The sequence below is a fragment of the Lentzea waywayandensis genome (assembly GCF_900115955.1).
Classification (GTDB): Bacteria; Actinomycetota; Actinomycetes; order Mycobacteriales; family Pseudonocardiaceae; genus Lentzea; species Lentzea waywayandensis.
The window spans coordinates 55,628-110,584 of record NZ_FOYL01000019.1; the positions used below are offsets into that span (position 1 = coordinate 55,628).

Annotated in this window: 65 protein-coding genes (2 of these 65 only partly in view); 50 read left to right on the forward strand and 15 right to left on the reverse strand. The window is 69.4% G+C overall.

All coding sequences use genetic code 11. The annotated features are described in order from the left end of the window. Positions 1–179: the 5' end (the start) of an LOG family protein gene (locus BM417_RS42700; protein ID WP_093605821.1), read on the reverse strand. The gene continues 889 nt to the left of window position 1, outside the view; only the first 179 of its 1,068 coding nucleotides appear in the window; it begins with the start codon at positions 177–179; the stop codon falls past the left edge of the window. A gap of 126 nt (positions 180–305) precedes the next feature. On the opposite strand from BM417_RS42700, the gene BM417_RS42705 reads away from it, so the two are divergent. Together BM417_RS42705 and BM417_RS42710 are read left to right on the forward strand one after the other, a co-directional pair. Next, on the forward strand, positions 306–1,280 hold the full coding sequence (locus BM417_RS42705) for an aminotransferase class III-fold pyridoxal phosphate-dependent enzyme (protein WP_177320931.1): 975 nt from the start codon (positions 306–308) through the stop codon (positions 1,278–1,280). Between the two features lie 55 nt (positions 1,281–1,335). Further along, on the forward strand, positions 1,336–1,746 hold the full coding sequence (locus BM417_RS42710; RefSeq protein ID WP_143139065.1) for a hypothetical protein: 411 nt from the start codon (positions 1,336–1,338) through the stop codon (positions 1,744–1,746). Here the strand turns inward: BM417_RS42710 and purU are convergent. Genes purU through BM417_RS42730 form a run of 4 tightly spaced genes read right to left on the reverse strand, consistent with a single transcriptional unit; the run spans position 1,743 to position 4,640 of the window. Next, the gene (gene purU, locus BM417_RS42715; protein WP_322789059.1) at positions 1,743–2,594 is read right to left on the reverse strand and encodes a formyltetrahydrofolate deformylase; all 852 of its coding nucleotides are present in this window, start codon (positions 2,592–2,594) and stop codon (positions 1,743–1,745) included. The genes BM417_RS42710 and purU overlap by 4 nt on opposite strands. A gap of 37 nt (positions 2,595–2,631) precedes the next feature. After that, positions 2,632–3,357 carry a maleylpyruvate isomerase family mycothiol-dependent enzyme gene (locus tag BM417_RS42720; RefSeq protein ID WP_245822740.1) on the reverse strand — a complete coding sequence of 242 codons (726 nt, stop codon included), beginning with the start codon at positions 3,355–3,357 and terminating at the stop codon, positions 2,632–2,634. A 9-nt stretch (positions 3,358–3,366) separates the two neighbouring features. Continuing rightward, positions 3,367–4,173, reverse strand: a complete 807-nt coding sequence (locus tag BM417_RS42725; RefSeq protein WP_093605825.1) for an SAM-dependent methyltransferase — start codon at positions 4,171–4,173, stop codon at positions 3,367–3,369. Next, on the reverse strand, positions 4,152–4,640 hold the full coding sequence (locus BM417_RS42730) for a DUF2505 domain-containing protein (RefSeq protein ID WP_177320932.1): 489 nt from the start codon (positions 4,638–4,640) through the stop codon (positions 4,152–4,154). The genes BM417_RS42725 and BM417_RS42730 overlap by 22 nt, the downstream gene beginning before the upstream one ends. On the opposite strand from BM417_RS42730, the gene BM417_RS42735 reads away from it, so the two are divergent. Both BM417_RS42735 and BM417_RS42740 read left to right on the forward strand, forming a co-directional pair. Continuing rightward, entirely contained in the window at positions 4,639–5,739 is a 1,101-nt protein-coding gene (locus tag BM417_RS42735; protein ID WP_245822742.1) for a UDP-N-acetylmuramate dehydrogenase, read from the forward strand. The genes BM417_RS42730 and BM417_RS42735 overlap by 2 nt on opposite strands. A 79-nt stretch (positions 5,740–5,818) precedes the next feature. After that, entirely contained in the window at positions 5,819–6,832 is a 1,014-nt protein-coding gene (locus BM417_RS42740; RefSeq protein ID WP_093605827.1) for a chymotrypsin family serine protease, read from the forward strand. On the opposite strand, the gene BM417_RS42745 is transcribed toward BM417_RS42740, so the two are convergent. Continuing rightward, positions 6,786–7,517 (reverse strand): SDR family oxidoreductase, encoded by a 732-nt coding sequence (locus BM417_RS42745; protein ID WP_093605828.1) that lies wholly within the window; start codon positions 7,515–7,517, stop codon positions 6,786–6,788. The two genes, BM417_RS42740 and BM417_RS42745, sit on opposite strands and share 47 nt — an antisense overlap. A 92-nt stretch (positions 7,518–7,609) precedes the next feature. Here BM417_RS42745 and BM417_RS42750 point away from each other — a divergent pair, with 92 nt between their 5' ends. The 7 genes from BM417_RS42750 (at position 7,610) to BM417_RS42780 (ending at position 14,497) form a co-directional block, all read left to right on the forward strand. Further along, entirely contained in the window at positions 7,610–8,749 is a 1,140-nt protein-coding gene (locus tag BM417_RS42750) for a L,D-transpeptidase (protein ID WP_093605829.1), read from the forward strand. Between the two features lie 43 nt (positions 8,750–8,792). After that, on the forward strand, positions 8,793–9,557 hold the full coding sequence (locus tag BM417_RS42755; protein ID WP_245822744.1) for an alpha/beta fold hydrolase: 765 nt from the start codon (positions 8,793–8,795) through the stop codon (positions 9,555–9,557). Next, positions 9,554–10,801 carry a D-inositol-3-phosphate glycosyltransferase gene (gene mshA, locus BM417_RS42760; RefSeq protein WP_093605830.1) on the forward strand — a complete coding sequence of 416 codons (1,248 nt, stop codon included), beginning with the start codon at positions 9,554–9,556 and terminating at the stop codon, positions 10,799–10,801. The genes BM417_RS42755 and mshA overlap by 4 nt, the downstream gene beginning before the upstream one ends. Then, entirely contained in the window at positions 10,798–11,277 is a 480-nt protein-coding gene (locus BM417_RS42765) for a type III secretion system chaperone family protein (protein ID WP_093605831.1), read from the forward strand. Before mshA ends, BM417_RS42765 begins: the two co-directional genes overlap by 4 nt. 132 nt (positions 11,278–11,409) lie before the next feature. Then, positions 11,410–12,189 (forward strand): DUF4349 domain-containing protein, encoded by a 780-nt coding sequence (locus BM417_RS42770; protein ID WP_177320934.1) that lies wholly within the window; start codon positions 11,410–11,412, stop codon positions 12,187–12,189. A gap of 410 nt (positions 12,190–12,599) precedes the next feature. Beyond that, a complete protein-coding gene (locus BM417_RS42775; protein ID WP_093605833.1) occupies positions 12,600–14,165 on the forward strand; it encodes a 4-coumarate--CoA ligase family protein in 1,566 nt (521 codons plus the stop codon). A 71-nt stretch (positions 14,166–14,236) separates the two neighbouring features. Continuing rightward, complete coding sequence (locus BM417_RS42780; protein ID WP_093605834.1) at positions 14,237–14,497, forward strand: hypothetical protein; 261 nt, start codon at positions 14,237–14,239, stop codon at positions 14,495–14,497. Between the two features lies 1 nt (position 14,498). Here the strand turns inward: BM417_RS42780 and BM417_RS42785 are convergent, their stop codons facing one another. After that, on the reverse strand, positions 14,499–15,131 hold the full coding sequence (locus BM417_RS42785; RefSeq protein ID WP_093605835.1) for a TetR/AcrR family transcriptional regulator: 633 nt from the start codon (positions 15,129–15,131) through the stop codon (positions 14,499–14,501). 59 nt (positions 15,132–15,190) lie between these two features. Here BM417_RS42785 and BM417_RS42790 point away from each other — a divergent pair, with 59 nt between their 5' ends. The 14 genes from BM417_RS42790 (at position 15,191) to BM417_RS42850 (ending at position 27,643) form a co-directional block, all read left to right on the forward strand. Then, positions 15,191–15,634: a VOC family protein gene (locus tag BM417_RS42790; RefSeq protein WP_093605836.1), complete on the forward strand. Its 444-nt coding sequence runs from the start codon at positions 15,191–15,193 to the stop codon at positions 15,632–15,634. 5 nt (positions 15,635–15,639) lie between these two features. After that, on the forward strand, positions 15,640–16,386 hold the full coding sequence (locus BM417_RS42795) for a phosphoglyceromutase (protein ID WP_093605837.1): 747 nt from the start codon (positions 15,640–15,642) through the stop codon (positions 16,384–16,386). Between the two features lie 350 nt (positions 16,387–16,736). Further along, positions 16,737–17,909: a sensor histidine kinase gene (locus BM417_RS42800; RefSeq protein WP_093605838.1), complete on the forward strand. Its 1,173-nt coding sequence runs from the start codon at positions 16,737–16,739 to the stop codon at positions 17,907–17,909. Beyond that, positions 17,906–18,586 carry a response regulator transcription factor gene (locus BM417_RS42805; RefSeq protein ID WP_030477953.1) on the forward strand — a complete coding sequence of 227 codons (681 nt, stop codon included), beginning with the start codon at positions 17,906–17,908 and terminating at the stop codon, positions 18,584–18,586. Before BM417_RS42800 ends, BM417_RS42805 begins: the two co-directional genes overlap by 4 nt. Positions 18,587–18,613: 27 nt before the next feature. Beyond that, positions 18,614–19,594 (forward strand): Ppx/GppA phosphatase family protein, encoded by a 981-nt coding sequence (locus BM417_RS42810; protein WP_093605839.1) that lies wholly within the window; start codon positions 18,614–18,616, stop codon positions 19,592–19,594. Beyond that, a complete protein-coding gene (locus BM417_RS49655) occupies positions 19,594–20,865 on the forward strand; it encodes a hypothetical protein (protein ID WP_245822746.1) in 1,272 nt (423 codons plus the stop codon). Before BM417_RS42810 ends, BM417_RS49655 begins: the two co-directional genes overlap by 1 nt. Then, positions 20,862–21,707 (forward strand): sugar phosphate isomerase/epimerase family protein, encoded by an 846-nt coding sequence (locus BM417_RS42815; RefSeq protein WP_245822748.1) that lies wholly within the window; start codon positions 20,862–20,864, stop codon positions 21,705–21,707. The genes BM417_RS49655 and BM417_RS42815 overlap by 4 nt, the downstream gene beginning before the upstream one ends. Positions 21,708–22,284: 577 nt before the next feature. Beyond that, positions 22,285–23,181: a proline dehydrogenase family protein gene (locus tag BM417_RS42820; RefSeq protein WP_093605841.1), complete on the forward strand. Its 897-nt coding sequence runs from the start codon at positions 22,285–22,287 to the stop codon at positions 23,179–23,181. Then, complete coding sequence (locus BM417_RS42825; protein ID WP_093605842.1) at positions 23,178–23,960, forward strand: thioesterase family protein; 783 nt, start codon at positions 23,178–23,180, stop codon at positions 23,958–23,960. Before BM417_RS42820 ends, BM417_RS42825 begins: the two co-directional genes overlap by 4 nt. Before the next feature lie 10 nt (positions 23,961–23,970). Then, positions 23,971–24,780 carry a pyrroline-5-carboxylate reductase gene (proC, locus tag BM417_RS42830; RefSeq protein ID WP_093605843.1) on the forward strand — a complete coding sequence of 270 codons (810 nt, stop codon included), beginning with the start codon at positions 23,971–23,973 and terminating at the stop codon, positions 24,778–24,780. Between the two features lie 138 nt (positions 24,781–24,918). Then, entirely contained in the window at positions 24,919–25,131 is a 213-nt protein-coding gene (locus BM417_RS42835; protein WP_030477960.1) for a helix-turn-helix domain-containing protein, read from the forward strand. 120 nt (positions 25,132–25,251) lie between these two features. Then, positions 25,252–25,353 (forward strand): 30S ribosomal protein bS22, encoded by a 102-nt coding sequence (locus BM417_RS42840; protein ID WP_015105422.1) that lies wholly within the window; start codon positions 25,252–25,254, stop codon positions 25,351–25,353. 276 nt (positions 25,354–25,629) lie between these two features. Further along, on the forward strand, positions 25,630–26,667 hold the full coding sequence (locus BM417_RS42845) for an NAD-dependent epimerase/dehydratase family protein (protein ID WP_093605844.1): 1,038 nt from the start codon (positions 25,630–25,632) through the stop codon (positions 26,665–26,667). Between the two features lie 16 nt (positions 26,668–26,683). After that, positions 26,684–27,643, forward strand: coding sequence for a lysophospholipid acyltransferase family protein (locus tag BM417_RS42850; protein WP_093605845.1), 960 nt, complete (start codon positions 26,684–26,686; stop codon positions 27,641–27,643). On the opposite strand, the gene BM417_RS42855 is transcribed toward BM417_RS42850, so the two are convergent. Beyond that, a complete protein-coding gene (locus BM417_RS42855) occupies positions 27,612–28,889 on the reverse strand; it encodes an isocitrate lyase/PEP mutase family protein (RefSeq protein ID WP_093605846.1) in 1,278 nt (425 codons plus the stop codon). The two genes, BM417_RS42850 and BM417_RS42855, sit on opposite strands and share 32 nt — an antisense overlap. 57 nt (positions 28,890–28,946) lie before the next feature. Here BM417_RS42855 and BM417_RS42860 point away from each other — a divergent pair, with 57 nt between their 5' ends. Next, the gene (locus BM417_RS42860) at positions 28,947–29,606 is read left to right on the forward strand and encodes an ArsR/SmtB family transcription factor (protein ID WP_218164744.1); all 660 of its coding nucleotides are present in this window, start codon (positions 28,947–28,949) and stop codon (positions 29,604–29,606) included. A 4-nt stretch (positions 29,607–29,610) separates the two neighbouring features. On the opposite strand, the gene BM417_RS42865 is transcribed toward BM417_RS42860, so the two are convergent. From BM417_RS42865 to BM417_RS42875, 3 genes are all read right to left on the reverse strand, one after another. Beyond that, a complete protein-coding gene (locus BM417_RS42865) occupies positions 29,611–30,507 on the reverse strand; it encodes an HAD family hydrolase (RefSeq protein WP_093605847.1) in 897 nt (298 codons plus the stop codon). A 41-nt stretch (positions 30,508–30,548) separates the two neighbouring features. Continuing rightward, positions 30,549–31,316 carry a DUF5667 domain-containing protein gene (locus tag BM417_RS42870; RefSeq protein ID WP_143139066.1) on the reverse strand — a complete coding sequence of 256 codons (768 nt, stop codon included), beginning with the start codon at positions 31,314–31,316 and terminating at the stop codon, positions 30,549–30,551. Between the two features lie 363 nt (positions 31,317–31,679). Further along, positions 31,680–32,255 carry a sigma-70 family RNA polymerase sigma factor gene (locus BM417_RS42875; protein WP_245822751.1) on the reverse strand — a complete coding sequence of 192 codons (576 nt, stop codon included), beginning with the start codon at positions 32,253–32,255 and terminating at the stop codon, positions 31,680–31,682. Positions 32,256–32,466: 211 nt separating this feature from the next. On the opposite strand from BM417_RS42875, the gene BM417_RS42880 reads away from it, so the two are divergent. Together BM417_RS42880 and BM417_RS42885 are read left to right on the forward strand one after the other, a co-directional pair. Continuing rightward, positions 32,467–33,942, forward strand: coding sequence for an AMP-binding protein (locus BM417_RS42880; protein ID WP_093605850.1), 1,476 nt, complete (start codon positions 32,467–32,469; stop codon positions 33,940–33,942). A gap of 5 nt (positions 33,943–33,947) precedes the next feature. Further along, positions 33,948–34,187, forward strand: coding sequence for a glutaredoxin family protein (locus BM417_RS42885; protein WP_093605851.1), 240 nt, complete (start codon positions 33,948–33,950; stop codon positions 34,185–34,187). A 151-nt stretch (positions 34,188–34,338) separates the two neighbouring features. Here the strand turns inward: BM417_RS42885 and BM417_RS42890 are convergent, their stop codons facing one another. Beyond that, positions 34,339–34,689, reverse strand: coding sequence for a hypothetical protein (locus BM417_RS42890; RefSeq protein WP_093605852.1), 351 nt, complete (start codon positions 34,687–34,689; stop codon positions 34,339–34,341). A gap of 77 nt (positions 34,690–34,766) precedes the next feature. On the opposite strand from BM417_RS42890, the gene BM417_RS42895 reads away from it, so the two are divergent. From BM417_RS42895 to BM417_RS42965, 15 genes are all read left to right on the forward strand, one after another. Next, positions 34,767–36,236: a molybdopterin-dependent oxidoreductase gene (locus tag BM417_RS42895; RefSeq protein WP_093605853.1), complete on the forward strand. Its 1,470-nt coding sequence runs from the start codon at positions 34,767–34,769 to the stop codon at positions 36,234–36,236. A 168-nt stretch (positions 36,237–36,404) separates the two neighbouring features. Next, positions 36,405–37,175, forward strand: coding sequence for a redox-sensing transcriptional repressor Rex (locus tag BM417_RS42900; RefSeq protein WP_245822753.1), 771 nt, complete (start codon positions 36,405–36,407; stop codon positions 37,173–37,175). Positions 37,176–37,212: 37 nt separating this feature from the next. Then, complete coding sequence (locus tag BM417_RS42905) at positions 37,213–38,526, forward strand: glutamyl-tRNA reductase (RefSeq protein ID WP_093605855.1); 1,314 nt, start codon at positions 37,213–37,215, stop codon at positions 38,524–38,526. Then, positions 38,523–39,458 carry a hydroxymethylbilane synthase gene (gene hemC / locus BM417_RS42910; RefSeq protein WP_093605856.1) on the forward strand — a complete coding sequence of 312 codons (936 nt, stop codon included), beginning with the start codon at positions 38,523–38,525 and terminating at the stop codon, positions 39,456–39,458. Before BM417_RS42905 ends, hemC begins: the two co-directional genes overlap by 4 nt. 18 nt (positions 39,459–39,476) lie before the next feature. Further along, positions 39,477–41,009 carry a bifunctional uroporphyrinogen-III C-methyltransferase/uroporphyrinogen-III synthase gene (locus BM417_RS42915; RefSeq protein ID WP_090065980.1) on the forward strand — a complete coding sequence of 511 codons (1,533 nt, stop codon included), beginning with the start codon at positions 39,477–39,479 and terminating at the stop codon, positions 41,007–41,009. A gap of 72 nt (positions 41,010–41,081) precedes the next feature. Further along, positions 41,082–42,056: a porphobilinogen synthase gene (gene hemB, locus BM417_RS42920; RefSeq protein WP_093605857.1), complete on the forward strand. Its 975-nt coding sequence runs from the start codon at positions 41,082–41,084 to the stop codon at positions 42,054–42,056. Further along, positions 42,041–42,547, forward strand: a complete 507-nt coding sequence (locus BM417_RS42925; protein ID WP_093605858.1) for a hypothetical protein — start codon at positions 42,041–42,043, stop codon at positions 42,545–42,547. Before hemB ends, BM417_RS42925 begins: the two co-directional genes overlap by 16 nt. Positions 42,548–42,556: 9 nt before the next feature. Continuing rightward, entirely contained in the window at positions 42,557–43,000 is a 444-nt protein-coding gene (locus BM417_RS42930; RefSeq protein ID WP_093605859.1) for a hypothetical protein, read from the forward strand. Beyond that, positions 42,997–43,395 (forward strand): hypothetical protein, encoded by a 399-nt coding sequence (locus tag BM417_RS42935; protein ID WP_093605860.1) that lies wholly within the window; start codon positions 42,997–42,999, stop codon positions 43,393–43,395. Before BM417_RS42930 ends, BM417_RS42935 begins: the two co-directional genes overlap by 4 nt. Continuing rightward, the gene (locus BM417_RS42940) at positions 43,392–44,009 is read left to right on the forward strand and encodes a hypothetical protein (RefSeq protein ID WP_093605861.1); all 618 of its coding nucleotides are present in this window, start codon (positions 43,392–43,394) and stop codon (positions 44,007–44,009) included. The genes BM417_RS42935 and BM417_RS42940 overlap by 4 nt, the downstream gene beginning before the upstream one ends. Positions 44,010–44,047: 38 nt before the next feature. Further along, positions 44,048–44,428 carry a hypothetical protein gene (locus tag BM417_RS48290; protein ID WP_245822755.1) on the forward strand — a complete coding sequence of 127 codons (381 nt, stop codon included), beginning with the start codon at positions 44,048–44,050 and terminating at the stop codon, positions 44,426–44,428. A gap of 5 nt (positions 44,429–44,433) precedes the next feature. Further along, positions 44,434–44,790: a hypothetical protein gene (locus tag BM417_RS48295; RefSeq protein ID WP_177320937.1), complete on the forward strand. Its 357-nt coding sequence runs from the start codon at positions 44,434–44,436 to the stop codon at positions 44,788–44,790. Between the two features lie 11 nt (positions 44,791–44,801). Then, complete coding sequence (gene hemL, locus BM417_RS42955) at positions 44,802–46,097, forward strand: glutamate-1-semialdehyde 2,1-aminomutase (protein ID WP_093605864.1); 1,296 nt, start codon at positions 44,802–44,804, stop codon at positions 46,095–46,097. Next, a complete protein-coding gene (locus BM417_RS42960; protein WP_093605865.1) occupies positions 46,094–46,723 on the forward strand; it encodes a histidine phosphatase family protein in 630 nt (209 codons plus the stop codon). Before hemL ends, BM417_RS42960 begins: the two co-directional genes overlap by 4 nt. Continuing rightward, complete coding sequence (locus BM417_RS42965) at positions 46,720–47,277, forward strand: TlpA family protein disulfide reductase (protein WP_093605866.1); 558 nt, start codon at positions 46,720–46,722, stop codon at positions 47,275–47,277. The genes BM417_RS42960 and BM417_RS42965 overlap by 4 nt, the downstream gene beginning before the upstream one ends. 40 nt (positions 47,278–47,317) lie before the next feature. Here the strand turns inward: BM417_RS42965 and BM417_RS42970 are convergent, their stop codons facing one another. Further along, complete coding sequence (locus BM417_RS42970) at positions 47,318–48,304, reverse strand: M64 family metallopeptidase (protein ID WP_093605867.1); 987 nt, start codon at positions 48,302–48,304, stop codon at positions 47,318–47,320. A 121-nt stretch (positions 48,305–48,425) separates the two neighbouring features. Between BM417_RS42970 and BM417_RS42975 the strand changes: the two genes are divergently transcribed. The 4 genes from BM417_RS42975 (at position 48,426) to BM417_RS42990 (ending at position 53,062) form a co-directional block, all read left to right on the forward strand. Further along, on the forward strand, positions 48,426–49,211 hold the full coding sequence (locus BM417_RS42975) for a cytochrome c biogenesis CcdA family protein (RefSeq protein ID WP_093605868.1): 786 nt from the start codon (positions 48,426–48,428) through the stop codon (positions 49,209–49,211). Between the two features lie 41 nt (positions 49,212–49,252). Next, positions 49,253–50,728: a cytochrome c biogenesis protein ResB gene (resB, locus tag BM417_RS42980; protein ID WP_093605929.1), complete on the forward strand. Its 1,476-nt coding sequence runs from the start codon at positions 49,253–49,255 to the stop codon at positions 50,726–50,728. Next, positions 50,728–51,639 carry a c-type cytochrome biogenesis protein CcsB gene (gene ccsB / locus BM417_RS42985; RefSeq protein WP_093605869.1) on the forward strand — a complete coding sequence of 304 codons (912 nt, stop codon included), beginning with the start codon at positions 50,728–50,730 and terminating at the stop codon, positions 51,637–51,639. Before resB ends, ccsB begins: the two co-directional genes overlap by 1 nt. A gap of 103 nt (positions 51,640–51,742) precedes the next feature. Then, positions 51,743–53,062 carry a MinD/ParA family ATP-binding protein gene (locus BM417_RS42990; RefSeq protein ID WP_177320938.1) on the forward strand — a complete coding sequence of 440 codons (1,320 nt, stop codon included), beginning with the start codon at positions 51,743–51,745 and terminating at the stop codon, positions 53,060–53,062. 60 nt (positions 53,063–53,122) lie between these two features. On the opposite strand, the gene BM417_RS48300 is transcribed toward BM417_RS42990, so the two are convergent. Both BM417_RS48300 and BM417_RS43000 read right to left on the reverse strand, forming a co-directional pair. Further along, the gene (locus BM417_RS48300; protein ID WP_086667950.1) at positions 53,123–53,290 is read right to left on the reverse strand and encodes a hypothetical protein; all 168 of its coding nucleotides are present in this window, start codon (positions 53,288–53,290) and stop codon (positions 53,123–53,125) included. 57 nt (positions 53,291–53,347) lie between these two features. After that, on the reverse strand, positions 53,348–53,554 hold the full coding sequence (locus BM417_RS43000; protein ID WP_030473853.1) for a BldC family transcriptional regulator: 207 nt from the start codon (positions 53,552–53,554) through the stop codon (positions 53,348–53,350). A gap of 162 nt (positions 53,555–53,716) precedes the next feature. Here BM417_RS43000 and BM417_RS43005 point away from each other — a divergent pair, with 162 nt between their 5' ends. The 3 genes in view from BM417_RS43005 to cds1 are tightly spaced (at most 27 nt apart) and all read left to right on the forward strand, a layout consistent with a single transcriptional unit that may run on beyond the window. After that, complete coding sequence (locus tag BM417_RS43005) at positions 53,717–54,181, forward strand: Lrp/AsnC family transcriptional regulator (protein ID WP_093605870.1); 465 nt, start codon at positions 53,717–53,719, stop codon at positions 54,179–54,181. Positions 54,182–54,185: 4 nt separating this feature from the next. Next, a complete protein-coding gene (locus BM417_RS43010; protein WP_245822757.1) occupies positions 54,186–54,455 on the forward strand; it encodes a DUF4229 domain-containing protein in 270 nt (89 codons plus the stop codon). 27 nt (positions 54,456–54,482) lie between these two features. Beyond that, positions 54,483–54,957, forward strand: the 5' end (the start) of a protein-coding gene (gene cds1, locus BM417_RS43015) for an L-cysteine desulfhydrase Cds1 (protein ID WP_093605872.1). 614 nt of this gene lie beyond the right edge of the window; the window shows 475 of its 1,089 coding nt (coding positions 1–475); its start codon is at positions 54,483–54,485; its stop codon lies off the right edge, out of view.

Here is a 54,957-nt window from a genome sequence, read left to right on the forward strand (position 1 = left end):
AACGATCCCGCGGCCTCCGCCCGGCGCTGCATACTCTCGCTGAGGGTGCAGCCGAGCAGCAGCGCGCCGTCCAACGGCACCCGCACGTCCTCGCGAGTGAGGTCCAGCCCGATGATGACGGCTTTGCGCAGGTCAGGGGCTGCCCGCAGCTGGTCGAGGTTGGTGATTTCGATCCGCACGAGAAAAAGCCTATGCCCAGGGCGAACCAACGTGGCCTGGAATCCGAATGAGTTATGGGAACTGAGGTCCGCTCGCCATCCCGACGAGCGGCCACGGGCCGCGCTGCCCTGGAAAGGTTCCCCGCAATGGCCACCGAACTGCTGACAGGATGCGCCGCTCGTGGCGCACGAGTGGTAGATCCCCACCGCGTCGAGTACCTCGACTGCGGCGGGTACGGAGTCCCTCTTCTCGGCCACGCCCACCCGGCCGTGGTGCAGGCCGTGGTCGGCCAGGTGCGCCGGCCGTCCCTGCTGGACCGTCTGATGCTCGACCTGGTCACCCCCAACGGGCTCGACCACATCCACACCTTCGCCTCGGCCTCCGAGGCCGCCCAGTTCGCCGTTGCCCTCGCACAGGCGAACGGCCGCCCACGCGTGCTGACCACAGGTGACGTCCCGTACGGCGGCATCGACTCGTTGCGCGCCAATCTGGCCTCCGGCCCACCGGCGTGCGTGCTCGTGGAACCGGTCCGCGGCGCCTCACTCCCGCCGACCGGCTACCTGAGCGCCGTGGCCGAGGTGTGCCGCGAGTCCGGCGCCCTGCTCGTCGTGGACGAGACGCGTTCCGGCCTCGGCCGCCTCGGCGTGTGGTGGGGCGTCGACCTGGACGGCGTGACGCCGGACATCATGCTGGTCGGCGAGGGCCTGTCCGGTGGCGTGCTGCCGATCGCCGCCGTGGTCGCCACGGCCGAGGTCGAGGTGCCGTTGCTGCGCGGCTCGGAAGCCGTGTCACCGCTGGCTTCGGCCGCCGTGAACGCCTGCCTGCGCGTCACGGCCTCCGAAGGCCTGGTGGAACGCGCCAAGCTGCTCGGTGACGAACTGCTGTACGGGTTGCGGGCCGTCGTCGCGGGCAAGGCGCACGCGACCGGGCGTGGGCTGCTGCTCGGCGTCGAGCTGCCGGACAAGCACGCCGCCGACGTGTTCACCGGTGAGTTGCTGAGGTCGCGCGTGCTCGCGGACTTCCGCGGCCGGACGGTCTGCTTCACCCCGCCCGCCGTCATGTCGGCGGAGGACGCGGGGTGGCTGGTCGAGGCGGTGAGCAAGGCGGCCAACAAGATCTGAAAACCGCTCCCGCGCACCGCGCACCCCTGCCATGATCACGGCCTGGGGGTGTGCGGTGCGTTTGCCTGTGGTGCTGATGTTGTTGCTGTTGACCGGTTGTGTGCCCGAGAGCAAGACCTCGCGGGAGCTCGAAGGCCTGGGTGAGCAGATCGTCGACCACTGGGAGGCACGCCAGGAGGTCGCCGACGCGGACTACGAGTACTCGCAGGGCCTCGCGCCCGACGACTACCACCTGCGCCTCGAGGTCACGCTGAAGGCCGAGGCCGTCACCGACCAGGTCGTGGACGAGATCGTCGAGATCGGTGAGCGAGACTGCTGGCTCGGCCCGTGGGACACCTACTACCCGACCTACGTGGTCCGCCGCACCGACGGCACGGAGATCCGTTCGGGCACCTTCCACCTCCGCCCCGAAATGGAGCAGAAGTGGGGACCTCGCACGCCCCAGGTGATCCCCACCAGCCGCTAGAAGATCACCGTCTGGTTGCCGTGCACCAGCACGCGGTCCTCCAGGTGCCACCGCAACCCGCGCGCCAGCACGACCTTCTCGATGTCGCGCCCCTTGCGCACCATGTCGGCCACCGAGTCGCCGTGGTGCACGCGCATCACGTCCTGCTCGATGATCGGCCCGGCGTCCAGGTCGGCCGTGACGTAGTGGCAGGTCGCGCCGACCAGCTTCACGCCGCGGCGGTGGGCCTGGTGGTACGGGCGCGCGCCGATGAACGACGGCAGGAAGCTGTGGTGGATGTTGATCGTGCGGCCGGTCCAGGCGGCGCAGATCTCCGGCGGCAGGATCTGCATGAAGCGTGCGAGCACCACGGCGTGTGGGTCGTGCTTCTCCACCAGTTCGCGTAGCTGGGCGAACGCGGCCTGCTTGCCCATGGGGTCGTTCGAAGGGAACGGCACGTGGTGGAACGGGATGCCGTGCGCGCGCGTGATGTCGCCGAGCTCCGGGTGGTTGCCGATGACGGCGGACACCTCGACGTCGAGCTCGCCGGTCGCGACGCGGGCCAGCAGGTCGTACAGGCAGTGGCCCTCACGAGACACGAGGATGACCACGCGCTTGCGGGAGCCCGTGTCGGTCACCGTCCACGTCGACTGCGCGCCCAGCGCCGCGGCCACCTCGGCGAACCGGGTGCGCAGCTCGTCCACGCCGAACGGCAGGGAGTCCGCGCGGACCTCCTGGCGCGTGAAGAACCAGCCCGTCTCCGGGTCGGTGTGGTAGGCGGCCTCGACGATCCAGCCGCCGTTGTCCGCGAGGAACGACGAGATCCTCGCGATGATGCCGGTGCGGTCCGGGCAGCCGAAGGTGATCACATAGCGACGCTCAGGCGATGACACGCCGCAGAAGTATTCACGCCCTGGGCAGAGCCGCCAACAGGGACTCGTCTCCGGTCACGATCGCGTGGCTCGGGCGGCCCCACAGCGCGCGGTAGATCGCGTCGGCGGTGCCGGCGAGGGTGGCGTCCGCGTCGACGGCCGAGTCGTGCACTCCCGTCACGACCGGTGCCTCGCCAGGCGCGAGCCAGACCTCCCACGTGCGGCCCGCGTCGGCGGCGTGCACGAGGATCCGGCCGGTCGCCTCGATGACGCGCCCGAGCACCAGCTGCCGGGGAACCATGATGGTGAGGAACTCGTCGATGCCGTCCGCGGCGAACTCCGGGTCGAACAGCAGCGTCGGCGGCTCGTGGCCGGTCGCCAGCTCCGCGTCCAACCGGTGGATCGACGTCTCGTGCGCCTGCCTGCGCGCCCAGAAGTCAGCGCGTGAGGGGCCCTGGAAAGTCCATGCCGGCCGGTCGGGCGGCGTGGAGCGCAACCGTTCGAGGAGCAGGGAGGTTCCGCTGTCCCACCAGGAAAGCGCCTCGTCCCACTCCCGCGGCGCCTTCGGCCACTTCGGCCGGCCGTCGTCCGGCGCGGTCGCGACGGCCTGCGCGGCCCACGTGTGCACCTCGGCCTGATGCCGCACGAGATCGAGAACCGTCCACTCAGGACACGAGGAAACGGAGGCGTCCGGCCCTGCCTTCACGGCGGCCGAACGCATCAGCGAAGCCTGGGTCTCGACCTGCGCGACGAAGTCCACAAACCCACCCTAGGGCGCGACGGCCGCCCATTCGAGCGTGATTTCGCCGAGCCGCCACCGCCGCCGGTCGTCCAGCACCGGCCAGCCGCGCTCGCGCAGCAGCCGCGCCGACTCCACCCACCGCGCCCGAGGCCCGAACGGCGCGAACGGCGCCGCGGTGGCCCAGCAGGCGTCCAGTTCGGCCAGCAGCGCGTGCACGCGCTCGCCCGGCACGTTCTTGTGGATCAACGCCTTGGGCAGCCGCTCGGCCAGGTCGGACGGCACGTCGATGCCGGACGGCTTGCACGCCAGCGTGAACCGCAACGGCCCGTCCGCGGACAACGTCACCCACGTGCACCGGCGCCCGATCTCGTCGCACGTGCCCTCGACGATCAACCCGCCGGGAGCCATGCGACCGAGCATCGTGTCCCACGCCTCGAACGCCTGCTCCTCGGTGTACTGGCGCAGCACGTTGAAGGCGCGCAACAACACCGGCCGCGCACCTGCCAGTTCGAAGCCACCGCGCCGGAAGTCCAGGAAGGGCGGATCCGCGACGGCCTTGCCCGCCTCGACCCGGTCGGCGTCGATCTCCAGCCCGAGCACGCGCACGTCCGGCCGCACGACCCGCAGCCGGGAGGCCAGCTCGACGGTGGTGATCGGCGTCGCGCCGTACCCGAGGTCGACCACGAGCGGATCGGCCGCGTCGGCCAGGAAGCCGCCGAGCGTGCCGGTCATCCACCGGTCGACCCGGCGCAGGCGGTTCGGGTTGGTCGTGCCGCGGGTCGCAACGCCGAGCGCGCGGGCCCGGCCGGCCGCTAGCCGCGGTTTGCGAGCCATTGAGAGGTGAACTCGCTCTCCTTGTCGAGCAGCACGACGACCTGCTCGGCGATCAGCTTCTCGATCTTGCCGCCCACGAACGGGATGCTGACCTTGACCTCCCCCGTGAGGGTGAGCTTCGAGCCGGATCCGTTGTCCAGGACCGTGAACGAGCCTTCGAGCCGGCTGGGCACACCGTTGACCGCCACCTCGACCGTGCCGGCACCGGCAGCCCAGGTCTCCGTGCGCTGGATCACCAGGTCGCCGCCGAGCACGGCCTTGACCGCCGACGGCACGTGCTCCGCGGGCACACCCTGCTTGAGCTGGTACGACGTCTGCTCGTCGGTGCTGGAGAACGTCACGAGCGCGGCGCCGGGGCCACCGATCGACGCCAGCCGGTCGCGCAGATAGGTCTCGTCGACCATCGCGCCGTAGACCTTCTCCGCCGAATGGGGTGACGTGGTGTGGTGCTCGATGCGGCGTGCCATGTCGCGGAGGCTACCGTTGACGTCTGTGACCACCACGCAGTCCGTACCTCTGGCCGAGCGCACCACGCTCCGACTCGGTGGCCCGGCCGCGCGGTTCGTCCACGCCACGACCGCCGCTGAGCTGGTCGAAGCCGTGCGAACAGCCGACGCGGCCGCCGACGAGAAGGTCCTCGTGCTCGGTGGCGGCTCCAACCTCGTGATCTCCGACGGCGGCTTCGACGGCACGGTCGTGCACGTCGCCACCAAGGGTTTCCGCCTCGACCCGCTGGGCGGAGGCATCGTCCAGTTCACCGTCGAGGCGGGCGAGGAGTGGGACGCGGTCGTCGCCGAGGCGGTCGCGCAGGGCCTCGGCGGCCTCGAGTGCCTGTCGGGCATCCCGGGCCTCAACGGCGCCACGCCCGTGCAGAACGTCGGCGCGTACGGCGTCGAGATCTCCCAGGTGCTGCAGTCGGTGGACCTGCTGGACCGCCGCAGCGGCAAGGTGCACCAGGTGCCCGCCGCCAAGCTGGGCCTCGACTACCGCACCAGCGTCCTCAAGGGCACGGACAACGCGGTCGTCCTGCGCACCAGGTTCTCGCTGACCTCCGGGGGCATGTCCGCGCCGATCCGCTACGGCGAGCTGGCGCGCGTTCTCGGTGTGGCGCAAGGTGATCGCGTTCCGGCGGACGCCGCCCGCAAGGCCGTGCTGGAACTGCGACGCGGCAAGGGCATGGTGCTCGACGCCACCGACCACGACACGTGGAGCGCGGGCTCGTTCTTCACCAACCCGATCATCGACGACTCGACGTTCAGCGGCGTGCTGATCCGCATCGCCGAACGCCTCGGCGCCGACGTCGACGTGCCGAGCTACCCGGCGGGCCACGGCCAGAAGAAGCTCTCCGCCGCGTGGCTGATCGAACGGGCCGGGTTCCGCAAGGGTCACCAGGGCCCCGGCGGCCGGGTGTCGTTGTCCGGCAAGCACACGCTGGCCCTGACGAACCGCGGCGGAGCCTCGACCGAGGACCTGCTCGACCTCGCGCGCGAGGTGCGCGACGGCGTGCGGGCCGCGTTCGGCGTGGAGCTGCACCCGGAACCGGTCTTCGTAGGCGTTCAGCTGTAAGTCCGTCCGGGTGACTCCGTGTGACGAACCGCTACTTCCCGTGTTTCATTGAGGTAGGGCTTGTTGAACGGGGGTTGCCATGAGCTACCTCGACGAGAACGCGCGAGAGGTCATCAGGCCGGTCAAGCGCATGGTCGAAGACGAGTTCCTGTCGCGGCCCGGAGTGATCGGCGTCGACATCGGCGAGAAGGTCACCGGCGGACGCCCGACGGGCAAGGCCGCGATCGTGGTCTACGTGTGCGCCAAGGGACCTGACCATCCGCAGCAGATCCCGGTGGAGGTCGGCGGCGTGCCGACGGACGTCGTCGCCGAGTCGATCGTGCTGCACCGCGCCAGGATCACGCGCGCCGAAGACGAGCAACCCGTTGCGGCGGAACGGCATCCGGTGCTGCGCGGGGGCATCGGCATCGGCCCGGCCAGGTCGTTCAGGGTCGTGCCGCCCGAGGTCGAGCGTGCCGGCGAGTACGTGATCGCGGGCACGCTCGGCGCGTTCGTCCTCACCCGTGACGAGTCTCGCAAGGTGTTGGGGCTCACCACTTTCCACGTCGGGTGTGTCGACGACTCGTGGTCGGTGGGCGACGAGTTCGTGCATCCGTCCCGAGTGGACGGTGGCGTGCCCGGTGCCGACCAGATCGCCGTGCTGGACCGGGCGGCGCTCGCGGGGTCCGTGTCCGCGGCGGGCCTGCGGATGGGCGCCCGGCCGTTCCGCGCGGAGGTGCTCGACGTCGGCGCGATCATGGGCAGCGCTCGGGCGAAGATCGGCTCGACCGTGCGCAAACGCGGTCGCACCACCGAACTCACGTACGGCGTGATCGAGTCGACGGACTCGACGCTCAGACTCGACTTCGGCGACGGGATCGGCGTCCGGACGTTGCGCGACCAGATCCGCGTCCACTCGTCCGAACGCTTCGGCGACCACGGAGACAGTGGTGCCGTGCTGGTCGACGCCGACAACTTCGTGGTGGGCCTGTACGTCGCCGGATCAGGCTCGACGGGGTTCGCGAATCCCATCGAGCCCGTCCTGCGTCAGCTGGACGTGGAGTTGCTCACTCCCGGTGTGCCCGAGTCGCGGAGGCCTGGGCCCGCGGCTTGAGCACGATGGTGTCCAGGTTCACGTGCGAGGGCCGGGTGACGGCGAACGCGATCACGTCCGCCACGTCGTCCGCGACCAGCGGCGTGATGCCCTGGTAGACCTTGGCCGCGCGCTCGGTGTCGCCGCCGAACCGGTTCGCCGAGAAGTCCGTCTCGACCATGCCCGGCTGGATCTCGGTGATCCGCACCGGCTGGCCGAGCAGCTCGCCGCGCAACGTGCGGTGCAGCGCCGACTGGGCGTGCTTGGCGCTCGTGTAGCCCGAGCCGTTGTCATAGGCCTCGTACGCCGCGATGGACGTCACGGACACGATGTGCCCGTCCCCGGACGCGATCAGCTTCGGGATGAACGCCTTGGTCACCAGCAGGGTGCCGAGGACGTTCGCCTCCCACATCCAGCGCCACTCGTCCGCGTTCCCCTCGGCGACGGTCGAGAGCCCGCGCGCACCGCCCGCGTTGTTCACGAGGACGTTCGCCTGGGGTACCCGGTCCGCGAAGGCGGCGACGGAGGCTTCGTCGGTGACGTCCAGCTCGATGGCCGTCCCGTCGATCTCCTTCGCGATAACGTGGAGAAGGTCCAGACGACGTGCGCCGAGCACGACGTGGAAGCCCTCGGCGGCCAACCGGCGCGCGGTGGCCTCGCCGATGCCCGCGCTAGCTCCGGTCACAACTGCGACAGGTCGATTCACGACTTCGATCGTAGGTGCCGAACAGGGTGTGACTGACATCACTCACACCTCGATGGGGTTCTGGACGTCCACCATGGTGGGAGGTCGAAACCGTGAAGAGAACACTTGTCGCGCTGGTCGCCGGACTGACGCTGCTGACCGGCTGCTCGAGTGTCGAGGCGGGTACACCCAAGGCGGACAGCTCGCTGCCGTCCGCGAAGGTGACCCTGTCCCCGGTCGACGGAACCAAGGACGTGCAGGTCACGACCCCGGTCCAGGTCACCGTGGTGGACGGCAAGATCGAGTCCGTCGCACTGAAGTCACCTGAGGGCGCCGAGGTCAAGGGCACCCTCACCGAGGACAAGTCCGGCTGGACGACGGCCGAGCCCCTCGGCTACGGCAAGACGTACAGCTACAACGGCAAGGCCGTCGGCTCCGACGGCAAGCCGGTCGAGCTCAAGGGCTCGTTCACCACCGTCGCGCCCGGTTCGCAGACCCGCGCGACGCTCTGGCCCTCCGACAACCAGACCGTCGGCGTCGCGGCGCCGATCATGGTCAAGTTCGAGGCGCCGGTGCAGGACAAGGCGACCGTCGAGAAGGCCCTCAAGGTCACGAACTCGGCGAACGTCCAGGGCTCGTGGGCCTGGCTCAGCGCCCAGGAGGTGCACTACCGGCCGGAGAAGTACTGGCCCGCCAACACCACGGTCAAGGTCGAGGCCAAGCTCTACGGCGTGAACTACGGCGGCGGCGCGTTCGGCAAGGCCGACGTGACCAGCGACTTCACCGTCGGCCGCAACCAGGTCGTGAAGATCGACAACCCTACGCACCGGCTCAAGGTGTTCCGGGACGGCGCGCAGGTCGCGGACTACCCGGCGTCGTTCGGCAAGGACGCCGACCCCGAGCTCACGACGCCGAACGGCACGTTCGTCGTCATGGCGAAGAACGACACGTTCTCGTTCGACAACCCGCGCTACGGCTACACCAACGTCGTGAAGAAGTGGGCCGTCCGGTTCTCCAACCACGGCGAGTTCATCCACGAGAACAACGACAACGCGGCCAACATCGGCAGCAACAACACCTCGCACGGCTGCGCGAACCTGCTGGAAGCCGACGCGAAGGCGTACTACGACTCGGCGCTGGTCGGTGACCCGGTCGAGGTGACCGGCTCGATCACGACGCTGCCGGCCCAGTTCGACTGGTACGACTGGCAGCTCTCGTGGGACCAGTGGAAGGGCAAGTCCGCCATCAAGTAGGACCGGCGGGAATGCGTCCCCCGACCAGGTCGTTCGTACTTGTGTGCATCTGACACACGTTGCGGCGGCCGGCGGGGGACGACTGGCCGTACGTGAGGCAGGCAGGCCCGGCGCGCCACCGGTGGTGCTGATCCACGGCTGGGCGCAGACGGGAGCGGTCTGGGACCTGCCCGATTTTCACACCTACGCCGTTGACCTGCGAGGACACGGCGAATCAGAAGACTTCGGCGACTACCGCGACTCCGCCCAGTGGGCCGCGGACCTCAAGGCCGTGCTCGACCACACCGGACCCGCGACCGTCGTCGGCTGGTCCTACGGCGGGCTCGTCATCGCCGACTACCTCCGCTTCCACGGCACCGCGCTGGTCGACGCGCTGGTGTTCGTGAGCGCGATCACCGAGATCGGCCGCGGTCGCCCTGGAGGCGAGACCGGGCCGGTGATGCGGGACGCGCTGCCCGGCGCGATCACCGACGACGTCGTGATGGCGAAGTTCTGCGAGGCCATGGCGCCTTTCCTGCCTGGTGAGACCGTCGCCAAGCTCACTGCCTCAGCGACCTCCGTGAGCCATAAAGTGCGAGGCGAGCTGTTCCGCAGGGATGTGGGCAGCGCCGACGTGCTGAAGGCCGTGGACGTGCCCACCCTGGTCGTGCACGGAACTCAAGACGAGGTGGTCGCCCCTGCCGCCGCCGAGTACTCCGCCGCCCTGATCCCCGGAGCCGAGTTGAGCCTGTACCCCGACACCGCGCACGCGCCCTTCCTGGAGCGGCCCGCGCGGTTCACCGCCGATCTCCTGCGAGTCGCCCGATGAAGCGCGTCGCGGTGCTCTCAGTGCACACCTCGCCGCTCGAACAGCCGGGGACGGGTGATGCGGGCGGGATGAACGTCTACATCGTGCAGACGGCCACACGGATGGCCCAGCGCGGTGTCGAGGTGGAGATCTTCACCCGCGCCACGTCGTCGGAGCTGCCTCCCGTGGCCGAGCTGGCGCCCGGCGTGCGCGTCCGGCACGTCGCCGCAGGTCCGTTCGAGGGCCTGGGCAAGGAGGAGCTGCCCGGCCAGCTCTGCGCGTTCACGGCAGGTGTCCTGCGCGCCGAGGCACGCCACGAGCCCGGCTACTACGACGCGATCCACTCCCACTACTGGCTGTCCGGGCAGGTCGGCTGGCTGGCGCGGGAACGCTGGGGCGTGCCGCTGGTGCACACCGCGCACACGCTGGCCAAGGTGAAGAACCTGGCGCTGGCCGAGGGGGACGCTCCGGAGCCCCGGATGCGGGTGATCGGTGAGGAACAGGTCGTGGGCGAGTCCGACCGGCTCGTCGCGAACACCGACATCGAGGCCAGCGAGCTGATCAAGCTCTACGACGCGGAGCCGTCCAAGGTGGCCGTGGTGCCACCCGGCGTGGACCTCGATCGCTTCACGCCCGGTGACCAGGCGCGGGCGCGGCGACGCTTCGGGATCCCGCAGGACGCGGTCGTGCTGGCGTTCGTCGGCCGGATCCAGCCGTTGAAGGCTCCTGACGTGCTGCTGCGTGCCGCCGCGGAGATGCTCGTGCGCGATCCCGGGCTGCGGTCCCGGCTGGTGGTGCTGATCGTCGGCGGACCGTCCGGCAGCGGCACGGAACGACCGAAGGCGCTGGAAGAGCTGGCCGCTGAGCTGCAGATCACGGACGTCGTGCGCTTCCTGCCGCCGCAGCCGGGGCCGGAGCTGGCCGAGGTCTACCGGGCCGCCGACCTGGTCGCGGTGCCGAGCTACAACGAGTCGTTCGGGTTGGTGGCGCTGGAGGCCCAGGCGTGCGGGACGCCGGTGGTCGCGGCGGCCGTCGGCGGGCTGCCGGTGGCGGTCAACGACGGCATCTCCGGGGTGCTCGTGCACGGGCACGAGCCGCGGGAGTGGGCCAGGGCGATCGGCTCGGTCGCGTTGCCGCAGCGGGAGCACCTGGCGAGCAACGCCGTCGGGCATGCGCGACGCTTCTCGTGGGACCGCACGACTGACGCCCTGCTGGCGGGGTATCAAGAGGCGGGAGAAGTGTTCCGCCGGGAGGTTTTCGCTTGAGCATCGATGGCGTCATCAAGGCTTTTCTGGACGAGCGGGAGCTGAAGTACGACCGGCGCGAGCCGGGCAAGTTCTTCGTGACGCTGCCGGGCACCAAGAAGCTCCAGACCAACCTGTGGCTGGTCGAGACGAAGCACGCGCTGGTCGTCGAGGCCTTCGTGTGCCGGCGTCCGGACCAGTCGTTCGAGGACGTGTACCGGTTCCTGCTGCGTCGCAACGCACGGCTGTACGGCGTGCACTACACGATCGACGCCGAGGGTGACATCTACCTGGTCGGACGGGTCGGCAAGCACGCCGTGACGCCCGACGAGCTGGACCGCGTGCTCGGGCAGGTGCTGGAGGCGGCGGACGGCGACTTCAACCCCTTGCTCGAGATCGGGTTCGCCGACGCGATCCGGCGGGAGTGGGCGTGGCGGGTGTCGCGCGGCGAGTCGCTGGCGAACCTCCAGGCCTTCCAACATCTCGTTTCGGACTAGCGGGCAACTCGTTTCGGCTTCCCCGGCAACCCCCGGTGCGCTCCGGCCCGTCCGATGAGCATGCGCAGACCAGGGGTGTGGGTGGGAGTCGCGTTGCTGGCCCTTGTCACGACGGGGTGCGGTAGCAGCAACATGAGTGGTGGGACGTCGGCGAAGGACGCCGCCGCGCCACCGCAGGCGGCGCAGAACAAGGCGCCGCAGCAGGAGAACAACGCCGGGCAGGGCGTGCAGCCGGTGCAGCAGCAGGAACGTCAGCTGGTGCGCACGGCGAACGTCGACCTGCGCAGCGACGACGTGCTGAAGGCGATCGGCCAGGTCAAGGACCGGGCGGCGGCCGTCGGCGGGTTCGCGGGCGAGGAGAACTCGACCAAGAGCTCCGGGTCCGTGACCGTGCGGGTGCCGTCGGCCGAGCTGGACAAGGTCGTCCGGGATCTCACGAGTGTGGGCGAGGTCACCCGCAGCGAGGTGCGCAGCGAGGACGTCACCGATCAGCTGGTGGACGTCGAGGCGCGGATCGCGACGCAGAAGGCCAGCGTCGAGCGGCTGCGCGTGCTGTTCGAGCGGGCCGGGTCGACGTCCGAGGTCGCGCAGGTCGAGCAGGAGCTGACCAAGCGGCAGGCCGACCTGGAGTCGATGCAGCGACGCAGCGCGTCGTTGAAGGGCCAGGTCTCCATGGCGACGCTGACCGTCCGGGTCGCGACGGTGCCGATCGCGGCGCCCGAGCCCGAGAAGGTCGGGTTCCTCGGCGCACTGGCGGGTGGCTGGAACGCGCTGGTCGCGGTGGTGGGCGTGATCCTGATCGGTGTCGGCGCGATGCTGCCGTTCCTGGTGGCGCTGGGCGTGCCCGCCGCACTGGTCGTCCATCTGCTGCGCAAGCGCAGGCGTGTCACCCGAATGAACGAAGCAGGGTGATCAAGTTCTACTGAGAGTGTGCCTTTGATGATGCGCGGAACGGCTCGGGAGAGAGGGGGAGTCGCATCGAGCCGTCCCGCGTCAAAGGTCCCCGCTGCTGTGGATCCGTGGACGGGGGGAGCCTGCGGATCCCAAGCGGGCCACGCGATTCGACGGGGGATGACGAATCGCGCTCGGTGCCTCGCGCTCGTCGAGTAAGCGTGGGAGCCGACTCGCGGAGGCGGTATCAACTTCTCAGATACGTCCTTGCGATCACAAGTGCTTGTATTACTCCATTCGAGTGTATTTAGACCTGCTAAGTAACGTATCTGTAGCGATCGAGCAGTCCTTGACCTGGTCAGTGGCCTGGATCACGATGGCCCCACAGGCTGGGTGTACAGCGCTGTACAGCGAGTAGATGAGGTCGCCGCATGGTCTTTCGCAGTCCGTTCCCCGATGTCGAGATCCCCGATGTGTCGCTGCACCAGCTGTTGTTCGGCGACATAGCCGACCGGGTGGACCGGGTTGCGCTGATCGACGGCATGTCCGGCGCGTCGATGACCTACGGCCAGCTCGCCGGCGCCATCGACCGCATGGCCGCCGCACTGGCCGCGCGAGGTATTGGGAAGGGTGATGTCGTAGGCATCCTCAGCCCGAACACGCCCTACTACGCCGTCGTGTTCCACGGCATCCTGCGCGCGGGCGCCACGGCGACCACGATCAACGCGCTCTACACGCCCGACGAGGTCGCGCACCAGCTGCACGACGCGGGCGCGAAGATGCTGTTCACCGTCTCGGTGCTGCTGCCCAACGCCGCTCCCGGTGCCGCGAAGGCCGGCGTGACCGACGTGGTCGTGCTCGACGGTGCCGAGGGCTACCCGTCATTGCCCGAGCTGCTGGCGAACTCGCACCCGGTGCCGGAGGTGACGATCAACCCGGCCGAGGACATCGCGGTGCTGCCGTACTCGTCCGGCACGACGGCGCTGCCCAAGGGCGTGATGCTCACGCACCGCAACCTCGTCGCGAACCTCGTGCAGTGCGGCCCGATCCTCTCGGACGTCGGCCCGCACACCCGGATCCTCGCCGTGCTGCCGTTCTTCCACATCTACGGCATGCAGGTCCTGATGAACAACGGCCTGTACATCGGCGGTGTCGTCGTGACGCTGCCGAAGTTCGAACTGCCGGAGTTCCTGCGCGTCATCGCCGAGCACAAGACCGACCGCGTGTACATCGCGCCGCCGGTGGCCGTGGCGCTGGCGAAGCACCCGATCGTCGACAACTACGACCTGTCCGCGATGGCCACGCTGTTCTCCGGCGCCGCACCGCTGGACGTGGAACTCGCCGACGCGGTCCGCAAGCGCCTGGGCTGCCGCGTCTCCCAGGGCTACGGCATGACCGAGATGTCCCCGGTCAGCCACGCGATCCCGGACGACCGCGACGACATCTCGGTCGGCACGGTCGGCGTGATCATCCCGAACCTCGAGTGCCGCCTGGTCGACCCGGCCACCGGACTCGACGTCGGCGCGGGCGAGCGCGGCGAGCTGTGGTGCAAGGGCCCGAACATCATGAAGGGCTACCTGAACAACCCCGATGCCACCGCCGCCACCATCGACGACGAGGGCTGGCTGCACACCGGCGACGTGGCCGTCATCGACGAGGACGGCATCGTCTCGATCGTCGACCGCGTCAAGGAACTGATCAAGTACAAGGGCTACCAGGTCCCGCCGGCCGAGCTCGAGGCCGTGCTGCTCACCCACGAGGAGATCGCCGACGCGGCGGTCATCGGCGTGCGTGACGCGGACGGTGAGGAGATCCCGAAGGCGTTCGTGGTGCGCCAGGCCGGATCGTCGATCGAGGGCGACGCCGTGATGGCGTTCGTGGCCGCGCACGTCGCGCCGCACAAGAAGGTGCGCGTGGTCGAGTTCATCGAGGCGATCCCGAAGTCGGCCGCCGGCAAGATCCTGCGCAAGGACCTCAGGGCCCGCGAACAGTCCTGATCTGCGACATCCGAGAGGCCCCGGCAGGATGCTGCCGGGGCCTCTCGGCGTTTCGGTGGAAGGTGGGCGAAGTGGACGAGGAACTGAGGAAGCTGCGGGTGCTCGCCGCGGCTGGTGACAGCGACGCCGTGGACCAGCTCGTGGAGCTCGCGGGCGAGCGCGGGGACTTCGACGAGCTGCGCCGGCTCGCGGACGGCGGGTCGTCCGACGCCGTGGACGTGCTCGTGGAGCTGGCCGGTGAGCGCGGCGATCTGGACGAGTTGCGGCGCCTCGCCGACGCGGGCAGCGGCGACGCGGCGGACGTGCTGGCCGAGTTGACCGAGGGGCAGTAGCTCACGCCTTCAGCAACGACGCCGCGAGAGTGCCGGCCAGCCAGTCGCGGTAGCGATCGGCCGGCCAGCCCAGGATCTGGTGCACGTGCGGCGACGCCATCGTCGTCAGCACGTCCGCCACCCCGGCGGCGTCGAGCTCCTCCCGCACCTCGCCCGTCGCGACCAGTGCCTCCGCGAGCGCCAGGCAGTTGGCGCGCATCGCGTGCTCGCCCTCGTCCGAGATCCGCCGCATGTCCGGATCGGCGCCGGACGACTCGATGCCCGCCATGATCAACGCGCCGGCGCGTTCCTGGACGACTCCGTTGCGCCGCACCATCCCGGCGATCAGGTCGCGGGCGGACGGCGCCGCGAGCACCTCCTCGAACTCCGGCCGGTCCCGCATCGCGACCGGCTCCTCGTCGCCCGCGATCGCGACGTTCAGCGCGTCTTGGAAGAGCTCGACCTTGTTGCGGTAGTGCGTGTAGACGGTCCGCTCGGAGACGCCCGCCTCGGCCGCGATCTTCCTGATCGACGTCGCCACGAACCCGTCCCGCACGAACAGCCGGTGGCCCGCGGCGCGCACCAGCAGGCGCGTCTGAGCCGCCGCCTGCTCCCGCAGCGGTGAGCTGTACGAACGCTTGACTTCCTCATTCATCGAGCGCAGCCTAACTGTATTCGTTGCACGGTGTCTGCACTCAACTGGAGGAACCCGCGATGGCGCAGCTCAGAGGCATCAGAGGCGTGAAGATCCCGGTGACCGACCTGGGCAGGAGCATCGACTGGTACGGCCGGGTCTTCGGCTTCGTCGTCGAGTGGGAGTTCGAGGACGCGGACGGTGTCGTCCGGGGCGTCGCGGGTCCGGTGAGCGACGGCGCGGCGGGCCTGAGCCTGCGGCTCAACCCGGAGAAGGCGCGGGCCCTCGCGGGCTTCGACCCGGTCAACTGGGCCGTGGAGACCAGGAAGGACCTCGGCGAGTGGATCGAGCACCTCGACGCGCTGGGCGTCGGGCACTCGCCCGAGATCGAGGCGAGCATCGGCTGGCTGCTGGTCTTCACCGACCCCGACGGCCTGGAGATCCACGTCTACACCGACGAGTCCCATGGCGTGGATCACGGTGACCTGCCGGGGTACGGCAGGAGGGTCGGCATGGCAGGCTAGCCGCCATGTCTGTCGGAACCTTGGTCCTGCTCCGCCACGGCGAGAGCACGTGGAACGCGGAGAACCTGTTCACCGGCTGGGTGGACGTTCCCCTGTCGGAAAAGGGCGAGAAGGAGGCCCGCCGCGGCGGGCACCTGCTGCGCGAGGCGGGCGTCCTGCCGGAGATCCTGCACACCAGCCTCATGCGCCGGGCGATCATGACCGCGAACCTGGCGCTCGACGCCGCCGACCGGCACTGGATCCCGGTCAAGCGCGACTGGCGTCTCAACGAACGCCACTACGGCGCGTTGCAGGGCAAGAACAAGAAGCAGACGCTGGAGGAGTTCGGCGAGGAGCAGTTCATGCTCTGGCGCCGCTCCTACGACACCCCGCCGCCGCCCATCGCGCCCGGCAGCGAGTTCAGCCAGGACACCGACCCGCGCTACGCGGGCCTCGGCCCCGACCTGCCGCTGACCGAGTGCCTGCTCGACGTCGTGAAGCGCATGCTCCCGTACTGGGACGAGTCGATCGTGCCGGACCTGCGCACCGGCAAGACGGTCCTCGTGGCCGCGCACGGCAACTCGCTGCGCGCCCTCGTGAAGCACCTCGACGGCATCTCCGACGAGGCCATCGCGGGCCTGAACATCCCGACCGGCATCCCGCTGCGCTACGACCTCGACGAGGACCTGAAGCCGCTCAAGCCGGGCGGCGAGTACCTCGACCCCGACGCCGCCAAGGACGCCATCGCCGCAGTGGCGAACCAGGGCCGCTAAAGCACTCCGAGAAGGGCGCACCCGCGGGTCGGGTGCGCCCTTTTTGCGCCTTTCCGCGTCGCCAGTTGGTGTCGGCCGCCCAGTCCCACGGGCCGCGAGTTCGCGTCGGTCGTCCGGGTCACTCTTCGTGTCAACCGCCGCAGGCGATTCGGCGCGAAGCGGGGCGCGGACGACCGACTTCCCGCCGAACTCGCCGGAGTCTGCGAAGCAGCGACCAACAAATACAGTCACGGTTGGGTGAACGCGGGCTGACCAGGGACGGAACAACCGTCCACTGAGGTGTCGCGGGTGTCACGGTTCACGCTTCCGCACTAGGCCAAGACACCTCTGAGCTGCTTACCATTCGCCTCGTGACCACAACGGGTTACCTCGCTGTGTCGATCGGCCTCGCGCTCATCGGCGTGATAGCCGCTTTCTTCATCGGCCGGTCCACCGCCCCACGGCACCCCAAGAAGCCGGAAGGCCTCACGGTCGCCGACCTGATCCAGCAGATCGTCCACGACTCCCACGACGGCATCGTGGTGCTGAACCACTTCGGTGACGTCGTGCTTCACAACCCTCGCGCCGAAGAACTCGGGATCGTGCGCAACAACCGCGTCGACGACCGGGCCCGCAAGGCCGCCGAGGGCGTGCGCGGCAGCAACGAGGTCGTGTACGTCGACCTCTCGCCGTTGGACGGCTACCGGACCGGACGACAGCCGGAGGCCGTGCACGCCGAGGTCAGGCTGCTCGTCGAGAACTTCATCGTCGTGGACGCGAGCGACGAGTCCGAGGCCGTGCGGCTGGAGAAGACCAGGCGCGACTTCGTGGCGAACGTCAGCCACGAGCTCAAGACCCCGGTCGGAGCCCTCGCGCTGCTGGCGGAGGCCGTGCTGGACGCGAGCGACGACCAGGACGAGGTCCGCCGGTTCAGCGCGAAGATCATGCAGGAGGCCACCCGCCTCGGCACGCTCGTCACCGAGCTGATCGCGCTGTCCCGCCTGCAGGGCGCCGAGAAGCTGCCCGAGCTGTCCGACACCGAGATCGACGTCGTGATCAACGAGGCGCTGTCGCGGTCCAAGCTCGCCGCCGAGTCGGTCAACATCTCGATCAACGTCGACGAGCCGAGCGGGTTCGTCGTGCCGGGCGACCGGTCGTTGCTGGTCACGGCGTTGACGAACCTGCTGGACAACGCCGTCGCGTACTCGCCTCCCGGCAGTCCGGTGAGCGTGAGCCGCAGACTGGTGGACGGGCACGTCGAGATCGCCGTGACCGACCGCGGCATCGGCATCGCCGAGGACCAGCAGATCCGCGTCTTCGAGCGGTTCTACCGCGTCGACAAGGCCCGATCGCGCGCGACCGGAGGCACCGGTCTCGGGCTCGCGATCGTCAAGCACGTCGCCGCCAACCACGGCGGCGAGGTGAAGCTGTGGAGCCTGCCAGGAACGGGGTCCACCTTCACGCTGCGGATTCCCGCCGCGGCGACCGAACCGAATCCGACTCTCGTGCCCTCTGGCGCGGGTGACCCAGGAGGAGAGCTGTGACCAGAGTGCTCATCGTGGAGGACGAGGAGTCCTTCGCCGATCCGCTCGCCTTCCTGCTGCGCAAGGAAGGGTTCACCGCGGCGCTCGCGGCCACCGGCCAGGAGGCGCTCGAGGAGTTCGACCGCAACGGTGCCGACATCGTGCTGCTCGACCTGATGCTGCCCGGCATGAGCGGCACGGACGTGTGCAAGCAGCTGCGCCAGCGCTCCGCCGTCCCCGTGATCATGGTGACGGCCCGCGACAGCGAGATCGACAAGGTCGTCGGGCTCGAGCTCGGCGCCGACGACTACGTCACCAAGCCGTACTCGGCGCGGGAGCTCATCGCCCGCATCCGCGCGGTGCTGCGCCGCGGCGGCGAGTCCGAGGACCTGCTGCCGCAGATCCTCGAGGCCGGCCCGGTGCGGATGGACGTGGAACGCCACGTCGTCACCGTCGCTGGTCAGGACATCAGCCTGCCGCTCAAGGAGTTCGACCTCCTCGAGTACCTGCTGCGCAACGTCGGCCGCGTCCTGACCAGGGGCCAGCTGATCGACCGCGTGTGGGGAGCGGACTACGTGGGCGACACGAAGACGCTGGACGTGCACGTCAAGCGGCTGCGTTCGAAGATCGAACCTGACCCCTCGGCACCGCGGCACCTCGTTACGGTCAGGGGTCTGGGTTACAAGTTCGAGTCCTGACGGACACGACCAGGTACCGTTTCCGGCGTGCGCCTGGGCGTTCTCGACGTGGGTTCCAACACCGTCCACCTACTGGTGGTGGACGCACATCGTGGTGCCCACCCCATCCCGATGACGTCGGAGAAGACGATCCTCCGTCTGGCCGAACAGCTCGACGACAAGGGTCAGCTCTCCAAATCGGGCGCTGATCAGCTGGTTCGTGCCGTGGCCGCCGCGAAGGCGTCGGCCAAGCGGTCCGGCTGCGAGGACCTGATGGCGTTCGCGACCTCGGCGGTGCGCGAGGCGGGCAACTCGGGCGAGGTGCTCGACCGGGTGCGCACCGAGACCGGGGTCGAGCTGAAGGTCCTGTCCGGCGAGGACGAGGCCCGCTACACCTTCCTCGCGGTCCGCCGCTGGTACGGCTGGTCCGCGGGCAGGTTGCTCAGCCTCGACATCGGCGGCGGCTCACTGGAGCTCGCCGTCGGCCGTGACGAGAACCCGGACCTGGCCTTCTCCGTGCCGCTCGGCGCGGGAAGGCTCACCAGGACCCGGTTCAAGAAGGATCCGCCCCGGCGCTCGGAGGTCCGCGAGACCACCGACTGGCTCGCCGAGCAGCTCGCGCCCGTGGCGCGGAAGCTGAAACGCGCGGGTGAACCCGATCGAGTGGTTGCGACCTCAAAAACTTTCCGAACGCTGGCGCGGCTCACCGGGGCCGCGCCATCGTCTGCCGGGCCCAGGGCGCGTCGGGTTCTCACCGACGCCGGCCTGCGGCAGCTGATCGCGTTCATTTCCCGGATGTCGGCCCACGACCTCGCGGAGCTGGAAGGCGTGAGCACTTCACGCGCACATCAGCTCGTCGCGGGAGCGTTGGTCGCGGAGGCAACAATGCGAGCCCTGTCACTCACGCAGCTGGAGATTTGCCCCTGGGCACTCCGGGAGGGTGTCATCCTCCGGCGGCTGGACCACACTGATGGGACGGACCAGAGCGATACTGGACGGACTGGCCAGACCGGGGCACGGTGGAGTTGATGAGTCGAGAGAGCGGATCGGACCAGACGCAGCGCACAGTCGCTGAGCTGCTCGCCCAGTACGGGGGCAGCGCAGAGAGTGCGCCACGTCGGCGACGCCGCCGGGCTGACGACGAGGACGACGTCCAGCAGCCGGAGACCGCGCCCCAGACGATCATCGAGCGGGTGCTGTCCGACAGCGGCCGCCTGATGGCGATTCGCGACGACGACGCACCGCAGCCCGGTCGTCGCGCCGCACCCGAACCACCGGCCGAGCGCACCGCGTACCAGCCGAAACAGCAGGTCGCGCCGCCGAAGCCACCGCAGCCGTCGCAGCAGATGCCGGTGCCGCAGGCCCAGCCGCCGCTGGTCCGCAGACCGGCCCCGCAGCAGCCGAAGCCGGCGCCGCCCGCCCCCAAGCCCGTGCCGCCCGTCGCGCCGCTGCCGCCTCCCGCGGCCGCCGAGCAGACCCGGCAGGTGCCGCAGGTCCGCGACCAGCCGTCCCGATCGGACATGCCGCGCCCGGACGTGCCCGGCCGCCTGGAGGCACGGCTCGACCAGTCGGCCGGCGCGCCGTCGCGCACGAACATCACCCGGCCGCCGAAGCCACCGCAGCCGTCGGTGCAGATGCCCGTGCCGGGCCCGCCGCGCGAGGCGATGACCGAGCAGCTTCCGCGCATCCCGGCGAAGGCGCCGGTGGACAAGATCGCCGCGCTCGAGACCGAGTCCGTGCTGATCGTGCCGCCCGCCCCGCCGAAGCTGCCGGAGCCGTTGCCGGGCAACGTGCCCGACGCCTGGTTCAGCGACGACGACGCGCAGGCCAAGACCGATCTGTCCATGCCGCCGATGGAGTCGACCGCGGCGCACCCCGCTCCGTACGTGGACGACGACTCGCAGGAGTACGCCGCCTACCGCGCCGAGGACGACTACCTCGCGGACGCCGACGAGGAGGACGACGAGGACGACGAGGGTCCCGCCGGCCTCGACGACGCGGCCGACGTCGAGGAGGACCAGGACGCCGAACCGCGCTCGGCCGGCAAGGAATGGCTGATCATGATCGGCCAGCTCGCCGTCGGCGTGCTCGGCGGCGCCGCGCTGTGGCTCGCGTTCAACTACCTGTGGCGCTCGGTACCGGCCGCCGCACTCGTGGTGGCGCTTGCCGTTACCGTGGGTCTGGTGTTGCTGGTTCGAAAGATCCGCCGAGCGGACGATCTGCAGACCACCGTCCTGGCCGTGCTCGTGGGCCTCATCGTGACCGTCTCACCAGCGGCGATGCTGCTGGTGAAGAATTGACCGCCCGCATCCCGGTCGGGCTTTCCACGGCATCGGTCTACCCGCAGCCCGCCGGAGCGGCGTTCGAGATCGCGTCCGAACTGGGCTACGACGGCGTCGAGCTGATGGTGTGGGCCGACCCGGTGTCGCAGGACATCCGCGCCGTCGACCGCCTGTCGTCCCGGACGGGCATGCCGGTCCTCGCCGTGCACGCGCCCTGCCTGCTGATCTCGCAGCGGGTGTGGTCGCCGGACCCGGCCGAGCGCCTGCGCCGGTCGGTGCGGGCCGCCCTTGATCTCGGCGCGTCGACCGTGGTGCTGCATCCGCCGTTCCGATGGCAGCGCAAGTACGCGGACGGGTTCGCGGAGCTGGTCTCGTCGTTGGAGGACGAGAGCGGGATCGCCATCGCGGTCGAGAACATGTTCCCGGTGCGCCGGCCCTTGGGGCGGGGGCGGTCGGTGGAGATGAACGCGTTCAAGCCTTCTGTGGACCCGACTGACGTCGGGCACGCCAACTACACCTTGGATCTGTCGCATTCCGCTGCCGCGCACATGGACGCGCTGGAGCTGGCCAAGCGGATGGGGGACGGGCTGCGGCACATCCACCTGGCTGACGGGTCTGGAGCGCCGAAGGACGAGCACATGGTGCCTGGGCGTGGGAACCAGCCCTGTGCGGAGCTGTGCGAGATGCTGGCTCGGGGTGGGTTCGACGGGCAGGTCGTGCTGGAGGTCAACACTCGGCGGGCCGGGACTCCGGCTGGGCGGCGGGAGATGCTGGCGGAGGCCTTGTTGTTCGCTCGGCTGCATTTGGACTGGGCCGCTGAGGGTGGGGCTGGGAAGGCTCGGCCGGGGCTTTCTCGCTGATCGCGGGTCTTGTCGCGGGTCGGCTTGCGGGCGTTTGTCGCGTTCCAGCGGGGTTGGTCGCGTTCCGTGCGGGTGGTCGCCTTGCGAGGGTGGTTCCGCGGGTCGGGACGAAGTGCGGGGTTGCGATTGGGGCTTGACCTTGAGCCTCTGGCGGGATGCTTGACGGCCGGAAAGGCCGGGCTGAAAAGCGCCCGGCCGTGCCCGTGAGGGGAGCATCCCGCCCACTCAAGGTAAAGCCCCAATCGCCGTGAGCGGGGTGCACCGCATCCCAGGCGGCAGAGGTTCAGACGGCTCGCTTCGCATCGCCACGCCAGGTTTCGTGCGTGGTTGCTTTGCGTTGGCGTGCGCCTGGTGGCACCGCGCGCCGGACCTGCGTAGGTGGTTGCCTTGCGTTGGCGGGCGCGGGTTGGCACCGCGCGCCGGACCTTCGTAGGTGGTCGCCTTGCGTTGGCGTGCGCCGGGTGGCACCGCGCGGGGCCGGTTGCGATGGCTCGTCGCGTTCCAGCGGAGGGGCCGCCTTGCGTGCGTGCCGCGCGTCTCGGCGCCGTGAGTTGAGTGGCGAGTTAGGGTTTCCGGTGTGAACCCGCTGCGAGCGTTGATCATGGCCGCGTCTCGCAACGAGACCGTCCGTCATCTGGTCGCCAACGCGCCGATCAGCCGTGATGTCGTGAAGCGGTTCGTCGCCGGCGAGAGCACCGCTGAGGCTGTTGAGGTCGTGCGGGGCCTGGGGCTGCCGGTGACGCTCGACTACCTCGGCGAGGACACGAGGGACGAGGCTCAGGCCGAGCGGACCGTGCAGGCGTACCTCGAGTTGCTCGACGCGTTGCATGCTGCGGGGCTGGCGGTGAATGCCGAGGTCAGCGTGAAGTTGTCCGCAGTTGGACAGTCGCTTGACGAGGCGCTCGCCCTGACGAATGCCTCCCGGATCTGTGCTGCCGCCGAGCAGTGCGGGACGACGGTCACGCTCGACATGGAGGACCACACCACCACCGACTCGACGTTGCGGGTGCTGCACGAGTTGCGTCGTAGCTGGCCTTGGGTGGGTGCGGTTCTGCAGTCGTACCTGCATCGGACGTTGGACGACTGCAAGGCGCTCTCCGGGCCCGGGAGCAGGGTCAGGCTGGTCAAGGGGGCCTACGCGGAGCCTGCCGAGGTTGCGATTCAGGATCCATCCGAGGTTGATCTGAACTACGTGCGGTGCCTGAACGTTCTCCTCGCCGGAGAGGGGTATCCGATGTTCGCGACGCATGACCCGCGCCTGATCGAGATCATTGGCGAACGAGCGCGCTGGTATGACAAAACTGACTTCGAGTACCAGATGCTCTACGGCATTCGGACCGAGGAGCAGAGGCGTCTCGGCACTCGTGTTTATGTTCCCTACGGCGAGCAGTGGTACGGATATCTCATGCGGCGACTTGCGGAACGGCCTGCCAACGTGACCTTTTTCCTGCGGTCGCTGGCCAGCCGCTCATGACCTTCTCGAAGTCCAGTGCGGTGCGGTCGCTCGGTGACGGAACCTTCACCGCGTCCCTGCCCGCCGAGTGGACCGTGGGCCCGAAGCCCCACGGCGGTTTTCTTCTCGCGGTGATGACCCGTGCTGCTGCTCACGTTGCCGACGGTGATCCGTTGGCCGTGTCCGCGCAGTTCCTGCGTGCGCCGGAGGTCGGGCCTGTGCTGGTTCGCACCGACGTGCGCAAGGCCGGGCGGACGGCGACGGTCATCGCGGTGACGCTGGAGCAACGTGGTCAAGTGTGCGTGGAGGCGTCGGTGACCACGGGGCGGATCCCCGAGCATCGGGCCGACTACGTGAACCTGCCCACCATGCCCGCGGCGCCACCGCCCGGTTCGGTGGAGATGGCGACGTTCCCGACCGGCGGGGTCTACCGGGTGGGCGCGTTGTGCGACCTTCGGGTGGATCGCGAGTCGGCGACGTTCCTCGACCGGCGCACGGACGGGCCGTTGACGCTGAAGTTGTGGGCGCGGCCCACCGACGAGCAGCCCGACCCGTACTTCGCGTTGCTCGCGGGCGACCTGTCGATGCCCGTGACGTTCAACCTCGGCCGTTTCGGCTGGTCACCGACAGTGCAGCTGACGGCGTTGCTGCGGGCCCGGCCGGCGCCGGGCTGGTTGCGGATCCACGTCACCTGCCAGGCCGTGCACGGTCAGTGGTTCGACGAGGACGCCACGGTGATCGATTCCGCCGGCCGGTTGGTGTGTCAGGCACGGCAGCTTGCGTTGACGCCTGCTGTGTGAGACTTGACCGATGACGAAGATCGCGGTGCTCGGCGCGGGCAAGATCGGTGAGGCGCTGCTGTCCGGGCTCTTGCAGGGCGGCCGCGCCGCCACGGATCTCATGTTCACGGAGAAGCACGAGTCACGGGCTCGTGCCTTGACCGAGCAGTACGGGTTCGAGGCCGTCACGGTCGCCGGTGCGGCCGCCCAGGCCGACGTGCTGGTCGTGGCGGTCAAGCCGCAGGACATCGAACCCCTGCTGGTCGAGCTCGCGCCGGTGCTGCGGCCGGGCACGTTGATCGTCTCGCTGTGCGCGGGGCTGCCGACGGCCCTGTACGAGCGCAGGCTGCCCGAGGGCACGCCGGTCGTGCGGGTCATGCCGAACACCCCGATGGTCGTCGGCGAGGCCATGAGCGCCGTCTCCGGCGGTTCCAACGCCACGCCCGAGCACCTCAAGGTCGTCGAGGAGCTGCTGTCGACCGTGGGCAAGGTCGCGGTGGTGCCGGAGTCGCAGCAGGACGCGGTGACGGCGCTGTCGGGCTCCGGTCCCGCGTACTTCTTCTTCCTGGTCGAGGCGATGATCGACGCGGGCATCCTGCTCGGCATCCCGCGCGACCTGGCCTCGACGCTGATCATCCAGTCGGCCGTGGGCGCCGCGACGATGCTCAACGAGGGCTCCTCGCACCCCGTGATCCTGCGTGAGGCGGTCACGTCGCCCGCGGGCACGACGATCATGGCGATCCGCGAGCTGGAGAAGCACGGCGTCCGCGCGGCCCTGCTCGCGGCCATCGAGAGCGCTCGTGACCGTTCCGTCGAACTGGGCCGGCAGCACGAGGACTGACCCAAGTGAGGGGCCGTCCCCACTTTGGACGTCGCAGGAGTCACACCAGTCCCGCTACTCTCAGAGGCAGCACGTGCGTGTCGAACCGTTGGTGGGGAAGACCGACGGCACGACACGTGTCGAAGGATGCGGTGATGTATGCCTGCGAAGGAGAACGAACGAACAGGTCTCGCTCAGGTCCAGTTCCTGACCGTGGCCGAAGTGGCCTCGATGATGCGGGTCTCCAAGATGACCGTGTACCGCCTGGTGCACTCCGGTGAGCTGCCCGCTGTTCGGGTCGGCAAGTCGTTCCGGGTGCCCGAGAAGGCGGTCCACGCCTACCTGGAGAACGCGTACTTCGACGCTGGCTGAAGGCTGGTGAACCTCGCCGGGTAGACTGGTAGGCCGATCGTGCTTACCGGCGCGCCGTGCTTGACACGGCCAAGGCTGGGGCGCGCCAGTCAAAGCAACGTCTAGAGCTAAGGAACCCGCATGGGCTCGGTCATCAAGAAGCGCCGCAAGCGCATGTCGAAGAAGAAGCACCGCAAGCTGCTGCGCAAGACCAGGGTCCAGCGCAGGAAGCGCGGCAAGTAAGCCCGCATGCGCTCTGCCGCCGCCGGTCTCCTCACGGAGGCCGGCGGCGGTTGCGTTTCTCCGGCCCGCACAGGGGTACTCACCTGGGTGCTTGCACCGGCACGGATATCACTCACTGAGACGAACCGCGGGAAACACGGGAACGGTCGCCGCCGTTCGGGTGATTAGCCGGTAAAGCCTGCGTGACCTGCGTCAAGACGGCGTTCCGGCCCCCTGCGGTTCTCTATTCGGTCTGTAGCATCGACCAATCGCACCACCCTTCGTGCTTGGAGTCGCATGACGCCCAAGGTCGTCCTCGTCACCGGAGTCAGCCGCTTCCTCGGCGGCCACCTCGCCGCGCGCTTCGCCGCGAACCCGGACATCGAGCGCGTGCTCGGTGTGGACACCGAACCGCCGCCGCGCGATCTGCTGCGCCGCATGGGCAGGGCCGAGTTCGTGCGGGCCGACATCCGCAACCCGCTGATCAGCAAGGTCATCTCCACCGCGAACGTGGACACGGTCGTGCACGCCTCCGTCACCGCGAACCCGGCCGGGCCCACCGGCCGCACGGTGATGAAGGAGATGAACGTCATCGGCACCATGCAGCTGCTGGCCGCGTGCCAGAAGTCGCCCAAGGTGCAGAAGCTCGTCGTGAAGTCCACCAGCGCCGTCTACGGGTCCAGCAGCCGCGATCCGGCGGTGTTCACCGAGGACATGGGCCCCAAGGACCTGCCGTCGTCCGGCTACGCCAAGGACGCGGTCGAGGTCGAGGGGTACGTGCGCGGGTTCGGCCGCCGCAGGCCGGACGTGAACGTCACCACGCTGCGCTTCACGAACTTCATCGGCCCGCGCATCGACACGGTGCTGACGCGCTACTTCGCCCTTCCGGTCGTGCCCACCGTTCTGGGCTACGACGCTCGTGTGCAGCTGTTGCACTCCGAGGACGCCCTGGCGGTCCTGGAGCGCGCGACGATGCACGACCTGCCCGGTGTGTTCAACGTGGGCGGCGACGGCGTGCTGCTGCTGTCGCAGGCGATTCGGCGGGCGGGCAGGCTGAACCTGCCGGTGCCCAGCATGGCCGTGCCCACGGTCGGTGGCTTCTTCCGGAGCGCCCGGCTCGTCGACTTCTCGCCGGACCAGATGAGGTTCCTCAACTGGGGGCGCGTGGTCGACACCACCCTGCTGAAGAAGGAATTCGGGTTCACGCCGCGGTGGACCACGCAGCAGGCGTTCGACGACTACGTGAACGGCCGAGGTCTGAAGCCGCTCATCGACCCGGAGACGGTCGAAGCCGCGGAGCGGGGAATCCTCGACGCGGCCGCCCGTTTCCGCTGATCTTTGCTTTGAGGAGATGAACGCAGTGGCAGGAGCACGCGTTATCCCGCTGCACGACCCGGAACGCGACGCCGCGCGCAGAGCGCGCCACGTCGAGGTGGTTCCCGAGCCAGAGCAGCAGCAGCCCGAGACATCGGACTGGGAACGCAGGCTCGCCGACCTGCTGTCGTTCGCCCGCAGGCGGATCGCGGGCGACTACCAGATCGACGAGTTCGGGTTCGACCGCGACCTCACCGAGAACGTGCTGATGCCGCCGCTGAAGCCGTTGTACGAGAAGTGGTTCCGCGTCGAGACCATCGGCCTGAACAACATCCCGCTGGCCGGCGGCGCGCTGATCGTGGCGAACCACTCCGGGACGTTGCCGCTGGACGCCCTGATGACGTCGTACGGCATCGCGGCCGAGCACCCGGCGCACCGGTCTCTGCGCGGGCTCGGCGCCGACCTGGTGTTCCGCACGCCGCTGCTCGGCGCGATCGCCCGCAAGGGCGGCCAGACCCTCGCGTGCAACGCGGACGCCGAACGGCTGCTGTCCTCCGGTGAGCTCGTCGGCGTGTGGCCGGAGGGCTTCAAGGGCGTCGGCAAGCCGTTCAAGGACCGCTACAAGCTTCAGCGCTTCGGCCGCGGTGGCTTCGTGTCGGCGGCGCTGAAGACCGGTGTGCCGATCATCCCGTGCTCGATCGTCGGGGCCGAGGAGATCTACCCGATGATCGGCGACATCAAGGCCCTCGCGCGGCTGTTCGGCTTCCCGTACTTCCCGGTGACGCCGTTCTTCCCGCTGCTCGGCCCGCTCGGGGCGATCCCGCTGCCGTCGAAGTGGTACATCGAGTTCGGCGAGCCGATCCAGACGGACGTGTTCGGCGAGAACGCGGCCGACGACCCGATGCTCGTGTTCAACCTCACCGACCAGGTGCGGGAGACGATCCAGCAGACCCTCTACCGGCTGCTCACCCAGCGTCGGAACGTGTTCCTCGGCTGATCAGGTCCTGGACCTGGTCGTAGCTGAACGACCGTGAGGCGGGCTTACCGTCGCGCACTGCTTCGGCAGTCGCGACGGTGTGGTGCAGGGCCGCCCTGAACAGCAGCGAGCCGGTGCTGATCCGCTTCACCCCGAGGTCTCCGAGTTCCTTCGGCGTGCGTTGCTGGGCCAGCACGTTCAACGGGGCGAGCGCCGCCAGCCTCTCGATGTCCCTGGGCTCGGTCAGGCCCGCCACGAAGATCCCGTCCGCGCCGGCGTCGACGTAGCGGCGGGCCCGGTCCTCGGTCTCCTCCAGCGCCACGCCCTGCCAGTGGGTGTCGATGCGGGCGTTGAGGAAGACGCCCGGCGCGCGTCCCTTCACGGCCGCGATGAGTTCTGCCTGCTCCTGCGGGGTGGCGAGGCCGTGCGGGCGGCCGTCCTCCAGGTTCACCCCTGCCACGCCGAGGCCCGCCACGAGCTCGGCCACCTCCGCCGGTGCCTTGCCGAAACCCGACTCCAGGTCCGCGGTGACCGGGCACGGCAGGGTGCTCAGGAGCCTGGCCAGTGCCGTCGCCTGGTCGCCGGCCAGTCCCATGCCGTCCGGGATGCCGTGCGCTGCCGCGACGCCGAGGCTCGTCGTGCCGATCGCCGTGAAGCCCGCCGCGTGCAGGGCCGTGGCGGAGGCGTAGTCCCAGGCGTTCGGGAGGATCAGCGGCTCGTCCTGGTGGTGCATGGCCCTGAACGCCATGTTCTTGGCGATCCGGGTGGCCAGGTGCCGGCCGGGGCAGGCGTGCGGGCCGTGGCCGAACGGGTGGTCGTCGAGGCCGACCTCGATCGTGCCGGTCTCCGCTGCCCTGCGGGTGATCGGGACCGGTGGGGCCTGGTTGCCGGTGCGCAGGTGCTCGGCCAGCGCGTTCGTGGCCGCCCACGCCTGGACGAGCAGGCCGATCCTCGCCGCGGACTCCTCGTCGTGGGCGGTGGCCAGGCGTTCCACGGCTGCGTCGGCCTCCGCGGTGATCGGCTCGTGCGGCTGGTAGCAGGGGGCGATCCTGGCGATGTCGTCGAGCGAGCCCGGGAGGCCCAGAGCGGTGGCCAGCTCGTCGAGCGTGGTGGCGTCGACGTTGTCGAGGAGCCTGGTCGTGAGCGCACGCCTGCGGGTGTGGTCCGGGCCGTTGCTGAAGCGGACGACGGTGGCGCGCAGCCACACCACGCCCCTGTCGCCGCTGAGGACGGCCGGTACGGGGAGGTTCAGCAGCTCTTCGGTCATGGTGCCGACGCTAGGGCCGGGACGCTTCGGTGCGGGCCGAAGCGTCCCGGTCGCAGAATGGGGTTCATGGAGGGACTTGCGCAGGTTGCCGGGCTGCTCGCGGACCGGACGCGGGCGGCGTTCTGCGGGGCTCTGCTGGACGGACGGGCCTGGACGGCGCGGGAGCTGGCCGTGCACGCCGGGGTGGCCGCTTCGACCGCCAGCGAGCACCTGACCCGGCTGGTCGAAGGTGGCCTGCTGGTCGAGCACCGGCAGGGCCGGCACCGGTACGTGGCGTTGGCCGGGCCGCACGTCGCGGAGCTGCTGGAGAGCATGGCCGCGTTCGCCGGGCCTGATGCGCGGCCTCGCTCGCTGCGGGCCTCGTCCGCCTCGGAGGCGATGGCGCGCGGCCGGACCTGCTACGACCACCTGGCGGGGCAGCTCGGGATCACGTTGAAGTCAGGGCTGGTGGGGCTGGGTGTGGTGACGGCCGAGCTCGCCGTCACCGAGCCGGGGATGGTGTGGCTGAAGGAACTCGGGTTCGAGCCCTCCCAGCGCCAGGTCAGCCGGGCCTGCCTGGACTGGACCGAGCGCGTGCCGCACCTCGCCGGTGCGGCCGGGGCCCATCTGTGCCGGGTGTTCTTCGAACGCGGGTGGGTGCGCCGGATCGGGTCCGGGCGTGCCGTCGTTCTCGCTCCCGCCGGCGAGCAGGCGTGGCGGGAACTGGGGATCGTCTGACCCGCTACTTCACCCGGCGGCGGTAGGCCATCGTGGCTGCCACGGCTCCGGCCAGGGCGCCGGCGCCCAGCACCGACGGGACACCGATCTTCGCCGCCTTGCGGCCGGTGCGGAAGTCGCGGATCTCCCAGCCCTTGCGGCGGGAGACCTCACGCAGTTGCGAGTCCGGGTTCACGGCCACGGCGGTGCCCACGACGGAGAGCATCGGGACGTCGTTGGACGAGTCCGAGTAGGCGGTGCAGCGGCGCAGGTCGAGGCCTTCCTTGGCGGCCAGCGAGCGGACGGCCTGCGCCTTGGCCTTGCCGTGCAGGAGGTCGCCCACCAGACGGCCCGTGTAGACGCCGTTCGTCGACTCGGAGACCGTGCCGAGGGCACCGGTCAGGCCCAGTCGGCGCGCGATGATCTGGGCGAGCTCCACCGGGGTCGCGGTGACCAGCCAGACGCGCTGACCTGCGTCGAGGTGCATCTGGGCGAGGGCCTGGGTGCCCTTCCAGATGCGGTCGGCCATCAGCTCGTCGTAGATCTCCTCGCCCAGCGAGACCAGTTCGGCGACGCTGCGGCCCGCCACGAAGGAGAGGGCCTGCTCGCGGGAGGCCTTGACCGACTCCGGGTCCTCGCGGCCGCCCACCCGGAACTTCATCTGCTGCCAGACGAAGCCCGCCAGGTCGGAGGACGAGAAGTACTTGCGCGCGGCCAGGCCACGGGCGAAGTGGAAGATCGACGCGCCCATCATCATCGTGTTGTCCACGTCGAAGAAGGCCGCTGCCGTCAGGTCCGGCGGGACCGTCAGTGACGCTTCGAGCTCTGGCGCCATTGCGGCAGCCTGGATCGCGGCGTCTGCCGATGCCTCGCCGGCTAGTTGGGCCAGCCGGTCGCTCTCCACGTCACGCTTGCCTGCCATGTCGCAAGCGTAGCGATCAGGTTCGTCGGAAAGCGCTCGACTCAGCCGAAGCTGATGCCGGGGAGCAGCGGAAGCGAGATGCTCGGCAGCGGGAGTGGCAGGGGAATCGTGATTCCGGGCTTGCCGGTCGAGGGCTGGGGGGAGGTACCCGGCTTGGAGGTCTGCGGGTTCGACGTGCCCGGCGCCACCGACTGGGTGGGCTGCACCGGCGGGGCCACCGATCCGGACGGCGTGGGCAGGCCGGACGGGGTCGGCTGGACCGAGGACGGCTGGCGGCCCGACGAGGAGTTCGGGTCGGTGACGGCCGCGGCGCACTCGTCCTTGGCCGGCAGTGGTCCGAGCGGGTCGGAGGAACCGCTGGTCACGGCGTCGCACCCGGCGCGGGCGGCCAGGTCGTGGGCTCGCTGGGCGATGCTCGCCAGCAGCCACATCGTCGTGTCGGCGTGGGCACCGGCGTCACCCGGCAGGCGGGGCCGCAGCGTGCCGATCTTCACGTACTGGGCGAGTGCCCAGTCGCGGAGCGCGGGCAGGGCGGTCTCGTCGGACGAGGTCGCGTAGGTGGTGAGCTGGCGGGCGCCCTCGACCGCGTCGGCGTCCAGGTCGGACAGCGCGGTGAGCTGCGCTTCCGGGGTCGAGGAGCGGTCGGCCAGGGTCTCCATCTCGGTGACCCGGGACGCGGCGAACTCCAGGTGCTTGAGGGCGCGGTCCTGGTCGTCGAAGGTCAGGCCCAGCGACGCGCTTTCGGTGGTGCGCTTGATGCCGTAGAGCGGGTCTCCCGGGAGCGCGTCACGGCTGAGCAGCACACTCATGCCGGCGAGTGACAACAGCAAGCAGAGGACCGCGGCTGCTGCGACTGCTAACCGTGCGCGCGCTCCCACCCGTCTTACCGACGCGAGCTCCAATGGCTTCTCGGGTGGGGGCGCGGTGAGGACGCGCTGTTTCATCCGTTCGCGCGCCTCGGCGTCCGGGCCGACGTCCATCCGCCGGAGGAGTTCGACGATCGCGAGGTCCTCAGCGAGGTCGTCGTTGCCTACCGGCTGTGGGCCGCCTTCAACGGCACGCGCGAATCGCTCGTGCTCCGTGTGCCGCCACCGCGGTGTTCTTCCCTTGCCGTCCATCTCAGCCCGAGTAACGAAGTTGATCTGCTTTGGGTTACGCGTCTGCGATCGCAATCACCGCAACCACGACGGGAGGATCTGTGCGAGCCGCCTCACGGCTCGGTGTTGGAGCGCCTTCACGGCGCCCTCGTTGCGGTCCATGATCTGCGCGACCTCGGACACCGACTTGCCCTCGATGAACCTCAGCACGATGCAGTCGCGCTGATCGTCGCCCAACTGTGAGACGCATCGGAGCAGCTCCGCGTTGGTCGCCTCGGTCATGACCTCCTGCTCGGGGCCGCTCGTCTCCTCGCGGTTGTCCTGGAGCTCGGCGGTCGTGACCTCGAGCCGGTAGCGGCTCGACTTCACGTGGTCGAACACGATGTTGCGGGCGATCGTGACGAACCACGCCCCGACATCACGGCCCTGGTAGCTGACCGAACCGATGCTCCGCAGCGCTCTGAGGAAGGTCTCGCTCGTCACGTCCTCGGCGAACGCGCGATCGCCGCCCACCCGGAAGAGGACATAGCGGAACACCATGTCGACGTAGTTGTCGTACAGCACTCCGAACGCCTCGGTGTCACCCTCTTGGGCGGCCTTGACGAGCTGCCACGGCTCGTCGGCGGCGTTGTCGTGCTGACCCCCCGTCATGGTTCGGGTGGTCCTGATCGTGTTCGGTCGTGCCCGCGCGGTCATCGGCTCGCGGCACCTCCACAGAGTCGCCGTGGCGGCAGCATACGTGTTGTTACTCCGTAGTAGGTAGCGGACGGTGTTCTGTGGAGGAGACGAGCCAACCGTGACTTCATGACGCCCGTCACGCGTGGAAGACTGCTCGAAGCGTCCAGTTGTTCATGAGGAGGCCATGTTGACTTCCGCTCGCAATGTGTCAGATCTGGTCCGTGCTTCGGCACAGCGGGGACCCAGCCACGTCGCCTTGGTCGACGTAGCGAGCGGTAAGAGCCTCACGTGGGAAACCATCGACGGCGCGACCGATGCTTTCGCCCGCCATTTGGCTGATTCAGGACTCGAATCGGGCGACCGAGTGGCGGTACGGCTGCCCACGAGCCCCGAGTTCGTGGTCGCCGTGTTCGGAATTCTCCGCGCGGGCGGCGTCGTGGTGCCCACCGGCCCCGGCATTCCGCCACGCGAGCTCCAGCGGATCCTCGCCGACTCCGGCGCCGCGCTGCTCGTGGGCGACGGCGAGGGCTCCGACGCCCAGGTTCTCGACGTTCCCGACGTCACGGCCACCGCCGAGCCCTTCGAGGCCGTCCGCGGCGGCGAGGACCTGGCCGTTCTCGGCTACACCTCGGGCACGTCCGGCGTGCCGCGCGGAGCGATGCTGTCGCACCGCGCGTTGCTCGCGAACGTCTCGCAGTGCGCCTCCCTGCGCCCCGCCCCCGTGACGGCGGGCGACCGGGTGCTGCTCGCGCTGCCGTTGTTCCACGTCTACGGCCTCGGCCCCGGCCTGCTCCAGGTGACGGGCGCCGGCGCCACGGCGATCCTGCTGGAGCGCTTCGACCCCGCGGCGGTGCTGGACGTCATCGAGGAACACCGCGTCACCACCATGGTCGGCGTCCCGCCCATGTACCGGGCGTTGCTCGCGAACCCGGCCGAGGTGCTGCGCGAGAAGCTGGCCACGATCCGCCTGTTCACCTCGGGCGCGGCACCGCTCCCGGCGAGCGTCATCGCGGAGATGCGCGGCGCGATCGGCATCCCGATCTACGAGGGCTATGGCCTGACCGAGACGGGCCCGGTGCTCACGTCCACGCTGGTGGGCGGCGTGCCGAAGCCGGGTTCGGTGGGCCAGGCACTGCCGGGCGTCGAGATCCGGCTCGTCGACACCGACGGCTCCGTCCTGGACATCGACGAGGACGAACCGGGCACGGGCCTGGTGTCCGCGAAGGGCGACAACCTCTTCAGCGGCTACTGGCCGGACGGTGCGTACGGCCCGGACAGCTCCGGCTGGTTCCGCACGGGCGACGTCGGCTTCATCGACGCCGACGGCGACCTGCACCTGGTCGACCGCGCCGGCGACCTGATCATCGTCAACGGCTTCAACGTCTACCCGCACGAGGTGGAACAGGTCGTCGGCGAGATGGACGGGGTCCTCGAGGCCGCGGCCGTCGGCGTGCCGGACGAGAAGACCGGCGAGTCGGTGAAGGTCGTCGTGGTGCTCCGCGACGGTGCCACCGCGTCGGCCGAGGACGTCGTCGCGCACTGCGCCGTCCGCCTGGCCAAGTTCAAGGTGCCGACCTCGGTGGAGTTCGCCCCGGCCCTCCCGCACTCGCCGACCGGCAAGCTGGCGCGCGCCGTCCTGCGCAAGCCGCTGGGAGCATGACGGGCATGACCCACCACGTGACGTTGATGAGCCGGGTGTCGTGCCACTCCTGCGAGGAGGCGGCGGTGGAGATCGAACGGATCTGCGCGGACGTCGGCGCGACCTGGTCCGTCGAGGACGTGGACTCCGACCCGGAGCTGCGGGCCGAGTACGGGGACCGGGTGCCGGTGTTCCTGGTGGACGGGGCCGAGCACGGGTACTGGAAGGTGGAGGAGGACCGCCTCCGGGCGGCTCTCGCCGGCTAGCCGCGGTCGAGGGCAGGGCAGTTGAGCCAGGGCCCTGCGCCCGCTGCCGTTGGCAGCGTGATCGGCACACGGTCACGTCGGCCGCCGACTCGCCTGCCGCCGACTCGCCTGCCGCCGACTCGCCTGCCGCCGACTCGCCGGCCGACGCCGTTCAGCCCTCGCCGTCCAGCTTCCGCCTGAGCGCCGCCAGCTGCTCCTCCGACACCTCGACCACGCCCGGCTCGACGTAGCCGGGGTACTCGGGCGGCATGGCCGGGAAGTCGCGCGGGTCGGTGCCCCTGGTCTCCGCGATCCAGTCGGCCGCCCAGTACCAGGCCTCCTTGTTGAAGTGGAGGCCTCGGTAGGGCGCGTCAGGCGGTTCGTACGGGTAGCTCGCGAGCGCGGCCTCCACGGCCTCGTCTGCGGACATGTCGCCGTAGTGCTGCAAGGTCCAGGCGTAATTGGCGCGCTCGTTCTCGAGGTACGCGACGTACTCCTGCTCGGGCCAGCCGTCTTCGGACACGCCTCCAGCGTAGAAGTTGATTACCGAGGGCTTACGACCTGAGCGAACCAGGGCCGCGCGGGTGTCGAATGAGAGGCATGAAGCCCGCGAAGGCCGCACTCACCGGACTGATCGCTCTAGTCGCCGCGCTGGCGGCCGGGCATCTGGTGGCCGCCTTCGTGGGCCTGAGCGCCTCCCCGTACCTGGCGGTGGGCAACGCCGCGATCGACCTCACGCCGTCGTGGCTGAAGGACTTCGCGGTCACCACGTTCGGCACGGCCGACAAGCTCGTGCTGCTCAGCGGCATGGCCCTGGTCCTGGCGGGCATCGGTGTAGGAGCGGGGCTGGCCAGCCGGAACAGTCCGGCGCCGGGGTCGCTGGTGGCCGTGCTGCTCGGGTTCGTGGGGGTCGCGGCGGTCGTGACGAGGCCGGACGTCGGGCAGCTCGCGGTCCTCGCGCCCGTCGCCAGCACGGCCGCGGGCGTCTACGTGTTCCGCTACCTGCACAAAGAGGCCGAGGAGAGCGACAGCAGGCGTGGCTTCCTGATCACCGCCGGGCTGGCGGTCTTCGCGGGGGTCGCGGGGCAGTTGTTCGGCAACCGGACGGACGTCGAGGGCTCACGACAGGCCATCGGGGACCTGACGCCGAAGACGAAGGCGCCGGAGATCCCGTTCAACGCCGACTTCGTCAAGGACGGCACCCCGAGCTTCATCACCAGCGGCAAGGACTTCTACCGGATCGACACCGCGCTGAGCGTGCCGCGGATCCGGGCCGAGGAGTGGGCGCTGCGGGTGCACGGCATGGTCGAGCGGCCGATGGTGCTGACGTTCGAGGAGATCCGCGGCAAGGACCTCGTGGAAGAGACCGTCACGCTGACCTGCGTGTCCAACGAGGTCGGCGGGCCCTACATCTCCACCGCCAACTTCATCGGCGTGAAGATCGGCGACGTGCTGCGCGAGGCCGGCGTGAAGGCCGGCGCCGACCAGCTGTTCAGCACCAGTGACGACGGGTTCACGGCGGGCAGCCCGCTCGACTACGTGCTGGAGAACGGGCTGATCGCGATCGGCATGAACGGCGAACCGCTGCCCGCCGAGCACGGGTTTCCGGCCCGGCTCGTGGTTCCGGGGCTCTACGGCTACGTCTCCGCGACCAAGTGGGTCACCGACCTCAACGTCACCACGTTCGCCAAGGAGCAGGGCTACTGGATTCCGCGAGGGTGGGCGACTCGAGCGCCGATCAAGACGTCCTCGCGGATCGACCGGCCCAAGCGGATGGGCAAGGTTCAGGGCAAGACCGTCATCGCCGGAACGGCGTGGGCGCAGCCCAGGGGCGTGGCCAAGGTCGAGATCCGCATCGACGGCGGGCCGTGGCAGGAGACCGAGCTCGCGGCCGACGTCAGCGACAGCACCTGGCGGATGTGGAAGATCGAGATGGACCTCTCCCAGGGCAGTCACACGGTCGAGTGCCGGGCCACCGACAAATCCGGGTTCACCCAGGACCAGGCTCGCCTCGACCCCGTTCCCGACGGCGCGACGGGATGGCATTCGGTCACCTTCACCGTCGAGTAGGCGCTCACCCCGTAGTGATCATGAACCGCTGAAGCGCTGGTCACGCCCTGTCACCAGTGCTGTGACACCCGATCACCGACTTTGTGCATGCGTTCACAAGCGGTACGGTGTGACTATCACCAGCGCCGCGGGGTCCCTGCGGTGAAGCACACCCGGAGGTCGGAGAGCGTGGCATCACAGCGGGGCGAAGGTGAGACGACCACCACCCCTCTGGAGCCTGCCGACAGGGAGCGCGCTCGTGCGATCCCCGAGGCGGCTGTGGCCCGCCTCGCCGTGTACCTGCGCGTGCTGTCGGGCATGGCCGACCAGGGCGTGACGGCGGTCTCGAGCGAGGAACTGAGCCAGGCCGCCGGCGTCAACGCGGCGAAGCTCCGCAAGGACCTGAGCTACATCGGCAGCTACGGCACGAGGGGCGTCGGCTACGACGTCGAGGTCCTCGTGAGCCACATCGAGCGCATCCTCGGCCTCACCCGCAACCACTCCGTGGCCGTCGTCGGCATCGGTAACCTTGGTCACGCTCTCGCCAACTACGGCGGGTTCCCCGGCCGCGGTTTCCCGGTCACCGCCCTCTTCGACGTGGACGCCGATCTCGTCGGAATCCCTGTTGGGGGCATCCCCGTCAACCACATCGACGAGATCACCGCGGTCTGCCGCGAGCGCGAGGTGTCGATCGGCGTCATCGCGACGCCGCCGCCCGCCGCTCAGTCGGTTTGCGACCGTTTGGTATCTGCGGGCGTCCAGTGCATTCTGAACTTTGCACCAGTTGTCCTTCAGGTTCCAGACAACGTCGAGGTGCGCAAGGTTGACTTGGCGGTCGAGATGCAGATCCTGTCGTTCCACGTCGCTCGACGTGCGGACGAGGCTGTGCACAACTCAAGCGGCGGGGTCTCGGTCGGCAACAACGGACTCGGTGTGGACGGGATGGTGATTCGCCCGTGAGCGTGAGCCAATCGGCTCCGGCAGACGTGGTGACCACATGAGCTTGCTCGTAGTCGGTCTGTCGCACCGCACCGCCCCCGTTCCGGTCCTGGAACGCGTCACCGTGGCCGAGCCCGACCTGCCCAAGGTCCTCGGCCAGCTGCTCGCCGCGCCCAGCGTCTCCGAGGCGATGGTCCTGTCGACCTGCAACAGGGTCGAGGTCTACGCCGTCGTCGAGTCGTTCCACGGCGGCATGTCCGAGGTCGTCGACGTCCTCGCGCAGCACGCCCAGGTCGACGCGAGCTCGCTCTACGAGCACTTTTACGTGCATTACGCCGCCGCTGCCGTCGAGCACCTGTTCTCCGTCGCGGCCGGCCTCGACTCGATGGTCGTCGGCGAGTCCCAGATCCTCGGCCAGCTGCGCGGTGCGTACGCGGCGGCGGACGAGGCGGGCACCGTCGGCAAGACCGTCCACGAACTCACTCAGAACGCGCTGCGCGTCGGCAAGCGCGTGCACTCCGAGACCGGCATCGACCACGCGGGCGCGTCGGTCGTGTCCGAGGCCCTCGGTGACGCCGAGGCCCAGCTGGGCACCGTCGTGGGCAAGCGCGCGCTGCTCGTCGGCGCGGGCGCCATGGGTGGCCTGGCCGCCGCGCACCTGCGCAGGGCGGGCATCGGCGAGGTCGTCATCGCGAACCGGACGCAGGCCAACGGTGTGCGTCTCGCCACGTCGCTGAAGGCCGAGGGCGTCCCCGCGACGGCCGTCGACCTGACCGCGCTGGCCGTCGAGATCGACCTCGCGGACATCGTCTTCGCGTGCACCGGGTCGGTCGACACGGTGGTCCGCGCGGACATGATCACCCAGCGTTCGCGGCCCCTGGTCGTGTGCGACCTGGGCCTGCCCAAGGACGTCGACCCGGCCGCAGCCGAACTGCCGAACGTTCGCGTGGTGGACCTGGAAACGCTCCAGCGCCGTCTCTCGGACGCGCCCGCCGGCCAGGACACGCGTCTGGCGGTCCAGCTGGTCGCCGACGAGGTGAAGGCCTACCTCGCCGGCCAGCGCTCCGCCGAGGTCACGCCGACCGTCACGGCCCTGCGCAAGCGGGCCGCCGAGGTGGTCGACGCCGAACTGCTCCGTCTTGATTCGCGACTTCCCGAACTGGACGCCGCGACACGCGGTGAATTGGCCAAGACGGTGCGCCGCGTTGTAGACAAGCTCCTGCACACGCCGACCGTCAGGGTGAAGGAGCTCGCCTCCGCCCCTGGTGGTACCGGCTACGCGGAGGCTCTCCGCGAGCTGTTCGGGCTCGACCCCCAGTCGCCTGGGGTTGTCAGTCAGACCAAGTCTTCTGTGGATGGTGAAACGCGGTGACCCGCACCCTGCGGATCGGTACCCGAGGCAGCGCTCTGGCGCTCGCGCAGACGGGGACCGTGGCCGAGGCGCTGAAGGCTGCCGGAGCACAGGTCGAGATCGTCGTCATCAAGACGCCGGGCGACCTCTCCGACGCGCCGATCGCCCAGATCGGTATCGGCGTCTTCACGTCGGCCCTTCGCGACGCGCTCGCGAACGGTGAGATCGACGTCGCCGTCCACTCCTACAAGGACCTTCCGACCGCGCCGGACCCCCGGCTGACGCTTGCGGCCGTGCCCCTGCGCGAGGACCCGCGTGACGCCCTCGTGGCGCGCGACGGCCTCACGCTCGGTGAGCTGCCGCACGGGTCCACTGTGGGCACCGGTTCGCCGCGCCGCGCGGCCCAGCTGGAGGCCCTGGGCCTCGGGCTGGACATCGTTCCGTTGCGCGGCAACGTGGACACGCGGATCGGGAAGGTTCGGGGCGGCGAGCTCGACGCGGTGGTGCTGGCTCGCGCCGGCATCGCGCGGCTCGGCCGCACGAGCGAGATCACCGAGAACCTGGAGCCCATCCAGATGCTTCCCGCACCCGCGCAGGGTGCGTTGGCAGTCGAGTGCCGGGTCGACGACGTCGACGCCGAGCACCTGATCCAGTCCACTTTGGACGATTCGGCCAGCCGGGCCGCTGTGACCGCTGAGCGCGCCATGCTGGCCGCGCTCGAAGCGGGCTGCAGCGCGCCGGTCGGCGCGCTGGCCGATGTGGTGGAAGACCTCGATGACGACGGGAAGGTCGTGTACCGGCTTTCCCTGCGCGGGGTCGCTGCGACGCCGGAGAACGATCTCCTCCGGGCGTCCGCCACCGGTGACTTGACCGAAGCTGAGGGACTTGGCCGGGCGCTGGCCGCCGAGTTGCTCGACCTCGGGGCCGCGGTTCTCAGCGGTCCAGAGGCGTAATCGATGGGGAGTGCCCTGATGACCCGCGCACGCAAGACCCCCGGACGCATCGCCTTCGTGGGCTCCGGCCCCGGCGACACCGGGCTGCTCACGGTCCGGGCCCACGACTTGCTCACCAGGGCTGAACTCGTGGTCACCGACCCGGACGTTCCTTCGGACGTCCTCGCGACCGTGCCGGAGGGAGTCGAGGTCCGCCCCGCAGTCGGCGAGTCCGCCGACGTGGCCAAGGACCTGGTGAACGAGGCGCGCAACGGTGCGACCGTCGTCCGTCTCGTCGCGGGTGACCCGCTGACGCTCGACTCGGTCGTGAAGGAAGCGCAGGCCGTCGCGAAGTCGACGATCCCGTTCGACGTCGTACCCGGAGTGCCCTCGGGCACCGCGGTGCCGGCGTACGCGGGTGTCGCTCTCGGTGGCGTGCACACCGAGGTCGACGTGCGCGCCGTGACGGACTGGGCCGGCCTCGCCGCCGCGCCCGGCACGCTCGTGCTGCACGCGACCGGCTCGCACCTGGCCGAGGCCGCGTCGAACCTGGTGGAGAACGGCCTCGCGCCGCAGACACCGGTCGCCGTGACCGCCGAGGGAACGGGCTTCCAGCAGCGCACCATCGACACCACGCTGGCCGCCGTCGCGGCCGACGCCGGTGAGATGGGCGGCCCGCTGGTCGTCACCGTCGGTGCCGCCGCCGCCAACCGCTCGAAGCTCTCCTGGTGGGAGTCGCGGGCGCTGTACGGCTGGCGAGTGCTGGTCCCGCGGACCAAGGAGCAGGCCGGCGCGATGTCCGAGCGTCTGCACTCGCACGGCGCTATCGCCGTCGAGGTGCCGACGATCTCGGTCGAGCCGCCCCGCAGCCCCGCGCAGATGGAGCGCTCGGTCAAGGGGCTCGTCGACGGCCGCTACCAGTGGGTCGTCTTCACCTCGACCAACGCCGTCCGCGCGGTCTGGGAGAAGTTCCGCGAGTTCGGCCTGGACGCCCGTGCGTTCTCCGGCGTGAAGATCGCCTGCGTCGGCGAGGCCACGGCCGCGAAGGTGCGTTCGTTCGGCATCATCCCGGAGCTCGTGCCGTCGGGTGACCAGTCGTCCGAGGGCCTGCTGAACGACTTCCCGCCCTACGACGACATTCTCGACCCGGTCGACCGCGTGCTGCTGCCGCGGGCCGACATCGCCACCGAGACGCTGGCCGCAGGCCTGCGGGAACGTGGCTGGGAGATCGACGACGTGACGGCGTACCGCACCGTGCGTGCGGCCCCGCCGCCCGCCGACACCCGCGAGATGATCAAGTCCGGTGGCTTCGACGCGGTGTGCTTCACCTCGTCGTCGACCGTCCGGAACCTGGTCGGCATCGCGGGCAAGCCGCACGCCCGCACGCTCGTCGCGTGCATCGGCCCGCAGACCGCCGAGACGGCGCGGGAGTTCGGCCTCCGGGTCGACGTGCAGCCCGAGGAGGCGAACGTGCCCGCGCTGGTCGACGCGCTGGCCGCCCACGCCGCCCGGTTGCGCGCCGAGGGAGCGCTGCCTCCTCCGCGCAAGACCAAGCGTCTGCGCCGCAGCTAAGTCAACGAAGCCGTCGGGGCCACTCAAGATCCTTTGAGTGGCCCCTTCGACTCTCTCCGTCAGGGAGTCAAGATGTACCCACTGCACCGGCCGAGGCGTCTGCGCACGACGCCCGCCATGCGCCGCCTGGTCTCCGAGACCGAGGTGCGCCCGAGGCAGCTCGTGCTGCCGATGTTCGTCAAGGAAGGCCTGTCCGAGCCTGCTGAGATCAGCAGCATGCCGGGCGTCCTCCAGCACTCCCGTGACTCGTTGCGCAAGGCCGCGGTCGAGGCCGTGCAGGCAGGCGTCGGCGGCATCATGCTGTTCGGTGTTCCCGCCGAGCGCGACGCCGTCGGCTCCGGCGGCACCGACCCGGACGGCATCCTCAACGCCGCGCTGGGCGACCTGCGCGCGGAGCTGGGCGACAGCACCGTGCTCATGTCGGACTGCTGCCTCGACGAGTTCACCGACCACGGCCACTGCGGCGTGCTCGCCGCCGACGGCACCGTGGACAACGACGCGACCCTGGAGGTCTACGGCGAGATGGCCGTGGCCCAGGCACGCGCTGGTGCTCACGTCGTCGGCCCCAGCGGCATGATGGACGGCCAGATCGCCTTCATCCGCAACGCCTTGGACCAGGCGGGCCTGCCCGACACCGGCATCCTGGCCTACTCGGCCAAGTACGCGTCGGCGTTCTACGGCCCGTTCCGCGACGCCGTCGAGTCGCAGCTCACGGGCGACCGCAAGACCTACCAGCAGGACCCGGCGAACGCCCGCGAGGCGATCCGCGAGGTGCAGCTGGACCTCGCCGAGGGCGCGGACATGGTCATGGTCAAGCCCGCCTTGCTGTACCTGGACGTGCTCCGCTCGGTCGCCGAGATCTCGGACGTTCCCGTTGCGGCGTACCAGATCTCCGGCGAGTACGCGATGATCGAGGCCGCTGCTGCGAACGGCTGGATCGACCGCGAGCGCTCGATCCTGGAGTCGCTCACGTCCATCCGCCGTGCCGGCGCGGACATCGTGCTCACGTACTGGGCCGTGGAAGCCGCCCGATGGCTGGACCGGTAACCCCAACCCCGAAGCTGATCGACGTCGCGCGCTGGTTGTGGATCGCCAGCGCGTGCGTCGGCATGCTGCGGTTCGTGGTGCAGCTCTTCGACCGCGAGACCCTTGTGGCCGAGGCACGCCGGCAGAACCCGGCGATGAACCAGGACCAGATCGACGCCGGCGTCAACGGCGGTGTCCTCTTCGGACTGTTGATCGCCGTCGCCGTCCTGCTCGCGTACACACGGCTGGCGAACACGATGGCGCGCGGCCGCAACTGGGCTCGGATCGTGCTCACCGTGCTGGGTGGCGCTTCCGTCGCGTTCGGACTGTTCCGGCTCGGCGCCTGGGCCAGCGGGGTCGCGGCGGAACTCGGCGTGGAGATGCGGGCGGTCGATCTGGCCGTAACGCTGGTCACCACCGTGCTGGACGCGACCGCGATCGTGCTGATGTACCGGGTGTCCGCGCACTTCAGGAAGCGCGTCACGGTGGACAGCACCTTCCTGCGCACCTAGGTTTCGAGCGTGACGTCTCCGAAGGAATCGGGCACCCCTCGCACCATCACCGCGGGCTACTGGCTCGTCGTGGCAGGTGTGGCCCTCAGCGTGCTGGCCTCGCTGTACGTGCTGCTGAACAAGCAGGTGCTGGTCGAGGCCGCCGTTCAGGGCAACAAGGACCCGAAGATCACCCGGGACATGATCGCCTCGACGGTGAACACCCTGGTGATCGTCTCGCTGGTCGTGACGCTCGTGCTGGCCGGCCTCGCCGTCTGGTTCGCGGGCAAGGTCAAGGCGGGGCTCAGGAAGAGCCGCACCGGCCTGATGATCACGTTGCTGATCGGGCTGTTCTTCCAGATGATCACGAACACGCTCGGGATCGTGACGGTGCTGATCGCCATCTCGGGCCTGGTGCTGTTCTACTTCCGGCAGTCGAGCGACTATCTGGCCGAGCGCGAGCAGCTGACGTGAACGAGGCTCCCCGCTCGGTCCGCATCGCGGTCGGGCTCTGGCTCGCGATCGCCGTCTTCGTGTTGTTCACCACCGCCGGGCTCTGGTTCCAGCGCGGCGAGGTGCAGCGGCTGACGAACTGGTCGTCGGGACAGGTCACGAGCTTCCTGGCCACGCTGTCCGCGGTCGCGTTGATCTTCGTGGTGGCCTACGCGTTGCTGACCAGGCTGTTCCTCAGGCGCAGGAACTGGGCGCGGATCGCGTTGTCGTTCATCGCGATCATCCACATGATCTGGATCCTGTTCGTCGGGATCAGCGCGTCGAACTTGGTCACGTTGCTGCTCATCTGCGCCGCAATCGTCTTCACGTGGCAGGCGCGTACGGCACAGTGGCTCGCGGAGGTGCGTGAGCAGTGACCTATCCACAAGACCCGTGGCAGCAGCAGAACCCCGATGACGTCCAGTGGCAGAACCCCGCCGGCGCCTATCCCGTGGCCCCGGCGCCTGCCGGGCAGTACCAGGTGAACCAGGTCGGGCAGGCGAGCTTCGCGATGGCGCCGCTCGCGCCCGTGCTGCCCCACGAGATGGCGCCGCCGCGGCCCGCCACGATCACCGCCGCGATGTGGATCTGGATCGCGGGCGCCGTGCTCTCCGTGGCCGTGCTCCCGGTGATGCTGCTCGCCAACGCCGACTACTTCCTCGGCCAGAACACCTCCACCAGCGAGCAGGACCGTCAGGCCGGCGAGCTCGGTGTGCGGGTGATGGCCGTGGTGTTCGGCTTCGCGATGCTCGTCGGCGCCGCGCCCTACGTCGCGTTCGCGATCGTGCTGCGCAACGGCCAGGGCTGGGCTCGGATCCTGCTCACGATCCTCGGCGTGATCGGGCTCCTGTCGATGACCGCGATCACGTTGATCTCGCTGGGCGCGCGGGTCTGGCAGCCGAGCGTGGTGATCAGCATCGTCGTGATGGGGCTGACCATCGCGGCCGTGGTGCTCCAGTTCCTGCCCGCCTCGAACAAGTTCGTGCGCTAGTGCTCTACCGGGAGTCTGGCAGCAGCTGGTGGCCGTTGGTGTGGGGACCGGGATTCGCGGTCGCCGGGTACCTGATCGAACTGATCACCGGGCCCGCGTCCGTGACGCTGTGGGCGATCGTGGGGCTCGTGCTGACGCTGTTCGCGGTGTTGTGGGTGAACCTGAAGGTGAAGACCGGCAGCGTCGTGCTGACGACCGAAGAGGCCCAGTTCGGGCGGGAGAAGCTGCCGGTCGCGATGATCGAGGCCTTCACCGACGTCGGCGCGCCCACCGGGGCCAAGGTGCTCGGCGGCGGCTGGTCGGTGCCCAAGGGAACGACCGGGATGCCGTTGCGGCTGGTCGACGGCACGGTGGTGCTGGGATGGGCGCGCGATCCGGAAGCCTTCCTCGCGGCGCTGCGGCGGGTCGTGAGAGGGTGAGCGACGTGACAGAGGCCGTGACTGAGCCGGAGTCGGACACCGTGGTGGAGGAGCCTGAGCAGGCCCCGCCGGCCGGTCCGAGCCTGCACCAGCCCAAGCGGTGGCTCATCGCCGCGGGCGAGGTCGTCGCGATCGTCGTGCTGGTGATCGTCGCCGTGTGGGCCTGGAACCGCGGTGTCGTGAGCCTCGAGTACCCGATCGACGGCCGCGAGCCGTTGATCTCCACGCGCTATCACGGCAACTGGCTGGGCACCGCCGCCGGCGCACTCACGCTGGCCGTGGTCCTTCTTCTGGACGTGGTGCGGCAGGTCCTGCTGGCTGTGCGCACCCGGCCGCAGAAAGCCGCCGACTCCGACATGTGAGACTGGGGTACGTGACTGCGAGTCGATCCCAGGCCCTGTTCGAGCGCGCGTCGACGCTGACCCCCGGCGGGGTCAACTCTCCGGTGCGGGCGTTCCACTCCGTCGGCGGCACCCCGCGTTTCATGGTTCGCGGCGAGGGCCCGCACCTGTGGGACGCGGACGGCAACCGGTACGTCGACCTGGTGGCCTCGTGGGGCCCGATGATCCTCGGGCACGCCCACCCGTCCGTGGTCGAGGCGGTGCAGAAGGCGGCGTCGTTCGGCCTGTCGTTCGGCACGCCGACCGAGGGTGAGATCGATCTCGCGGCCGAGATCATCGACCGCGTCGAGCCGGTCCGCCAGGTCCGCCTGGTCAACTCGGGCACCGAGGCCACGATGAGCGCGATCCGCCTCGCGCGCGGTTTCACCGAGCGTCGCAAGGTCATCAAGTTCGCCGGTTGCTACCACGGCCACGTCGACGCGCTGCTCGCCCAGGCGGGCTCCGGCGTCGCGACCCTGGGCCTGCCTTCGTCGCCCGGCGTCACGGGCGCGCAGGCCGAGGACACGATCGTCCTGCCGTACAACGACATCGAGGCCGTGCGCGCGGCGTTCGCGGAGAACCCCGGCGAGATCGCCTGCATCATCACCGAGGCGGCGGCGGGCAACATGGGCGCGGTCGCGCCCTCCGCGGACTTCAACGCGGGCCTGCGCGAGATCTGCGACGCCGACGGCGCGTTGCTGATCATGGACGAGGTCATGACCGGCTTCCGCGTCTCGCGGGCAGGCTGGTTCGGCCTGGAGCGCGTGCGCGGCGACCTCTACACGTTCGGCAAGGTCATGTCCGGCGGCCTGCCCGCGGCGGCGTTCGGCGGCCGCACGGACGTGATGTCCCGCCTGGCGCCCTCCGGCCCCGTCTACCAGGCCGGAACGCTGTCCGGAAACCCCGTCGCCGTGGCCGCGGGCCTGGCCACGCTGAAGGCCGCCGACGAGGACGTCTACCGGGCCCTCGACCGCAACGCCGCGCGCCTCGGCGCGCTCTTCACGGCTTCGTTGACGGAGGCCGGTGTCGAGCACCGCGTGCAGTTCGCTGGGAACCTGGTGAGCGTGTTCTTCGGTGCTACCGAGGTGAAGGACTACGCGGGCGCGCAGGCGTGCGAGACGTGGCGCTTCCCGCCGTTCTTCCACGCCCTGCTGGAGCGCGGCGTCTACGCCCCGCCCTCGGCGTTCGAGGCGTGGTTCGTGAACGCCGCCATGGGTGAAGAGGAGTTCGCAGTGATCGCCGACGCGTTGCCGCACGCGGCCCGTGCCGCCAAGGAGGCCCGCAAGTGACCCGCACCGTCGTCCACCTGCTCCGCCACGGCGAGGTGCACAACCCGACCGGCATCCTGTACGGCCGTCTTCCCGGCTTCAAGCTGTCCGAGCGCGGGCAGAAGCAGGCGCTGACCGTGGCCGAGCACCTGGCGGACCACGACATCGTGCACGTCGTCGCGTCCCCTTTGGACCGTGCACAGCAGACCGCGTCTCCCATCGCCGACTCGCATCGGCTGGAGCTGGCCACCGACGACCGGTTGATCGAGGCCGACAACCAGTTCGAGGGGCTGAAGGTCGCGGTGGGCGACGGGGCGCTGCGGTCGCCTCAGCACTGGCCGAAGCTGGTGAACCCGTTCAAGCCGTCCTGGGGCGAGCCGTACATCGAGATCGCTCACCGGATGCTGGGCGCGGTGCAGAAGGCTCGGGCCGCCGCCGAGGGGCATGAGGCTGTCTGCGTTTCGCACCAGCTGCCCATCTGGACGGTGCGGCGGTTCCTGGAGGGCAAGCGGATGTGGCACGACCCGCGGAAACGGGAGTGCTCGCTCGCTTCGCTCACGTCGCTGATCTTCGAGGGTGAGCAGCTGGTCCGGATCGCCTATTCCGAACCGGTGGGTGCCACCAATCCTCGGGTGACCGGGGCATGAAGCGTTTTCTGGTGCTGTTGTTGTTACTCGCCGGATGCACCACCGGGAAGGACGCTGCCCAGATCGGGGCCGGGGATTTCTACCTCGTGGCTCCCGGCGGGCAGGTCAAGATCCGGTACGCGCCCAGCGAGCGCAAGGAGCTGAAGGGGCTCGAAGGCGAGTCCCTGCTGGAAGAGGGCAAGGTCGTCAAGCTCTCCGACTACGCGGGCAAGCCCGTCGTGATCAACATCTGGGGAGCCTGGTGCGGGCCCTGCCGGACCGAGGCCCCCGAGATGCAGAAGATCTTCGACGCCGGGACCCAGGTGGTCGGGGTCGACGTCAAGGAGACCTCAAAGGATCATCCCCGGGACTTCATGAAGGACCGGTCGCTGACCTATCCGTCCATTTACGACGCTTCGGCGCGGAGCTTCATCAACGTGTTCCGGGGAGTTCCGGCCAACACCGTGCCTTCCACGTTCATCGTGGACAAGGACCACAAGGTGGCGGCGGCGTTCCTGGTGCCGGTACTGGCTTCCGATCTCCAGTCCGTTTTGGACGAACTGGCCAAGGAATGAGAGAAGGGGGCCGCGAGGCCCCCTTCTTCGTGTCGCTCGCCTACTGGGCGGGCGGTTCCGCCGGGGCGTTCAGCGACGGGATCTTGGCCTTGAAGGCCTTGATCATCGCGTCGCGGCCGATCGAGTTGAACTGCTTGCCCAGCGTGCGCATGATCGAGTTGCCGGTCGGCCGGTAGAGGCCCGTCTTGTAGTACCGAGCACCCTCGACCGGGGCGATCACGCCGCCGTCCGGGGAGGGCTGGCCCAGGTACTCGCCCCACTTGGCGCCGGTCGGATCGCTGGTCACGTTGATCTCACGCGGTTCGGAGCCCGTGTAGTTCGCGTACGGGTAGTCGTACTCGTCGGCCAGGCCGCCGATCGAGTGGCCGAGCTCGTGGATCGCGATCTGGCCGGCCTGCGCGTTCGAGCCGGAGGCGGTGGCGACCGAACCGCCCGCGCCGCCGTACTTCGCGGTGTTGCCGAGGGCGATCACCTGGTCCGCCTGCGGGGCGAGAGCGGCGAACTCCTTGGCCTTGGTCTCGTTGACGCAGAGCAGGCGTTCGGTGTTCGCGTCGCGGCCCTGGCACCAGAAACCCATGTCCAGCGCGGTGTTCTTGAGCAGGCCCCTGGTCGGGTCGTGGTCCACACCGGACTCGGCGGAGATCACGTTGACCTGCCAGACGTTGAAGTACTCCTTGTAGGAGGCGAAGGGCTCCACCGCGGAGAGCTCTTCCCACTTGCTCTTCACGTTGCCGGTGTAGGTCTCCAGGTCGTCGGCCGTGTAGCCGTCGCCCACGAAGACGAGGTCGAAGCGATCGGCTGAGTCGCCGGTCACCTGGACGGGGATCACGTCGGCCGCGGCCAGCGCGCGGAAGGTCGTGGACTTCTCGGCTGGTGCTTTCGGGGTCAGGGCCTGCGTGATGGAGCCGTCCTCGTTGAAGACCTCGCGCCATTCCATCGCCGGGGCAGCGCCACCGGCCGGTACCTGCGCGAACAGTGCCAGCGCCGCGACGGTGAACGCGGGGAGTAGCAGCCGGGAACGATGCATGGGCTGACGCTAAGCAACCGTGATGTCACCCACAAGCGGCGATTGTAGGTACTTTTGGCCCAAGCCTTGTGTCGGGTCAAAACCGATGCCGGTCGTCGCGTGATCTGGGCAACTACCTACTCTGAGATCTGTGAACCCCACCGATCTGGCGATCTCCGGGCCGTTGCTGCTGGCCACCGGGGTCGCCTTGCTCGCTGGGTTCATCTCGTTCGCGTCACCGTGCGTGGTGCCGCTCGTGCCCGGTTACCTCGCGTATCTCGCCGGTCTGGTCGGTGCCGAGGCGCCTCGGGTGGAGGCGAACGAACCGGCGAAGCAGGGCCGGTGGCGCGTCGCCGGGGCCTCGTTGCTGTTCGTGCTCGGGTTCACGGTCGTCTTCGCGTTGGCCTCGATGGCCATCCTCGGTGCGTCGGACGCGTTGTTCCTCAACGCCGATCTGTTCCAGCGCATCGGTGGTGTCATCACGATCCTGATGGGGTTGGTGTTCCTCGGGCTCGTTCCGGCGTTGCAGAAGGACGTGCGGTTCCACACCAAGCCCAACGCCGGGTTGATCGGGGCGCCGGTGCTCGGGGCCGTGTTCGCGCTCGGGTGGACGCCCTGTCTCGGGCCGACGCTGGCCGGGGTGCTCGCCGTCGCGCGCAGCACCGAGGTCGGGTCGTCGACGGCGCGCGGTGCCGTGCTGGTGCTGGCCTACTGCCTGGGGCTCGGGTTGCCGTTCGTGGTCCTCGCGCTCGGCGCGCGGTGGGCGCTGGGCGTCACGAAGTGGCTGCGCACGCACGCCCGGCAGGTGCAGATCTTCGGTGGCGTGCTGCTGATCCTGGTCGGGATCGCGCTGGTCACGGGGCTCTGGGGTGAGTTCGTCGGGTGGCTGCGCTACTCGTTCGTCGACGTCGTGAGGCTGCCGCTCTAGTGATCGCCTTCCTCCGCAACACGTGGCGCGGGCTCACCTCGATGAGGACCGCGCTGACCCTGCTGTTCCTGCTCGCGCTCGCGGCGATGCCCGGCGCGTTGCTGCCGCAGCGGTCGCTCAACTCGGCCAAGGTCGACGACTACATCGCCCAGAAGGGCTGGTGGGGCGAGTTCCTGCTCAAGCTCGGGTTCTTCGAGGTGTACGCCACGCCGTGGTTCGCCGCGATCTACCTGCTGCTGTTCACGTCCCTCGTCGGGTGCCTGCTTCCCCGCACGTGGGAGTACTTCAAGCAGATGCGCGCGAAGCCGGTGCTCACGCCGCGCAATCTCTCGCGGATGCCGCACCACGCGCAGGCCGAGCTCGACGTGATGCCGGACGAGGCCGTGGCGCGAGCCAGGAAGGTCCTGCGCGGCTGGCGGATGGAGACCGGCGAGGACACGGTCAGCGCCGAGCGCGGGTTCCTGCGCGAGACCGGCAACCTGGTCTTCCACTTCGCGTTGCTCGGCCTGCTGGTGTCGTTCGCGCTGGGCAAGATGTTCAGCTACGAGGGCCAGATCATCGTCCAGGCCGACGGCGGCCAGTTCTGCAACGGCGGCATCTTCAACTACGACCAGTTCCGGCCGGGGCTGCGGGTCGACGGCACGGACCTCACGCCGTTCTGCGTCGAGATCGGCAAGTTCTCCGCCGAGTACCTCGACAACGGCCAGCCCGTCGGCTTCAAGGCGGACATCCGCTACCAGTCGGGTGAGAGCCTCGCCTCGAACACCTGGAACCCCTTCACCCTCCAGGTCAACCACCCGCTGCGCACCGAAGGCGACCGCCTCTACCTGCTCGGCCACGGGTACACGCCGACGTTCACGGTGACGTTCCCCAACGGCGAGAAGCGCACGCAGGGCATCCAGTGGCTGCCGACCGACCAGCTCACGCTGGCCTCGGAGGGCGCGACGAAGTTCGACCCGCCCGGAGTCACGGACTCCGAGACGCGGCGCAAGAACCAGATCGCGGTGACCGGTCTGCTGGCGCCGACGCCGTTGCTGCACGGCAACATCCTGAGCTCGAAGTTCCCGGCGCTGAACGACCCGATGGTCGCCGTCGACGTGTACCGCGGCGACCTCGGCGTGGACGACGGCCGCGGCCAGTCGATCTTCTCGATCGACCAGAAGATGGTCGACCAGGGCCGGTTGCAGAAGGTCGCGCGCAAGAACCTCGCGCTGGGCGAGGAGATCGCGCTCGACGACGGCACCAAGGTGCGCTTCGACTCCGTGAACGACTGGGTGTCGTTGCAGGTCTCGCACGACCCGACCCAGGGTTACGTGCTGGTGTTCGCCATCCTGATCATCCTCGGCCTGGGGGTCTCGCTGACCGTCAAGCGCCGCAGGGTGTGGGTCCGTGCGACTCGTCTGACCGACGGGCGTACTTTGGTCGAGGTCGGCGGGCTCGCCCGTACTGACCAGGCAGGATACGGCGAGGAGTTCACGCGGGTCGCCCGCGCGGTGCTGAACGAGGAGAAGTCCTGATGCCGGTCAACGAGACCTTCGCGACCTACAGCGACTGGCTGTACCGCAGCGCTCTCGGGGTCTACCTCTTCGCGATCCTGCTTTACGCGGTCGAGCAGGCCTTCGCCCGTGCCCCGCGCAAGGCTCTGGTCGGCGCCGGCGGGCCGGACGTCCTCGTCGACGAGCCCAAGTCCGAGCTGACCAAGTCGGAGCGCATCGGCCGCATGGGCGCCGCGATGACGGTCCTCGGCGCGGTGCTGCACCTCGGGTCGTTGGTCATGCGCGGACTGTCCGCCGGTCGCGCGCCCTGGGGCAACATGTACGAGTACATGTCGCTGCTGTGCCTCGCGGCCGTGGTGACGTGGATCGTGCTGATGGCGAAGTTCCCGATCCGCCGTCTCGGCGTGTTCGTGCTGCCGCCGATCCTGACCCTGCTGTTCCTCGGTGGCACCGTCCTGTACGCCGAGTCCGCGCCCGTACAGCCGGCGCTGCGGTCGTACTGGCTGGTGATCCACGTCTCGGTGATCTCGATCTCGTCCGGCGTGCTGCTGATCCCCGGCGTGACGTCGATCCTCTACCTGCTCAAGGACACCAAGTCCGACCGCTTCCCGAAGCTGCCGTCCGCCGACGTGCTGGACCGGATGTCGTACCGGACCACCGTGCTGGCGTTCCCGCTGTTCACGGCCGGAATCATCCTCGGGGCGATCTGGGCGGAAGCCGCGTGGGGCCGGTTCTGGGGCTGGGACCCCAAGGAGACGGTCGCGTTCGTCTCGTGGGTGGTCTATGCGGCGTATCTGCACGCACGCGCTACGGCCGGTTGGCGTGGCCGTGGGGCCGCTTGGATCAACATCGCGGGCTTCGCCCTGAACGTGTTCAACCTGTTCTTCATCAACTTGGTCACCAGCGGGTTGCATTCGTACGCGGGTCTCTAACGAGTTAACCACCCAGGTCGATGGAACCGTTGCCGGTTGCGTACCGTCGCAACCTGGGGGTCGGGGAAGTCTCGGTCCCTCTTGCTCAGGGAGGGCCACAGCGGTGACATGGCAACCACCGGGTGAGGAACAGGGCTCCGGCCCGCAGTACGTCGACCCGCAGTACGTCGACCCGCAAGCGGCCTCCTACCTCGACCCGCAGCAGTCCGGCCCGCAGCACGTCAGCGGCGGCCAGTCCGGCCCGTACAACTTGGGCAACCAGTCGGGGTCCTACCAGGTTCCCGGCAACGCCTCCGGCCCGTACCAGGTGCCGGGCAACGCGTCGGGTCCCTACCAGGTACCGGGCAACGCCTCCGGCCCCTACCCGGTGCCCGGTGCGCAGTCGGGTCCCTACCAGGTGGGTGGCGGCCAGTCGGGTCCCCACAACACCCCGAACACGGCGCAGTACGGCCAGTTCGCCGGCGGGCAGTACCCGAACAACTTCCCGCAGCAGGAGTACCGCTCGCAGGCGCAGGACGTGTCGTCGCAGCAGCTGATCAAGAAGGAGAAGCGTCCGCCGACCTCGGGCTGGCGCAAGTCCCTGCACTCGCTGTCCGGCGGCGCCATCAACCTCGGTGAGAGCCCCGCCGACGTGCGGCGACGCGAGCTGATCGGGCGGATCAACCAGCCGCTGCGCGGGTGCTACAAGATCGCGATGCTGTCCCTGAAGGGCGGCGTCGGCAAGACCACGACGACCACGACGCTGGGCTCGACGTTCTCGTCGCTGCGCGGCGACCGGGTGGTCGCGGTCGACGCGAACCCCGACCGCGGCACGCTCGCGTTGAAGATCCCGCGCGAGACCACGGCGACCGTGCGTCACCTGCTGCGCGATGCCCCGAAGATCAAGAAGTACAGCGACGTGCGCGCGTACACCTCGCAGTCGCCGGCGCGCCTCGAAGTGCTGGCGTCCGAGCAGGACCCGTCCGTCTCGGAGGCGTTCAGCGAGGACGACTACCGGCGCACGGTGGACTTGCTGGAGCACTTCTACAACATCGTGCTCACCGACTGCGGCACCGGCCTGATGCACTCCGCGATGAAGGGCGTGCTGGACGAGGCGGACTCGCTCGTCCTGGTGTCGTCCGGCTCGGTCGACGGCGCGCAGACGTCAGCGGCGACGCTCGACTGGCTGGAGGCGCACGGCTACCGCGAACTGGTCGCGAAGTCCGTGTGCGTGATCAACTCCGTGCGCCCGAAGTCGGGCAAGGTCGACCTCGACAAGCTCGCCGCGCACTTCCAGCAGCGATGCCGTGCCGTGGTCCGCCTGCCGTTCGACGAGCACCTCGAAGAGGGCGCCGAGATCGCGCTGGACCAGCTCGCGCCGGAGACCCGGCTCGCGTTGCTGGAACTCGCCGCCGTGGTGGCGGACGACTTCCCGCACTCCTGAGCCGGTCAGCGGGTCTGAGAACCAGCGGAAAGGGGTCCTGTGATCAGGGCCCCTTTTCCGTCACTCGTCGCGCTTGCGCTGCTCGTCGAGCTTGCGCAGGAACTCCGGGTCGTCGTCGGGTGCGATCACCTTGCGGCCTGGGGTGTACTCCGAGTGCTGCGGGGCGAACGCTCGCCACACGAGCACAGCCACGGTGAGCGCACCGATCACTGCCAGCAGGTAGATCATCGTGTCGCCACCTCCCTTTGCCACGAGATTACCCGCGGCACAGGGGTAACTACGGTTTCAGTGGCGGACGGGTTCAGTTGCCTCGGTCGTGAGCTCCGAAAGCAGAGCCTTCACCTCGGTCTCACGGAACCTGCGATGTCCTCCAGGGGTGCGGATCGAGCCGATGCGACCTGCGGTGGCCCATCGGGTCACGGTCTTCGGGTCGACCCGGAACAGATTGGCGACTTCCCCAGGCGTCAAGAGCCGCTCGGTGGCTGCAGTCACTCGTCCTCCTCAGATCAGACGTTCCGGTCTGATCGTGGCATCTGACCCATCAGGTACTCGAACGCTTGTTTTTTGGTAAAGAGGTAGTAAGGGACGACCGGCGCGATTCGGACATGTGACCGCCGCTACGTGTGTGCACTCGTGGGGCATAGGGTGTCGCGGGTGGATGCTCTTGATCGACAGATCATCGCCGCACTTCGTGCCAACGGACGGGCCACGTACGCCGACCTCGGCAGGCAGGTCGGCCTGTCCGCCTCCGCCGTGCACGAGCGGGTCGGCAAGCTCGAGTCCAGCGGCGTGATCGTCGGATATCACGCGGTCGTCGACCCCAGCGCGGTCGGCCTGGGCGTGACGGCGCTGATCGGCATCCATCCCACCGACATCGCGGACGACAACGAGGTCGCGGTCGCGCTGGCCGAGCTCAACGAGGTCGAGTCCTGCTACCGGGTGGCGGGCGACGAGTCGTTCATCGTCAAGGTCAGGGTCGCGACGGTGGACGATCTGGAGCGTGCGCTCGGGCGGTTGCGGCGCATCCACGGTGTGGCCCGCACGCGTACGACGGTGGTGCTCTCCACGCGCTTCGAGGGGCGCCCGAACACCGGCGACGAGGAAGGCGACGTAACCTGAACGGGTGCTCGCTCGTGATGTGACGCTCTACGTCCTCGCCCGCCTCGGCCTCGTGGTCGTGGTGATGGGCGCGCTCATGTTGTTCAAGGTTCCTTTGCTGCCCGCCCTCGCCGTGGGCGTGGTCGTGGCGCTGCCGGCGTCGCTGTTCATCTTCAAGGGGCTGCGGCAGCGGGTCGCGACCGGCCTGGACGCGCACCAGGCGGCACGCAGGGCCGAGCGCGAGAAGCTGCGTTCCGAACTGCGTGGTGACGAAGGTCCTCTCACCCAGGCGTAGGACGTCTGCCCGGTTATCGTGCGGGCTGTGAGTACCTCCGTTGACCGCGTTTGCAGCAGGACCAGGCACTGGGTGTGCGAGGCCGTCGGGATCATCGAGGCGGACGCGAACCGCAGCGCGGACACCCACCTGCTGCGCTACCCGTTGCCGCTCGAGTGGGGCATCGACCTCTACCTGAAGGACGAGTCGACGCACCCCACGGGTTCGTTGAAGCACCGGCTGGCGCGCTCGTTGTTCCTCTACGCGATCTGCAACGGCTGGATCACCGGTGGCACGCCCGTGATCGAGGCCTCCTCCGGTTCCACCGCGGTGTCCGAGGCGTACTTCGCCCGGCTGCTCGGGCTGCCGTTCATCGCGGTGATGCCCCGCTCGACCTCGGCCGAGAAGGTCGCGCTGATCGAGCGCCAGGGCGGCAGGTGCCACTTCATCGACGAGCCGTCGGCGCTCTACGACGAGTCGCGGCGGCTGGCGTCCGAGCTCGGCGGCCACTTCATGGACCAGT

Bases quoted from the DNA above. Each gene is read 5' to 3' on its own strand.
- BM417_RS42770 (WP_177320934.1), top strand. From the start codon at position 11,410: ATGAGTGGTGGGACGTCGGCGAAGGACGCCGCCGCGCCACCGCAGGCG.
- BM417_RS42875 (WP_245822751.1), bottom strand. From the start codon at position 32,255: ATGACGGGGGGTCAGCACGACAACGCCGCCGACGAGCCGTGGCAGCTC.
- BM417_RS42730 (WP_177320932.1), bottom strand. From the start codon at position 4,640: ATGGCACGCCGCATCGAGCACCACACCACGTCACCCCATTCGGCGGAG.
- resB (WP_093605929.1), top strand. From the start codon at position 49,253: ATGAGGACCGCGCTGACCCTGCTGTTCCTGCTCGCGCTCGCGGCGATG.
- BM417_RS42855 (WP_093605846.1), bottom strand. From the start codon at position 28,889: ATGACCGAAGAGCTGCTGAACCTCCCCGTACCGGCCGTCCTCAGCGGC.
- BM417_RS42915 (WP_090065980.1), top strand. From the start codon at position 39,477: ATGACCCGCGCACGCAAGACCCCCGGACGCATCGCCTTCGTGGGCTCC.
- BM417_RS42880 (WP_093605850.1), top strand. From the start codon at position 32,467: ATGTTGACTTCCGCTCGCAATGTGTCAGATCTGGTCCGTGCTTCGGCA.
- mshA (WP_093605830.1), top strand. From the start codon at position 9,554: ATGAAGCGCGTCGCGGTGCTCTCAGTGCACACCTCGCCGCTCGAACAG.
- BM417_RS42965 (WP_093605866.1), top strand. From the start codon at position 46,720: ATGAAGCGTTTTCTGGTGCTGTTGTTGTTACTCGCCGGATGCACCACC.
- proC (WP_093605843.1), top strand. From the start codon at position 23,971: ATGACGAAGATCGCGGTGCTCGGCGCGGGCAAGATCGGTGAGGCGCTG.
- BM417_RS42795 (WP_093605837.1), top strand. From the start codon at position 15,640: ATGTCTGTCGGAACCTTGGTCCTGCTCCGCCACGGCGAGAGCACGTGG.
- BM417_RS42840 (WP_015105422.1), top strand. From the start codon at position 25,252: ATGGGCTCGGTCATCAAGAAGCGCCGCAAGCGCATGTCGAAGAAGAAG.
- ccsB (WP_093605869.1), top strand. From the start codon at position 50,728: ATGCCGGTCAACGAGACCTTCGCGACCTACAGCGACTGGCTGTACCGC.
- BM417_RS42725 (WP_093605825.1), bottom strand. From the start codon at position 4,173: ATGGCTCGCAAACCGCGGCTAGCGGCCGGCCGGGCCCGCGCGCTCGGC.
- BM417_RS42735 (WP_245822742.1), top strand. From the start codon at position 4,639: ATGTCGCGGAGGCTACCGTTGACGTCTGTGACCACCACGCAGTCCGTA.
- BM417_RS42785 (WP_093605835.1), bottom strand. From the start codon at position 15,131: ATGAATGAGGAAGTCAAGCGTTCGTACAGCTCACCGCTGCGGGAGCAG.
- BM417_RS42895 (WP_093605853.1), top strand. From the start codon at position 34,767: ATGAAGCCCGCGAAGGCCGCACTCACCGGACTGATCGCTCTAGTCGCC.
- BM417_RS42860 (WP_218164744.1), top strand. From the start codon at position 28,947: ATGGGGTTCATGGAGGGACTTGCGCAGGTTGCCGGGCTGCTCGCGGAC.
- BM417_RS42705 (WP_177320931.1), top strand. From the start codon at position 306: ATGGCCACCGAACTGCTGACAGGATGCGCCGCTCGTGGCGCACGAGTG.
- BM417_RS49655 (WP_245822746.1), top strand. From the start codon at position 19,594: ATGAGTCGAGAGAGCGGATCGGACCAGACGCAGCGCACAGTCGCTGAG.
- BM417_RS42835 (WP_030477960.1), top strand. From the start codon at position 24,919: ATGCCTGCGAAGGAGAACGAACGAACAGGTCTCGCTCAGGTCCAGTTC.
- BM417_RS42925 (WP_093605858.1), top strand. From the start codon at position 42,041: ATGGCTGGACCGGTAACCCCAACCCCGAAGCTGATCGACGTCGCGCGC.
- BM417_RS42870 (WP_143139066.1), bottom strand. From the start codon at position 31,316: ATGAGTGTGCTGCTCAGCCGTGACGCGCTCCCGGGAGACCCGCTCTAC.
- BM417_RS42850 (WP_093605845.1), top strand. From the start codon at position 26,684: ATGAACGCAGTGGCAGGAGCACGCGTTATCCCGCTGCACGACCCGGAA.
- BM417_RS42825 (WP_093605842.1), top strand. From the start codon at position 23,178: ATGACCTTCTCGAAGTCCAGTGCGGTGCGGTCGCTCGGTGACGGAACC.
- BM417_RS42790 (WP_093605836.1), top strand. From the start codon at position 15,191: ATGGCGCAGCTCAGAGGCATCAGAGGCGTGAAGATCCCGGTGACCGAC.
- BM417_RS42775 (WP_093605833.1), top strand. From the start codon at position 12,600: ATGGTCTTTCGCAGTCCGTTCCCCGATGTCGAGATCCCCGATGTGTCG.
- BM417_RS42905 (WP_093605855.1), top strand. From the start codon at position 37,213: ATGAGCTTGCTCGTAGTCGGTCTGTCGCACCGCACCGCCCCCGTTCCG.
- BM417_RS42970 (WP_093605867.1), bottom strand. From the start codon at position 48,304: ATGCATCGTTCCCGGCTGCTACTCCCCGCGTTCACCGTCGCGGCGCTG.
- hemB (WP_093605857.1), top strand. From the start codon at position 41,082: ATGTACCCACTGCACCGGCCGAGGCGTCTGCGCACGACGCCCGCCATG.
- BM417_RS42865 (WP_093605847.1), bottom strand. From the start codon at position 30,507: ATGGCAGGCAAGCGTGACGTGGAGAGCGACCGGCTGGCCCAACTAGCC.
- BM417_RS48300 (WP_086667950.1), bottom strand. From the start codon at position 53,290: ATGATCTACCTGCTGGCAGTGATCGGTGCGCTCACCGTGGCTGTGCTC.
- BM417_RS42740 (WP_093605827.1), top strand. From the start codon at position 5,819: ATGAGCTACCTCGACGAGAACGCGCGAGAGGTCATCAGGCCGGTCAAG.
- BM417_RS42845 (WP_093605844.1), top strand. From the start codon at position 25,630: ATGACGCCCAAGGTCGTCCTCGTCACCGGAGTCAGCCGCTTCCTCGGC.
- BM417_RS42885 (WP_093605851.1), top strand. From the start codon at position 33,948: ATGACCCACCACGTGACGTTGATGAGCCGGGTGTCGTGCCACTCCTGC.